Raw genomic sequence first — 57,671 nt, 5'->3', positions numbered from 1 at the left:
TTTACGGATACATCGGTTCCGTAGTTTTGGTGGTGATCTGTTTGGTACTGATTCAGGTTTTTGCTAAAGGAGCCGCGCAGCAGCTGCTGTTTACAAGAATCAGTTTCCTTCTGACGGGAGCATGGTGGTTCGGTTTTTCTCAATATACATTCAAGCACCTTCCTCAGTTTGGGGATGTGAAAGATAAACTGCCTAAAGATTTAGTGCTGCTGAATTATAAAAATATCTTCAAAAAACATGAAGAACAGGGAGGCTTCTTTGAAGTATTTAAAGATAACCTGAGCTTCTATAAAGATATTGCAAAAGAAAGTTTCCACGAACTGTTTAAAGTAGGAGGAGAGCTTTTCAAAGATAAAAATCTGAAATTCTTCCTGTCGAGCTTCTTCTTTTACAGCGTAGGGATGCAGACTATTTTTCTGATGGCAACATTATTTGGAAAAAGTGAAATTAACCTTGCTCAGGATAAGCTGATCGGAACTCTTTTGGTGATTCAGATTGAAGCAATCATTGGAGCGGTTATTTTCTCACGGTTATCAAAGAGAATTGGTAACAAAAATGTTATTTCAATTGCGATCATCCTATGGATTGTAGCTTGTCTTTGGGCTTATTTCCTGAACAAAGAAAACCCAACAGTAGAATACCAGTTTTATGGAGTTGCTGCAGTAGTAGGCTTGGTAATGGGTGGTCTTCAGGCTATGTCGAGATCCACCTATTCAAAACTTCTGCCTGAGAACTCAATGGAGAATACAACCTATTTCAGCTTCTATGATGTGTTGGAGAAAATTGCCATCATTATCGGAACATTCATCTTTGCAACATTGATCGAACATTTCAATAATATGCGTATTGCAGCATTGTCCATGACTATATTCTTCGCCGCAGGATTGGTTTTAATCAGATTCCTGAAGGTTAAAATGAGAAAAGACAGAGAAACATTATAAGATTGAAAGACGTTATTTTTAACGTCTTTTTTTGTCAAGGTAATTCATTGAATTTTATCTATGAAATTATAGTTATTTATCATATTTTTTTCGTATTTTTAATAGAAGAACTAAAGAAAGTAAAATAGAAGACAATTCGGCCTGAGTTTTGCTTATATTCAGCGGAATAATTTTTAACTTTGCAAAAAGATTTATAGTCAATATGACCAATCCTTTATTTTATGCAAAAATAATCCTGTTTGGAGAATACGGAATGATTGAAGATTCCCAGGGGCTTGTTGTACCTTACAGCTTCTATAAAGGGACTTTGAAATTCTCAGATTTGAGTTCTGATTTCGAACTTAATTCCAACAGACATTTGCAGAAATATTCTGAATTTCTTACAGCACTTGATCTTTCCGACGACTTTAAGCTGGATATCGAGAGCTTCAAAAATGATATTTCAAACGGACTTTTCTTTGATTCCAATATTCCTCAGGGGTATGGAGTGGGAAGTTCCGGCGCTTTGGTAGCTGCTATTTTTGAAAAATATTCAATCAGCAAGCTGAATCCTGAAAACATTTCGAAAGATAATCTTAAAAAATTAAAAGCTGTTTTTGGTGAAATGGAAAGCTATTTCCATGGAAAAAGTTCAGGAATGGATCCACTGATCTGTTATATGAATCTGCCAATTCTTATCGAAAATAAAGAAAATTTAGACAGGGTGAATATTCCCGAAGGTGAAGAAGGAAAAGGAGCTATTTTCCTGATCGATTCCGGAATGACTGGTGAAACAGGTCCTATGATTCAGATTTTCTTCGAAAAAATGAAAACAGAAGGTTTCCGTAAAACCCTGAAAGAAGAGTTCATCCGTTATAACAACGCATGTATCGAATCTTTCCTTAAAAAAGACATGAATCCATTCTTCAGAAATCTTAAAAAGCTTTCTCACTGGGCTTATGAACACTTCCGTCCTATGATCCCTGAAAGTATTTTTAACATCTGGAAAAAAGGTCTGGATTCTAACGCTTATTATCTGAAACTGTGCGGTAGCGGTGGAGGCGGCTATATCTTAGGATTTACCAAAGATTATGCAAAAGCAGAAAAAATGCTTGACGGCTTCCAAAAAGAAGTGATTTACAGATTTTAAACAGATTGGAATGAATTCTGAAAAAGAACCTTTCCAATCTAAAAACTATTTATCAAAATCTCTATTTTACAGATTTTCACAATTCGTGGGCTTTCTTCTCGGAGCACGGTTTTTTGTAGCGGCTCTGCTGACGTTCGCTCTGTATGTTTCTACTTTTTTCCTGTTCAATCAGGATGAATCCTTCAGAAAATTTGTCTTCGATTTCAAAGTTCACGGTATTATTTTTTGTACCGTCCTTACAATTCTGGCAGGTGGTATTATCAACCAGTTTTACGATCTCGAGAAAGATCATGTAGTAAAGCCTTTCAGAACAAGGGTTCAGAGTTTCATCAAACAGAAATATTTTCTCTATGCCTACCTGGCACTAAGTGCAATTTCTCTAGGGGTAGCCTGGATAATTTCTCATAATGTATTTGTTTTTTTCCTGGTCTATCAGTTCTTTATGTGGTTTTACAGCCATAAACTGAGCAGAATACTGATCCTGAACAACCTTACTTTTGTCAGTCTGACGCTGTATCCGTTTTTTGGAATGATGGTGTATTACGAAACCTTTTCCAAAAAGGTTTTCCTGATGGCTGTTTTTCTATTCCTTATCCTGTTATGTATTGATATTGTGAAAGATACTCTTACCAGAAGTGTGGATAAAGCTTTCGGGTATACTACCATTCCCAATTATTTTAAAAGCAGAAATACAAAAATTATTCTGACTTCTTTATTGATCATTACCATGGCAGTTTCAATGAATATTATTACGAAAACCAGCACTACCGGATTCATGGCTTATTATTTTGCCGGCGGGCTTTTTGTCATGATTGTATGCATATATCTTCTTTTAAATGCTTCCAGAAGAATTAACTTCCTTACATTGAACGTGTTACGATTCTGGGTTTTTGTCGGAATCATCGCCATGCTTTTAAATGGAATAGAGCATAAATTGTAAAAAAATTCTTTAAATAAACTGAGGTTATTATTACCTTTGCATAACTAAATTTAATAAATAGGAATGCCCATTTTTAATGATACTAAAATTGCATTTGCAGACAAGTCTGATGCACAATTGAGAAAGGCTTACTGGATGTTTAAAATGATTGAACAGCCCGCTCTTACAAGCCTTGGAACATCTGTTCTGAATTTCACAGTACACAATAATTTCCCTTTCGTTACCGGAATTGTAAAAAATACCTTATTTGAGCAGTTCTGCGGTGGTGAAACCCGTGAAGAAAGCATGAAAGTTGTAAAGCAGCTGTTCAAAAGAGGAGTTGGGAGTATCTTTGATTATTCCATCGAAGGGAAAGAAGATGAAGAAACTTTTGATGCGGTTTGCAAAGAAATCAAGGACATTGTACGATTCTCAGTAGGAAATCCGGCGATTCCTTTTATTGTATTTAAACCTACCGCATTCGGAAGAATTGATCTTTATGAAGCTGTTGGAAAAGGCGCTGAGCTTACTACCAGCCAGAAAGAAGAATGGGAAAGAGTGGTAAAAAGATTTGATGAAGTATGCAGTCTTTGTCACGAACATGATAAAAAAGTAATGGTAGATGCTGAAGAAACCTGGATGCAGGATGCAGCAGACCATCTTTGTGAAGAAATGATGGAGAAATATAACCAGCAGAAACCTATCGTTTGGAATACCATCCAGATGTACAGAACCGGAAGACTGGAGTATATGGAGGCACATCTTCAGAGAGCAAGAGAGAAAAATTACTTCATCGGTTACAAAATCGTTCGTGGTGCTTACATGGAAAAAGAAAGAGCCAGAGCCGCAGAAAAAGGGTATGCAGATCCTATTCAGCCAACCAAAGAGGCTTCAGATAAGAACTATAATGCAGGAATTGATTTTGTGATGGATCATCTGGATAAAGTTTCAGCATTCTTTGGAACTCATAATGAAATCTCCTCAGAGTTGATTATGGATAAAATGAAGGCAAAATCTCTGGAAAACGGCAATCCGCACGTCTATTTCGGACAGCTTTACGGGATGAGTGATAATATCACCTTCTATTTGTCTGATAAAGGCTACAATGTGGCTAAATATCTTCCATACGGACCTGTAAAGGATGTCGTGCCTTATTTGACCAGAAGAGCCCAGGAAAACACCTCTGTAGCCGGACAAACCGGAAGAGAGCTTGGACTGATCAAAAAAGAATTGGAAAGAAGAAGGAAATAATAATATTGTCCACAATATATATCGGGCCTGCAGTTTTGCAGGTCTTTTTTATTGGAATTAAAAGATGGAAATGAATAGCAAATTAATGATAATGAATGTAATGATAAGATGTTTTGGTTATAGTGTAAAATAATTCAATTTTTATTGCTGATTTGATTTTAAATAGTTATATTTGATAAAGCTATAAAAAACATAAAACAATATCTTCATTTACTAGTACACTTCTGTCCTCTGACAGTAACTCTCCAATACACTAATCACTCTTATTAAAACTAAATTATAAAAATATAATAGGGGATCAGACGATCATAAAAGATAAAAATTCTATCAGCTGGTATCCGTGAAAATTTTTTTAAAATAAAATAAAGCAATAGCTTTAGTTTTCTTCTTCAAATATTTTTTTAACCTGATCATTTCCTTGATCAGGTTTTTTAAGGCTCAAAACTTTCAAATTTTCCGTTTTCATAGAACAGAACAATACGTTTTATCTTACTTTGTTGATTACCAAACAGTTGTCCCAAAATATGATCACCCGAATTTTCTAATCGCTGAGAATCCGATATTTTTTCCGGACCCTTATCATGGGCAGGTATAAACGATTCTCCAGGACTTGATATTGAAGGTTCCCCTTCCGTCTCATCACTTCCGAATTCATCATCATCATTCATCATGGTAAAAAGATCGGGTAGTGGAGTTGTCTTTATTTTTTCCTCTTCGGTATGCTCTTCGTTAATTTCTGATTCCAGCAGTTGAGATTTCAGCATTTCACCTTCACCCGTAACCAGCCAGTCCCATAGAAGTTCCGGGAAACGGGATTTTATTTTTATGATAAATTCAAGAGAAGGTTTGTTTCTTCCTGATGTGATATGTGAAATGGATGAACGCTGCACATCAATCTCATCAGCAAACTCGGAAGGAGTAAGACGAGAATACTCTATAATTTTGGAAATTCTTTCATTTAAACTCATAAAAATAAGCCTTTAATTATTTTACAAATGTAACATATATAATTTACAAATGCAAAATACAAATGTAAATAATTTGAAATTTCTATTGTATACATTTGTAACAAAGTTTTAATTGTTTTAAAATCAAATCATTATATGTAAATTACAATTGTATTTACTTATCAGATGAATCTACCATTACCGCTGTAGACAGATAGTTTCGATCTGGTAAAAGACTACGATTCTTTAAAAGAACTGGTTTAAAAATGTAAATTAAGCCCATCGATGGAGCTATTTTATCCATTAAATAGCTTTAAAAACAGAATATACATTATTAAACCACTTAAATCGTTTCTGTAAATAAGATTATCAATAAACACCTTATAGAACGCATATAAAAGCACTTTTAAAAGAGTTACATTGGTAAATTACTGATGTAAATACACCATTTTAAGCCAATATCTGACCAAATTGAAGGGAAAATACTGTTCCTGTTAAACAACTCATTCTGTCAAAGGTTAAAACTCCTGATAAAAAGTATTATTTGAGTAATTTTCAGAGATCCATTTGATTTTTCTGTGATTTTACATATGTATACACTCTTAAACAACCTGGTTTTCCACAATTTCTATGTTTAGTAAAATAACCCTCAAATAGCAAAAACACCCTATTTTTGCACTTAAAGTACTGTTAGAAATACAGTTGAATTAAACTTTATAAAGTGCTGACTTTTAATATCTTAAATATTTGTTATTGAATTATTCGCAATCCACAATTTTATCCACAGACAAATTGTCCTTCAGTGCTGTTTAATAATGTTACAAGTGTCAACTTACTTTTATAACTCTCAATTTGAATAATTTAAACTTTGTAAACAATTTTCAAAGCGAATGTCAAATGTAAATTTGTGAATTTTGCTAACATTTACAAATGTTAATTTAAGTTTTTGGCTAAAAATGGCTAAATTTGATTCTTGTAAACTATTCCTACAATGAATTTTGAACAGATCTATTCTCAAAACCCCGATTTCTCAAATCGCTATATTTCCCCTGAAAAATTATTTTCTTATCTACAGGCCAATCTCAGCGATTATATTCGGGAGATCGGAACATCCTATTTAGATAAACCGATTTATCAGTTAAGTATCGGAACCGGAAACATTCAGGTATTGGCCTGGTCACAAATGCACGGAAATGAATCCAATGCTACCCATGCTATGCTTGACCTTCTGATAAGTCTTGATAAAGCTCCCGGAATGAAAGATGATTTGTTCAGTAAAATAACACTTGATTTTATATTCATGCTGAATCCGGATGGATCCGAAAGATGGACCAGACTGAATGCAGCCGATATTGACCTGAACAGAGATTTTCATAACGAAGCAAGTAAGGAGATTAAATTCCTGAAAAAAGCAGCAGCTTCCAAAAAATATGATTATGCTTTAAATCTTCATGAGCAGAGAACCATTTTTACCACTGATGGTATTCATCCTGCTACGCTTTCCTTTTTGGCACCTTCTGAAAATGTAGAACGTACCGTTACCGAAAACAGAAAAAAATGTATGGCAGTCATTGGAAGCGTGTACAACCATTTAAAAGAAATGATTCCCAACCAGATCGGAAGATATTCTGATGAATTTTATCCGACTTCTACCGGAGATAACTTTATCAAAGCAGGGATGCCAACCATCTTATTTGAAGGCGGGCACTTTGTAGAAGATTATACCCGTACAGGAACAAGAAAATACTATACAATTGCTCTTTATTATGCTTTGAAAGCAATCAGTGAACTGAACTCTGATACTACAGGCTGGGAAACTTACCTTGAAATCCCTGAAAACCAGGAAACCCATTATGACTTGATTTACAGAAATGTAAAGCTGAATACAGAGCATGAATGTATTCTGGATATTGCAGTACAGTACAGGGAAATCAAAGAAGATGGGAAAAGTGACATCTCATTTATTCCTTTCGTCATGGAAGCCGGAGATGTGAAACAAAAGAAGGGCTGGCTGGAAATAGACTGTACCGGAAAGAAATTTATTTCTGCAACTAAATATCCGAAACTGGACTCAGTTGTGGATTTTAAAATAGAAGATTAAAAGACTTTAAATATCTCCATATAAAAAAGTTTCGGCAGCCCCTTCAGGGCTGCCAAAACTTTTATTTTTATAACTACTTTCCAAAATTTAAATGGCTATGCACTAAATTATAATGTGGTTTAATAGGAGTGGGCTTTAGCCCATTCAATTTAATGAATATTCATCCGGCTTAACCAAAACTTAATTTCAGAATATAAAGTTTAGTTAACTACTTTAATTCCGTTAGCTACAAACCTGATTTCTTCTTTTGGCTGAGTGATAGCATCAATTTCAGACTGAGGCTTTTTAGCATCTTCGGCGTAATGTTTCTGTTCATTTACAGAAGTTACTTTTCTTTCTGCATTCCCTTCCAATACAACATTTTTCCCTTTTAATGCGGTAGGTACAAAGAAAGCATAATCCTTCATTTTTACAAAAAACTTAGAATTATCTTCTGTCTGGATCGTAAGCCAGCAGCCTTTTTTGTCGCATACGTCTGTTACTTTTCCCTTAACGGAAACATTCTCAACTTTTTTGTTATCTTTTTTGAGCTGCTTATTCAATTTATCTGCGGTGATCGCTTTAGATTCAGCGGATGAAGTTACCTGATCTCCGTACGTATCACCTACCAACGCTTTCCCTTCCGGTGGTCCGGATTGAGCAAAAGCTAACGAAGAAGCTGTTAAAACTGCACCCAATAATATTGCTTTAAATTTCATGTTTAATATTTTTCTCAAAAATACTAATTAAAATTGAATCATAAAGGAATAAAAAATGACAAAAGACAGGTGTTTTGATGAATTTTCAACAAATTTGAAAATCAAAGACAGATTTGATTATATTTGACCTCTATACTTGACTATGCAAAAAAAACTGAAACTATGGGATGCCATCATGCTTGTGATGGGATCAATGATCGGAAGCGGGATCTTTATTGTAAGTGCTGATATGATGCGAAACCTGGGATCAGGATATTGGCTCATTGTGGTGTGGGTGATCACAGGAATAATGACAGTAGCCGCAGCCATAAGTTATGGAGAACTGTCCGCACTGTTTCCGAAAGCCGGAGGGCAATATACTTACCTGAAAGAAATCTTTGGTAAAAGAATGGGATTCCTTTACGGATGGGGATTGTTTACCGTAATACAGACCGGAACAATTGCAGCCGTAGCAATGGCTTTTGGTAAATTTACAGCGTATTTGATTCCTTCATTAAACGATGCTGCCCCTATTTTCCAGAGTGGTGAATTTAAAATTACCTGGATACAGATTCTGGCAATTGCTGTGATTCTGTTGCTTACGTACATCAATACCAGAGGTGTAGAAAGTGGGAAAATTCTTCAGAATATCTTTACCGGTTCCAAAATTATTGCATTACTTGGGCTGATAGCAGCCGGTTTTATTTTGGTAGACATTTCTCATTTAGCAGAAAACTTTAGCTGGGGAACAGATTCTTTTAATAACCTTAAAAAAGATTTGAGTGGTAATTTCCTTAAAGAAGGCTGGGAACCGATTGGAGGAATGACTCTTTTAGGAGGAATTGCTGCTGCCATGGTAGGATCTGTTTTCAGTTCCGTTGCGTGGGAAAGTGTAACATTTGTTTCCGGGGAGATTGAAAATCCTAAAAAGAATGTAGTCAAATCAATGATTTATGGGACTTCTGCTGTAATGATCCTTTACATCGCTGTAAACTATGTCTACTTAAATGCTCTGGACAGAGATGGAATTGCATTTGCTGCTAATGACAGAGTAGCGGTAGCGGCATCCCAGAATATATTTGGAAGTGCAGGAACTATCATCATTGCCTTATTGGTCATGATTTCTACATTTGGATGTAACAACGGATTGATTCTGGCGGGAGCAAGAGTTTTCCAGACGATGGCCAAAGACGGCATGTTCTTTAAGTCAGCAGTAAAAAATAATAAAAATGAAGTTCCTGAAAATGCATTGTGGATGCAGGGAGTCTGGGCTTCCATTTTGTGTCTGAGCGGGCAGTATGGAAATTTGCTGGATATGATCTCTTTCGTGATCGTTCTTTTCTATATGATTACGGTTTTTGGAGTTATTTATTTAAGAATCAAACAGCCGGAACTGGAGAGACCTTATAAAACATGGCTTTATCCTGTAACGCCGGTTATTTATCTTGTCATAGGAACATGTTTCTGTATCCTGTTGCTTATTTACAAGCAGCAATATACATGGCCTGGTTTTGTTTTGGTATTGCTGGGACTTCCTGTGTACTATTTTATCAATCGAAAAAAGGTGGATAATTAATATAAAAAATAAAATATAACAGATTCATGGGCCTTTCAATTCAGTTTGAAGGCCCTTGTTTTTGAATAATATTTTAAAGTATATCATTATTATTTGTCGAAAATGTGTAATTTGGTATTTCGTTTTTAGAACAGGACCATGAAGTAAAAACAATAAGTTATGGATACACCAAATTACAGAATGCCTTTCGTACCGTCTACTTTAATGACCGAAGGCGGAAGTATCGATACCTGCGATATGGGCGAAAGTATTGCCCACAATATTATGCTGCTGATCACCACCAAAAAAGGGGAGAACAGATATGATGAAAACTATGGAAACGATGTCTGGAACCTTGAATTCGATAATGGAGTTACAAGTGCCATCTGGGAAAGCGTTTTTATCAAAAGCTTAAGAAGACAGATTCAGGAATATGAACCAAGAATCGTGAACCCGCAGATTGATGCTCACATACAATTTGTAGAACACAGCTACGATACTAAAGAACACACCGAAATTAAAAAGAAAGTAAGAATTGCCATCAATGCAAAAATGGAAGAAACAGGAGAACGGTTCAGTTTCTCAACAGAGCTGTTTCTAAGCCCGATGTCTATTGATTAATATTTTTAACAGCGAAAGAAAATTATGAATTTAGATCAGAATATTTATTCCAAAGAATCTGTAAAAGCAAGAATGCTGCAGAATGCAACTAAAGTATGGGGACTAAGGAGCCCGCAGTCTTTAGATCCTTTTGTAAAACTGCTGATAGACGCATTCAGTACAGAGGTCTTCAAAGCGAATAATGAAATACAGACGGTGAATGCCCGTATATTGGAAAAACTGGCAAAACTGCTTACACCGTCCATTTATACCCATCCTATTCCGGCTCATTCAGTAGCTTTTACACAGCCTTATGAGTCTTCTGAAATTTTATTGGAACACACGGAATTCTTTTTCCGTAAACAGATGACTTCCACGGTGAAATCGGAATCGGACAAACAGCTGAACATTCCATTTACTCCCGTAGGAAATGTGAGAATCAATAAAGTTCACACTTCGATCATGTTTGTAGGAAATACCTGCTACAGCATCGACGACAGATTCAACAAAATTCCTATTGCAAGATTTCAGGGAAGACCTGAAGATTACAGAAAAATCACAATAGGAGTAGATGTAAGTAAATATGTAAGTGAAAACTTTCCCAAATATCTGAGCATATTCTGCTCCAATCCTGCTTTCGAGCACCTTGATTTCGTATACAAATTATTACCGTATATCACGGTTTCAAGCAATGGTAACCCTCTGTTTGTAAGAGAAGGATTAAGCTATCTTACAGAAAGTCAGAACGATGGTTATGAGCAGATGTTCAAAGAACAATCCATCAGAAATAAGGTGATTGAAGATATTAAAAGTATCTATCGTCATAAATTTATTGAAGTAACAGGAATCTCTCAAAGCCTGTTTTCAGAACCTGGACAGCTTCCACAGAATCTTGATTTCCTGGCTGGAAAAGAAGAAATTACTAAATTTCTGGATAATAAAAGTTATCTGTGGCTTACGTTTGAGTTTCCACCACAGTTTTCAGCAGAAATCCTGGATAATTTCTCATTTGTACTGAATGCTTTTCCAATCTATAACAGAGGCTGGAAAAAAACAGAATACAGCCTTGATATCATGGGGAATAATATCCCTTTGGTAACAGACGAAGGCGAGCATTTCCTTTATGTAGATGAGGTACAGGATGGTGACGGCAGAAGATATACCGAAATTCCTTTCACGCCGGCCGATGATCTTAAAAAAGGATTATATACTGTAAGAAAAGGTGGAATGGAACGTTTTACCAGTCGAAATGCAGTAGATATGATTGCCAATGTTCTGGAACTGACAAGAGATGAAATTGCTGCATTTTCCCTTTTGAACAGAGATAATGTAAAAGGAGTTCTCAGCGAAATGTCTGACAAAATGAAATCCATGGTGCAGAAAGTAAATAATGCCAAAAGGAATATCAGACAGGAGCTGAATTACGTGATCATGGAACCGGTAGAAAAAACCGATCATACCTACGCTTCTTTTTGGATTACACACTGTACGCTGGCCAATCATATGCGTCCGGGAACTGAACTTTCCAACCAGCTGAAATCCCAGACTGTGGTACTGCTTACCGAAACATTAGGGGGAGCTGAGGAACAAAAAGGAACGGATAGTATTCAGGCGTATAAATATGCATTAACAACCAGAGATAAGATCATTTCTTTGGAAGACGTTAAAAATTATTGCCGCATGATTCTGAAAGATGAGGTAAGAGAAGTAAGGGTAAGAAGAGGAACGATGATCAGCAACAAGCCAAAAGAAGGATTTGTAAGAACGGTTGAGGTAGAAATCATTCCGCAGAACTATTCTTTCTACGGAAGAGCGTATTGGGAAAATATGGCCAATATTATCAGGAATCAGATTATTGCCAAAGCCATTGATGGAATCGAATATATCGTAAGGATTACCAATGAAGATATTGATTTCCAGGATATGTAATCCTAAAAAATAAATCAGTTTAAAATATAAAAGCCGTATCAATTGCGGCATTTTGAATGATATCAATAGGAACGGGCTTTAGCCCGTTTTTTTATAAATAAACATTTCCATTGGCTTCAGCCAAAACATAATGGCTCGAAAATAAGAAACCATTTCAGAAAATTCAATAACATTGGGTTCAATGCATTAACAAAACCTAAGAATTTTTTATGAAACTTTTATCCCTTTTATATTCAAAAAAAGTCTATAAAATTTCGTATTTTTGCACGTTGTGATTTTCAGGCAAAATCACCCCAAATTATGAGTAAATCAACAGAATATATAGAAGTTTACGGAGCCCGTGAACACAATCTTAAAAATATTAACGTAAAAATTCCGCGCAACGAATTGGTCGTGATTACCGGCCTTTCCGGAAGTGGAAAATCGTCGTTGGCTTTTGATACTATTTTTGCAGAAGGCCAGCGTCGTTATATCGAAACTTTTTCTGCCTATGCACGCCAGTTTTTGGGCGGATTGGAGCGTCCCGATGTAGATAAAATCGAAGGTCTTTCCCCGGTTATTGCCATTGAGCAGAAAACAACCAATAAAAACCCGCGTTCCACCGTAGGAACGGTTACCGAACTGTACGATTTTCTGCGTCTTCTGTATGCCAGAGTTTCGGATGCGTACTCTTTGTCCACAGGGCAGAAGTTGGTAAGCTATACTGAAGATCAGATCCTTGAAACCATCAAAGAAAATTATAAAAAAGAGAAAATCATGCTTTTGGCGCCAGTTGTGCGTTCCAGAAAAGGACATTATCATGAGCTCTTTGTTCAGATGGCCAAAAAAGGTTACGGGCAGGCAAGAATTGATGGCGAACTGCAGGATATTGAATATGATTTAAAACTTGACCGTTATAAAACCCACGACATCGATATCGTTATCGACCGTTGGATCATCGGGGAGAATGCTTCGGAAAGCAGAATGGAAAAATCATTACGTACTGCAATGGAAATGGGAGAAGGCATTATCGGAATTCAGAAACTGGGAAGTACAGATATCGAATATTTTTCCAAAAACCTTATGGATGCTGAAACCGGACATTCTTTGGCGCTGCCTGAACCCAATACCTTCTCATTCAACTCTCCAAAAGGAAGCTGTCCGAATTGTAAAGGTCTGGGAAACATTAAAAAGATCAATACCGATTATTTCATCGATAATCCTAAACTGTCAATTAATCAGGGAGGATTATTACCATTGGAAGATATCAAGTCCAACAAATGGATTCTGTCACAGATCAAAAACATTCTTGAGATCTTTGGATTAGGATTAACAACGCCATTGCAGGATATTCCGGAAGAAGCACTGGATTATATCTACAACGGATGTCACAAAGAATTCAATAAAGACCTGAAATACGCCGGAATTACCAAAAAAATAAAAATTGGTTTCGATGGTCTGATTGCTTTCATGGAGGAGATTATTGATGATAGAGATTCCTATGAAGCTGTTTTATTGGAAAGACATTTTACTACAGAAGAAATATGCCCTGAATGTCATGGCACCCGCCTTCAGCCTTCAAGTTTAAGTTTTAAAATTGATGGAAAAAACATTGCAGAGGTCAATGCTTTAAGCTTAGCGGATTTAAAAGACTGGCTGGCTGATGTTAAAGATAAATTCTCCGAAAAGAATAAAATCATTGCCCACGAGATCTTAAAAGAAATTGAAACCAGGCTTCAGTTTTTGCTGGATGTAGGATTGGATTATTTAAGTTTGAGCAGAAGTTCAAAAACACTTTCCGGAGGAGAATCGCAGAGAATCCGCCTGGCAACACAGATCGGATCTCAGTTGGTGAATGTATTGTATATTCTTGATGAACCAAGTATCGGGCTTCACCAGAGAGATAATGAAAGATTGATCCATTCTCTGAAAAACCTGAGAGACATTGGAAACTCTGTATTGGTGGTAGAACATGATAAAGACATGATCCTGGAAGCCGATGAGGTGCTGGATATTGGTCCGAGAGCAGGAAAATTCGGAGGAGAGATTCTTTGGCAGGGAAAACCAAAAGATCTTTTGAAAGCTGATACCATCACGGCGCAGTATATTAATGGAAAAAGAAAAATAGAAATTCCGGCAGAAAGAAGAGCTGGAAGCGGTAAAAATATTGTTTTAAAAGGAGCTACTGGGAACAATCTTAAAAATGTAACCCTGGATATTCCTCTTGGAAAACTGGTTGTAGTAACCGGAATTTCAGGAAGCGGAAAATCTTCATTGATTAACGGAACATTGTATCCGATTCTTAATAAACATTTCTACAGAGCGGTTCAGGAACCGTTACCATACAAAAAAATTGAAGGGTTAGATAATATTGATAAAATTGTAGACGTAGATCAGACGCCAATCGGAAGAACGCCACGTTCAAATCCTGCTACTTATACCGGAATGTTTACCGATATCAGAAACCTTTTTGCAGAGCTGCCGGAAAGTAAAATCCGTGGATATAAACCGGGAAGATTCTCTTTCAACGTGAAAGGCGGAAGATGCGAAACCTGTCAGGGTGGAGGATTAAAAGTGATCGAAATGAATTTCCTTCCGGATGTATACGTACACTGCGAAACCTGCAACGGAAAACGTTTCAACAGAGAAACCTTAGAAGTTCGTTACAAAGGAAAATCAATCTCTGACGTATTGGATATGACGATTGATGAAGCCGTAGATTTCTTCCAGCCGATTCCTAAAATTTTTGCAAAAGTAAAAACATTACAGGATGTAGGTTTAGGGTATATTACCCTTGGACAGCAGTCGACAACCCTTTCAGGAGGTGAAGCACAACGTATCAAGTTAGCAACTGAATTAGCAAAAAGACAAACCGGAAATACCCTTTATATCCTTGATGAACCCACTACAGGACTTCATTTCGAAGACGTAAAAATCCTGATGGATGCCATCAATCAGTTGGTAGAACTCGGAAACTCATTCATCATTATTGAACATAATATGGACGTGATTAAATTAGCAGACCATATTATTGACGTAGGACCAGAAGGAGGAAAACATGGCGGGCAGATTGTAGCACAGGGAACTCCTGAGGAAATTGTGAAGTCCAAGAAGAGCTTGACAGGGAAGTTCCTGAAAAGAGAACTGGAGTAAGTATTCATAAAATTATGAAGCTTTTTTGTTATTCCAAAGAATCTAAATAATTTACTTCAGAATATTGATCAACGTTTAAAATAAAAATTGAGATAATAATTGGCTAAACTCATCAGGTTTAGCCTTTTTTATGCCTAAAATAACCCTCCAATATTAAATTTTCAATTATTTTTAAAATTTATTAAACTGATAATCAATTAATTAAGTTTTAATGTTAATCCAATGTTAACTGAATGTAAAATTAATATGAATTATTTTTAATAACTTTGGTTAAGAGATACAAAAATAGGTTAGTATAACATTTAAAACCAGTTAGTTATGAAAAATAGAATTCAAATAGTAATGGCTTCACTTTTCGTTTGCGGATTTGCTGCTGTTTTGAACACTGCTAAAGCTCAGACTACAGATCATAATACCATTCAGGAAATTCAGTTGAACAGGAGTGAAACATTTAATGATATCAGAAATAAACTAGAAGCTAATTTTGATCTTACCAATCCTGATTACAAACAGGGAACGGTAAATTCTGTGGTGAAGTTTGATATTGCTAAAAACGGAAAAATCGTTAATGTTCATTCCAGTGGTGACTGTAAAACCGTAAGCAAGGAAATTGAAGCAGTGTTAAGCGATCTTGACTATAGAGTAGACCGCAAAAAACTAACTGATAACATGGTTGCTTACACCTATGTAATGCCTGTGACAGTAGAGATCCACAGTAGATAATATTTATTGCATATTATTCATGAATGTGTGAATAATGAAACCTTATCAGATTAAATTGTAATAAAGAATAAACAGATATGTTTTAGTTTTGGGCTACCATAAAATTAAAACGATATGAAAAATTTAAAGAAGCTGACAAAGTCAGAGTTGAAGTCAGTGAACGGAGGAGAACCTGTAAAATACTGTACGTTTTGCGAGTGGGCAAATAAAGTAATCTGCAGCGATATTCCAATCGTTCAATGTCCGTAAAAAATAAAGCCGCTTACAAAAGCGGCTTTTCTATTGTTGTGTACTCTGAATAAACTCTGTTAATCTTGCTTTAAGATCTTTAGAATTTCCTATTGTATCAAAAGTAACATTATCTATTCTCCATCCTTTCTCTGTATTGATAAGATGCACGGTGTCCATCCAGGTTTCTTTGGGGGAAACTGCATTATATTCAAAGGCTAACAATGCTTCAGCAGTCTTATCCTGTATCTTAACAGACTTGATTTTATAATCTGTAAAGCCTTCATACAGGCTGGAAAAAATAGCCCCTTCGAATATTAAAGGTTTCTCATCAGGATGATCACTCTTTTTTACCTTTTCAATATCAGCCTTTGATGCATTGATGGCCTCGTCTAAAGCTTTTTTTAAATCCTGAGAAAATAAAGCATCCGGAATCGGCTGGTTATAAACAGCTTCGTTGGATTTTCCGTATTGAGTATACAGTTCATTTACTTTTTCAATAATGGCTGTTTCTGAAGGCCGGGTAGGTTGAGGCTCGTTCTTCTTGCAGGATACAAAAAACAGAAATATTCCTAAACAGAGAAAAAAATTTTTCATTGATGTTATTTTGTGGTATTATTTGAATTTCAGGCTCAAAATGTATACCAAAATCTGTCTGTAAATATTTCTCACGAATCACAAAAATCAATACATTTGAGTAGATAAAAAAAATTGTGGATCCTATTCTTAACGTTGCTGTCCGTTCCCTCTGCGTTTACCTTTTCATGGTAATTGCCATCCGTTTATTTGGTAAAAACCAGCTTTCTCAGCTCAATGCAGGGGATGTTGTATTGCTGTTGTTAATTTCAAATGCTGTTCAGAATGCAATGGTAGGTCCTGATACCTCTCTTCAGGGAGGAATCGTGGCGGCATTGGTTTTGTTTGTTGCTAATTTCATTGTGAAGAGATTCATGTTTTCCAGCCGCTCCTTTCAGACTTTTATGGAAGATGAGCCGGTTATTCTGATCAGGGATGGAATTGCCGATCAGGCAGCCCTGAATCGGGTAAAGATTACAGAAAGCGAATTGGAAGAAGCGATAAGAGAACACGGAATTGAAAACATAAACAATGTAAAGCTTTCCGTTCTGGAAGTGGATAGAAATATCAGTGTGGTTTCTCAGGATGAAAAAAGCAAGCAGACACACTACTCAAGAATTAAAAGAAAAATCAAAAGAAAATACCATTAAATACGATGAATTACGAATTAAGAGAAATGCTTCCCACTGATGAAGCCAGGGTTCTTGAAATTTTCCGCCAGGGAATAGACGGCGGAATTTCCACTTTTGAAACAGAAGTCCCAACTGCTGAGGCATGGAGCATGGGCTATTTTAACGACTGCCGCTGGGTACTGGAAAATGAAAAAAATGAAGTAGTAGGATGGTGTGCCTTAAAACCGGTGAGCAAAAGAGAATGCTATAAAGGAGTTGCAGAGGTAAGCATTTATTTTGATAACGAATATCAGGGAAAGGGATTGGGTTCCGTATTGCTTAAAAAATTGATTTTGGATAGTGAGGATCACGGATTCTGGACATTACAGACCAATATCTTCTCTGAAAATGAAACTTCTATCAAATTTCATCAGAAAAACGGTTTCAGAATCGTAGGCGTCCGTAAAAAAATCGGAAAACTCAATGGAGAGTGGAAAGACATTATCCTGATGGAAAAAAGAAGCGAAATCATCTAGAGAACTATAATAGATAATAGATAATAGATGATTGGTGATTTTGTTTGGTAATATAATTCTCCACAACAAAATTCACTATTGACTTGCGAAGCAAAATTTGACCATTGACAATAAAAGCCCATCTATTCCAGCCTTAAACCTTAAACTTTGAGCTTTGAACTTTAATTTTTTTAACTTTTGGCACTACCATTGTTATATTAAATAAAGTTGAAAAATAGAAATAATGAAAAATTTGATTAAAATTACAGGAGTTCTTATCGTAGCGTTCATGTTATCATCATGCGTGGTGCATGACAATGGACGTCGGGTGAAAACAGTTCCGCCTGGACAGGCTAAAAAAGTGTTTGGAGGAAGTGCAAAAGACTATGCTCCTGGGCAGGTGAAAAAAAGAAGCGGCTATTAACTGGCACAAAAAATAAAAAATTAGCAGTCAGTTTTAACATACATTAGCTTAATTTCAATTTCTTTTGGCATTAACATTGATATATTTCGCTATCGAAATTGAAAAAGTGAAAATAATGAAAAGTTTGTTTAAAATGGCTGGGGTAGCAGTGGTAGTTTTAATGCTGTCATCTTGTGTGGTACACGATCATCATGGAAGAAGAATGCCACCGGGTCATGCAAAAAGGTATTATGGCGGAAGTGCAAGGTACTACGCACCAGGACAGGTAAAGAAAGTGTATATTTATGACGATCGCGGGCATCATCACAAAGGTAAGGGCCGTGGTCATGGACATCACAGATAAAAAAGAAAAGCACTGAAAAAATTCAGTGCTTTTTTATGATCTGTTATAATCTCGATTTTTTGGGATTAAGGAAAGTGTTGAAAACCATTACTTCCTGTCCGAACTTTTTCTCAATCCTTTCGGAAATATTTAAAAGTTCACTTTTAATAAAATCTTCCCTCAGTTCATCAGTATCAAAAATTAACAGGAGATTATAATTTTTACCTTCGTCGATAAAGTCACTGTGCACCTCAGAAAGAATATATTTGTTAACATCCATAAGGTTTTCAGTCATTAAAACCAGGGTTTCATCAATATAATTTTCCCATTCTTCCAGGTTATCTTTTGTGCAGTGGAAAGTTATACTTAATACGCTCATATTTTTATGAATTTTTAAGATTTTTTGGATAAATTCTACCACAAAAATCGGCTTTTTTTTCGTAAATTAGCCCGTTAATAAAAATTGGAAATAAATAATTTTCAAACTTACAGCTAAGAGTTTGAATATCATTACAATAAAATTTGTTTATGCAAAAAGAAGGAGAAAGACTGATTCCTATCAACATTGTTGATGAAATGAAGTCGTCTTATATCGATTATTCGATGTCGGTTATCGTTTCAAGAGCGTTACCGGATGTAAGAGACGGCTTGAAACCCGTTCATAGAAGAGTATTATACGGTATGTATGGATTAGGGGTGTTTTCTAATAGAAAATATTTGAAATCTGCGAGAATTGTTGGGGATGTTTTGGGTAAATACCACCCGCACGGAGATTCCTCTGTATATGATGCTATGGTAAGAATGGCTCAGGACTGGAGCTTACGTTATCCTCAGGTAGACGGACAGGGTAACTTTGGTTCCATGGATGGTGACCCGCCTGCAGCAATGCGTTATACCGAGGCTAGATTGAAAAAAATCTCTGATGAGGTTCTTTCAGACCTGGACAAAGAAACAGTTGATTTCCAGAATAACTTCGACGACAGTTTACAGGAACCGACCGTAATGCCGACTAAAGTTCCGAATCTTTTGGTAAATGGTACTTCAGGTATCGCCGTAGGTATGGCAACGAATATGGCGCCTCATAACCTTTCAGAATCTGTAGATGCAATCTGTGCGTATATCGATAATAAAGAAATTACGATTGACGAACTGATGCAGCACATCATTGCACCGGATTTCCCTACAGGTGGTATCATCTACGGATACGACGGAGTAAGAGATGCTTTCCATACAGGAAGAGGTAGAGTCGTTTTAAGAGCTAAAGTTAACTTTGATGAAATCGGAAACAGAAACGCTATTATCGTTACTGAAATCCCTTATCAGGTGAACAAAGCTGAAATGATTGCCAGAACAGCAGAACTTGTTAAAGACGAAAAAATCCCTGGAATTCATGAGATCAGAGACGAATCGGATAGAAAAGGACTTCGCGTTGTATACGAACTGAAAAACGATGCAATCCCGAATGTAGTTCTTAACCTATTATATAAATATACGGCACTTCAGACCTCTTTCAGTGTAAACAATATTGCATTGGTACACGGAAGACCGGAGCAGCTGAACCTTAAAGATATCATTCATCACTTTGTAGAGCACAGACACGAGGTCATCGTAAGAAGAACTCAGTATGAGCTTAAGAAAGCAAAAGAGAGAGCACATATTCTTGAAGGATTTATGAAGGTGATCGGAACTCAGGATGCTTTAGACAGAGCAATCTCTATTATCCGTCACAGTGCCAACCCTCAGGCTGCAAAAGAAGGCTTGATCGAAGCTTTTGAACTTTCTGATATTCAGGCTCAGGCAATTCTTGATCTTAGATTAGCCCGTCTTACAGGAATGGAGCTTGATAAGATCCGTGATGAGTATGATGCGATCATGAAAGAAATCGCAAATTTGGAAGACATCCTAGCTAACGAGCCGAGAAGATTCCAGATCATTAAAGAAGAATTAATCGAAATCAAAGAAAAATACGGAGACGAAAGAAGAACTGAAATAGATTACTCAGGAGGAGAAATGTCTATCGAAGATATTATCCCGAACGAATCTGTAGTTCTTACTATTTCTCATGCAGGATACATCAAGAGAACTTCTCTTTCAGAATATAAAATCCAAAGTAGAGGTGGTGTAGGTAATAAAGCGGCAACGACAAGGGATTCCGATTTCCTTGAATATATCGTTTCTGCAACCAACCACCAGTATATGCTGTTCTTTACTGAAAAAGGAAGATGTTACTGGTTAAGAGTATTTGAAATTCCTGAAGGCTCCAAAACGGCAAAAGGAAGAGCAGTACAAAACCTTATCAACATTGAACCGGATGATAAGATCAAAGCATATATCAGAACCAACAACCTGAAGGATTCCGAATATGTAAATCAGATGAGCGTAGTGATGGTAACTAAAAACGGAACCATCAAGAAAACATCGTTGGAAGCCTATTCAAGACCAAGAGTAAACGGGGTGAATGCTATCGAAATCAGAGATAATGACCAGCTATTAGGAGCTTACCTTACCAATGGAACTTCTCAGATCATGATTGCCACTAAAAATGGTAAGTGTATCCGTTTCCCTGAGGAGAAAGTAAGAGAAGTAGGTAGAGGATCTATCGGAGTAAGAGGAATCCTGCTTGAAGATGGTGACGAAGCTATTGGTATGATTGTTGTGAATGATGTAGAGAACGAAACAGTTCTTGTGGTATCTGAAAAAGGATATGGTAAGAGAACTGCGGTAGAAGACTACAGAATTACCAACAGAGGAGGAAAAGGAGTTATTACGCTTAATATTACTGAAAAAACAGGAAATCTAATTGCTATTCAGAACGTAACAGACGAAGACGGATTGATGATTATCAACAAATCCGGTGTTGCCATCAGAATGGGAATGGATGAAATGAGAGTAATGGGTAGAAATACTCAGGGTGTAAAACTGATCAACCTTAAGAAAAATGACGAAATTGCAGCCATTGCAAAAGTAGAAATGGATAAAGATGTAGAGGAAGATTCTGAAGAACTTGAAGAAACAGAAGAAGGTGTTGTAGGATCACTATTTGATAACCAGGAAAACGAAGAGGCTCCTCAGGCTGAAAATGAAAATTCTGCAGAGGAAAATGAGAATTCTGATTCCGAATAAATTGTACAATATAAATATAAAATAGTTATTATGAAGAAACTAATTTTAGGAATGGCTATCGTAGCATCTGCTTTTGCTTTTGGGCAGAAAAAAGATGCGGCAGCTTTAAATGCTCAGCTTCAGGAAGCTAACAAAGTGGCTATGGATGCATATAATGCAAAAAACTATGCTGCTGCAGCGCCTAAGTTTATAGAAGTCTACGACTTGTTAAAGGCTAACGGGCAGGATAATAAAATATATATGTATTATGCCGGATTGAGCCACGCGTTAGCTAATAACACTGATCAGTCTATCAAAATATATACAGACCTTATCAATTCCGGATTTACAGGAGTAGAAACTACATACACTGCAAAAGAGAAGAAGACAGGTCAGGTTGTAAATCTTGATAAAGCTACCTGGGAACTCATGAAAAAGAACCCTGATTACAGTGATTTCAAGACAGAACAGACTAAAAGTATAGAGTCTGATTTGTATGAAACTTTGTCTTCATTGCTTTTGAATGCTAAAAAACCAACTGAGGCTCTTACGATTATCGAAAAAGGTTTGGTTAAATTCCCAAACAATGCTAAGCTTAAAGAAGCTCAGACTACAGCATACCTTCAGTCTGGAAATACAGACAAATTCGTTTCAGGATTGAAAGAACAGTTGGCTAAAAACCCTAACGATGCTACAAACTGGTATAACCTTGGGGTAATGCAGGCTAAAAACCCGGCTACTGTTAACGATGCTTTGGAAGCGTTCAAAAAAGCTGTTGAGCTGAAGCCTGATTTCTCTGATGCATATCAGAATTTAGTATATACGACTATTGGTGACGATGCTAAAGTAGTAGGAGAGATTAATGCATTAAGAAAAGACAAACCGGACGAAGCTTCTAAGCTGATTGATGCAAGAAGAGAAAGATTCGGAAAAGCACTACCATATGCTGAAGGATGGTATAAAGCCAACCCAAAGAGTCTTGATGCGGTTACTGCGTTAAAAGAAATTTACATTGTAACTAAAAACATGGATAAAGTTAAAGAAATGAAAGCTAAAGAAGCTGAACTTACAGCTGCTGGTGCAAAATAATCATTTTTTGACACAACAGATAAAGCCGGAACAGAAATGTTCCGGTTTTTTTATTGTAAACACAAAGTAATGAAGTTCTTATCAGAATTTTATGTTTCATGTAGAAGTCTTGCAGACCTTTTATGATTTTGAATTAAATCTATAAACCTAACAGGTTTTTAGACCTGTTAGGTTTGATTTATTTCCGGCCCTGTTATGCAGTTTCTCTTCATGCCGGATTCATGCATTCAAAATTTCTTTTTTTATGGAGATGAACCTTCAATTTCAACCTGAGAATTTCTCTGTAATTCCGTATCTTTGAGAAAAATTTTTATAAGATGATCGAGTGGAAAACCGCCAAGGAATACGAAGATATTACCTATAAAAAATCTAACGGAGTAGCAAGAATTGCTTTCAACAGACCTGAAGTACGTAATGCTTTCAGACCTAAAACAACTTCAGAATTATATGATGCTTTTTATGATGCCTATGAAGATCCTTCAATAGGGGTTGTATTGCTGTCAGGAGAAGGACCAAGTCCAAAAGACGGAGGATGGGCATTTTGCAGCGGAGGAGATCAAAAAGCCAGAGGACATCAGGGATACGTAGGAGAAGATGGAAGACATCGTCTGAACATTCTTGAGGTTCAGCGTCTGATCCGTTTTATGCCGAAAGTGGTGATCGCGGTGGTTCCGGGATGGGCAGTTGGTGGCGGACACTCACTTCACGTAGTATGTGACCTTACTTTAGCGAGCGAAGAACATGCTATCTTCAAACAGACTGATGCAGATGTTACCAGTTTTGATGGTGGTTACGGTTCTGCTTATCTTGCTAAAATGGTAGGACAGAAAAAAGCACGTGAGATTTTCTTTTTAGGAAGAAATTATTCCGCTCAGGAAGCTTTCGAAATGGGAATGGTCAATAAAGTAGTTCCTCATGCAGAATTAGAAGATACTGCTTATGAATGGGCTCAGGAAATATTGGCTAAATCTCCAACTTCTATCAGGATGCTGAAATTTGCCATGAACCTTACAGACGATGGGATGGTAGGGCAGCAGGTTTTTGCCGGAGAAGCTACCCGTCTTGCTTATATGACAGAAGAAGCTCAGGAGGGAAGAAATGCTTTCCTTGAAAAGAGAAAGCCCAACTTCGGAGAAGATCAATGGATATCATAACAGTAGTGATGAGTAATAAGTAATGAGCAATATTTTTCATTACTTATTACCCATTGCTCATTACCTATAAATTTTATGACGGATTGGATAAAAGCCGCAAGGCTAAGAACTTTACCGCTTTCCTTAAGCGGAATTATTATGGGAGCTTTCATTGCAAAATGGAGACTTTACGGAGAAGGCGGTACCTGGGACTGGAAAATCCTTGCACTCGCTCTGTTGGTTACGCTTTTATACCAGATTTTATCAAATTATGCCAATGATTATGGTGACGGAGTAAAAGGTACAGACGCCAAAAGAATCAATGAAGCTGAAGCAAGAGCTGTAGCATCAGGGAAAATTACTGCAAAACAGATGAAAAATGCTGTGATTCTTTTCGCAGTATTATCTTTCATTGCTACCATTGCTTTGTTGTACGTAGCTTTTATTCCAAACTATATGAATGAATTCTACATCTTTATAGGATTGGGAGTAGCAAGTATTCTTGCCGCAATTGGATATACGGTAGGTAAAAAACCTTACGGATACATGGGATTGGGAGATATTTTCGTGTTTATCTTCTTTGGACTGGTTTCCGTATGCGGAAGCTATTTCCTGTTTACAAAAACTTTCAGCTGGGATATATTATTACCCGGAACAGCGGTTGGAATGATGAGTATGGCGGTTCTTAACCTGAACAATATGAGAGATATTGAAAGCGACAGATTATCAGGGAAAAATAGCTTTGCATTGAGAATCGGATTCAAAAATGCAATGATCTATGAAATGGTCCTGTTACAGTTACCTTTGGTGCTTATCCTTATCTTTTTAGGAGTAAACGGGTTTATACAGCAGCAAAACTACTATGTGTTTATTGTAATGATCCTTTTATTCCCATTAGCCAAGCTGAGAAGAAGCATCATGTCGGTGAAAGAACCAAAAGAATTAGACCAGTACTTAAAACAGGTAGGAATCATGACTTTTGTAATGGCAATTCTTACAGCAGCCGGACTTAACTTATTTCACTAAATCTAAAATATTATACCATGAGTTCTAATGCATACGTTGAAGCTCAAATGCTTATCAGGAAGCCGGTTGAAGATGTTTTCGAAGCATTCATCAATCCGGAAGTAACTACCAATTTCTGGTTTACCAAATCTACCGGAAAGCTGGAAGAAGGGAAGACTGTTACCTGGGAATGGGAAATGTACGGAGTAAAAAACGTAGTGAAAGTTCACCAGATTATTCCGAACCAACTGATCAGAACAGAATGGGGAGAGCCTGCAGTAAACGTAGATTATGAATTCAAAGCGATGGAAAAAGGAACACTCGTGGTCATTAAAAGCTATGGATTCAGCCAGACAGGCGAAGATCTGCTGAAAGTAATTAATGATAATACAGGCGGTTTTACGACGGTTTTAGACGGCTGCAAAGCGTATCTGGAACATGGGATTAATTTAAGATTGATTGAGGATAAATTCCCGTCGAAATAACAAATTAAAGAAAACACGGATGGCACGAATGCTTTCAAAATCGCCACTAATCTCATTGTGCTATTTGTGAAATTATTTGAGTCATTTGTGTTTAATCTATTTAATAATAATTGAAATTAAATTTAAAATGAAAATACAATTCTTAGGGCAAAATTGTTTCCTGTTTACCTACAAGGACAAAACAATTTTGAGTGACCCTTTTTACAATTACAAAAAAGCAGAGTCAGGTTTTGACATTGCTGCCCAAAAAATCGACTACATCCTATTAACTCATGCGCACGGTGATCATATTGCTGATGTAGCAGAAGTATTGCAGCACTATCCGGAAGCTACCATCATTGGAGTTCCTGAAGTATGCGGTTATTTCCAACAGGCAAAAAATAAAGATGATGTGAACTTAGGAGGATCGGCAAAAATCGACGATCTTAAAATTTCCATGGTTCCGGCTCACCATACAAGTTCTTTCCCGGATGGAAGCTATGGAGGCGTTCCTGTAGGGTATATTTTCAGACTTCCTGAAGGTAAGAACATCTATCTGGCAGGTGATACAGGAGTAATGGCTGATATGGAGCTGTTCCCGAGATTATACGGAAACATCGACCTTTCTATCCTTCCGATCGGAAGCCACTACACGATGTGCCCCAGAAAAGCTTCTTTTGCAGCAGCAGAACTGTTAAAAACTCCGAAAGTAATCGGATGTCACTTTGATACTTTTCCTGCCATCGAAATCAATCATGAAAGTGCACTAAAGCATTTCGCTGATAAAAATGTAGAACTTGTTTTACCAAAATTAGGAGAAACGTTCGAATTTTAATCGATAACAAAACCGGAGGTAATCTGAAAATTAGAAAAATGAAAATGATGCGTAAGGTATTAAAAACAAAAAAAGATAATTATCAAATTACCTCTCTTCTTACTTTAAACCAAAAAAAAATGGCAAGCTACCTAAATCACACCGCTACGACCGATTACCTTTGCTGCGTTCCCACCCTGGAGGATTCTCAGGAGCTGGTTGTTTAGGACTTGCCGTTGCAAAGGTAGGAATATTTTATAAACTTCAAAACTTTATTAAAGAAAATTAGTCGAAAAAATGCAGTGGTAAAGCTAAACGCCTGACATTTAGAGGGAAAATTTTTCAACTTTTTTCTAAAAATTTAAATATGACGAAAAGTCCATCAACACTAGGAATTATACTTTTTATTGCTACAATGATCATTTTCTTTGTAGTATATACTTTTTTCTCAGGAATCAATTATTTTGATATCTCTTTGAAAGCCAATGCTTTTGTTTTGCCTCTTTTATACGCCGGGGCTGCTTTCTGGTCTGTAAAATCTTACTGGAACAACCATAGAGTGGTGAAATTTAAAGATGCTTTCAAAAGAGCATTTGTTCCGATGTTCATCGGAGGAATTCTTTCCATCTTCAGTATTTATGCGTTTTTAACCTTCGTTGATCCTGCAGCAAAAAGCCTTTTGAACTATCAATATGTGCAGAGACAAAAATCAGAACTGGATACAGAATATTCTTCTGCAAGAAAAATTCTGAAGCATCAGAAAGATATTGATGAACTGGATCAGAAATACAAAGAAAGACTACAAAGCTTCACTCCTGAGGCGGTTAAAGGAAAAGATATGCTTACCGCAAGTCATTTTTCAGGATATTTTGCAGCAATTCTTATATTTTACGTAGTTTTGTCGGTGTTTTTCGGAGCATTTTTCAGAACAAGAACAATACACCAGCCCGAAGAAACCAATCAAGCCTAATTTTTATTAAAATTAAATGAATTTATCTATAGTTATTCCGTTACTGAACGAAGAAGACTCTCTGGAAGAACTTTTTTCAAGAATTGATAAAGTGTGTACAACCAGTAACTTATCTTATGAAATCTGGTTTGTAGACGACGGAAGTACGGATTTGTCGTGGAGTATTATTGAGAATATGAAAGTTCAGTATCCTCAGATCCACGCTATTAAATTTTCCAGAAATTATGGAAAATCACAGGCACTTCATGCCGCTTTTGAAAGAACAAACGGTGATGTAGTGATTACAATGGATGCCGATTTACAGGATTTCCCAGAAGAAATTCCGGAACTGTACAATATGGTGATTCATGATAATTATGATATCGTTTCCGGTTGGAAAAAGAAGCGTTTTGATAATGTGATGACGAAAAATATTCCGTCAAAATTATTCAATGCGGCAGCGAGAAAAGTTTCAGGAGTTTACCTTCACGACTTCAACTGTGGTTTGAAAGCTTATAAAAGACAGGTGGTAAAATCGGTTGATGTGTACGGGGATATGCACCGTTATATTCCGGTATTGGCTGCCAATGCAGGTTTCAGAAGAATTACCGAGAAAGAAGTACAGCACCAGGCAAGACCTTACGGAACTTCAAAATTCGGAACGGAAAGATTCATCAGAGGATTTCTGGATCTGATAACCCTTTGGTTTGTAAGTCGTTTCGGAGGAAGGCCAATGCATTTCTTCGGAGCTGTGGGTACTTTAATGTTTATTGTTGGTTTTCTTTCAGCACTTTGGCTGGGAATTTCTAAACTGATTGATGTGGCAAGAGGGATTTACGGACATTTGATTACCAATAATCCATGGTTCTTTATCGCATTAACCATGATGATCATGGGAACACTTCTCTTTATCGCAGGATTCTTAGGAGAAATGATTATCAGAACCAACCGTGAGCACAAGAATTATAATATTGATGAAGTGATATAAATTCAGGTGATTGTTCAATTAAATATACTGAAAACTAATATGTTAATGTAAACCTTTAGTTGATGTATGGCCATTCCCATCCTTTGGAGGGGTGGCGAAAATTCAAAGAATTTTTGACGGGGTGGTTATGCAAAAAATAATCATTCCAATTTCAATACATACAAAGCACTCTATTACAGGGTGCTTTTTTGTATTTTTATAAAAACTTTAAATCCGGATGTTTAAACTCAAATCTATTCTTTTTTACTTTCTTTTACTTTTTGCAGTCTCATGTTCATCAAATAAACTTTACGGTTCATGGGAGTTTATTGATATTTATGATGGAGAAATTTCTAATACGGATACGTTGAAAAATAAAACAAACAATTCCAGATATGGAACAGGAGTTCTGAGCTTTTATCAGGATAAAACTTTCAGTTCAATGGGAAATAAGGGAACTTATCAGATAAAAAATAATCTGTTGAAAATGAAGTATAATGATGATGAAAATGTAACTCCTATGAAGATTTCAGGTGTAGATAAAAATTACCTGCTTTTATTTTCAATGGCAGGAAGTCCTAAAACGTGGTTTTATAAAAAAATAAAGACAAAATATAAATAGGAAACAGTCTTTTTCCTGAAAAGCAGAAAATTAAAAATGATCAGGTATTTTATTGTCAAAAGACAAAGATTTTTAGAAATTTTAATCCTATTTTTGTTCAAAGTAATATTGAAAGTCTAATGAGAGATATGAAAAAACTTTCAGGGATTTTCAGTACGAATTGTTACGATAGTAATGTAATATTTAAAATTAAATATGAAAAAAGTTGTATACACATTGATGCTGATGGCAGTAGTTTCCTGCGGAAAAGTTTCTCCAAAAGGAAATATTGAAAAGAAAGATGTGGATGTACCGGAATTCGTAAACCTTAATCTGGAAGGTAAATTCCGTGTATTTTATGCCAGAGGTCCGAAAAATTTTGTAGAAATAGAGACCTATCCGAATGTAGCCAATAATCTGGATGTGGATGTAGAAGACAAAACACTTTTCATCAAAGAAAAAAGAGGTACAAAAGGAGTCGATTTTTATAATGTAACGATCTATTCAAAATATAATCTTGAAAAAGTTGCCGTTTCCGATTCTGTGGAAGTGAATATTTCAAGCGAAATCAAAACAGATAATTTCAGACTTAACATGAAAAATAATGCCAGCTTCATGGGCTCTGTCAACACCAGAAGAGCAGAAGTGGAAATGCATAACAGAAGCCGTGCTAATTTTCTTGGATTGTCCAAAGAAGCTGTTATAAAAATTTCAGACACAGCAAGTTTGATTGCACCTTACTGGAAAATTACCAACCTGAATATTGATTCCAAAAACGGAAATTATGCAGAAGTAAACGTAAAGGATTCTTTAAAAGGACATATTCAGAACACAGCAAAATTTGTCTATTATAACGATCCGATCAGAGCGTTTAAAATTGATAAAACGACGAAAGTCGAAAACAAAAAGCTGGATTAAAAAACAGCATTATTTAAACTAGAAACTAGGAACTTTACAAACTATAAAAGAACAACATATAAATATGAATACACTAGAAAAAGCGAAACTTTGGTTAAGTGATACCTTCGATAAAGAAACAAGAGATGCTGTACAGACGCTGATCGACAGCAATTCCCCTGATCTGGAAGATTCTTTCTACAGAGAACTGGAATTTGGGACAGGAGGAATGCGTGGGATAATGGGAGTAGGAACCAACCGCTTGAATAAATATACATTAGGACAGGCTACACAGGGATTGGCGAACTACATGTTACAGCAGTTCAAAGGTGAAGAGATTAAAGTGGCCATCGCTTATGATGTTCGTAATAACTCAAAAGAATTCGGGAAACTGGTAGCAGATGTTTTAACAGCCAACGGAATTAAAGTACTGCTTTTCAAGGACCACAGACCGACACCTGAGTTGTCTTTCACCGTTCGTGATAAAAAATGTAACGGAGGAATTGTTTTAACAGCTTCTCACAACCCGCCGGAATACAACGGTTATAAAGTTTACTGGAATGACGGTGCACAGATTGTTCCGCCTAATGATGAAGCGATTATCAATGAAGTATATTCTGTAAAATTTGAGGAAATTAAATTCAACGGAAATGATGATCTGATCGAATGGATCGGAGAGGAGCAGGACGACGTATATATCGATGCATGTATTGAAAACTCTACCTATCAGAATATCGGAAAAGAAAATTTAAATATTGTTTTCACTTCAATCCACGGTACAACATATACAACTGTTCCTAAAGCACTTGAAAAAGCAGGGTTCAAAAAGGTTGATCTGGTAAGAGAACAGATGATCCCAAGCGGAAATTTCCCTACTGTAGATTCTCCCAACCCGGAAGAGCCTGCAGCATTGGAAATGGCAATGGATCTGGCAAGAATTACCAATGCTGATATTGTAATCGGAACAGACCCGGATGGAGACAGATTAGGAATCGCGGTAAGAAACCTTGATGGCGAAATGCAGCTGTTGAACGGAAACCAGACCAATACCATCCTTACGTATTATATCTTAAACGAGTGGAGGAAGCAGGAAAGAATTACAGGAAAAGAATTTATTGGTTCTACGATTGTAACTTCAGATATCTTCTTTGATATCGCTCAGAAATTTGGAGTTGAATGCAAAGTAGGTCTTACCGGATTCAAATGGATCGGAAAAATGATCCGTGAAGCAGAAGGAAAGCAGAAATTTGTATGCGGAGGTGAAGAAAGTTTCGGATTTATGACCGGAGACTTCGTTCGTGACAAAGATTCTTGTGGAAGTATCCTTTTAGCCTGCGAAATTGCAGCATGGTGTAAAGCCAATGGAAGAACAATGTATCAGTATATGATCGAGATCTATGAAGACCTTGGAATGTATTACGAAGGATTGATCAATATTGTAAGAAAAGGAAAAGAAGGTGCTGAAGAAATTCAGAATATGATGAAAGATTTCCGTGAAAATCCTCCAAAGGAACTGGCTGGTTCATTAGTGGAAGAAGTGAAAGACTTTAAAGAGCAGACAAGTCTTACCATTTCTACGAATGAGAAAAAAGTGATGAATGATATTCCGAAGTCTAACGTTTTAATCTATTACACACAGGATGGAACAAAAGTATGTGTAAGACCTTCTGGAACAGAGCCAAAAATAAAGTTCTATGTTTCCGTAAAGGATTCCATTACTTCAGAAGCAGATTTCAGAGACAAATTAAAATCATTGGAAGCCAAAATAGGAGCCGTTAAAACAGATTTGAAACTGGATTAATACTCTTAAAAACACCATCAATCAAAAATATGAGAAGATTCATGGAGAACGATAATATAAATTTAAAATAAGAAAAAGTGAAAGTTTCAAAATTAGCAGCGAACCTGATCGGTTCTGAAATTGTAAAAATTGGTAACGAAGTAAATGATCTAAAAGCAAAAGGAGCGGAAATTGCCAATCTTACTATTGGTGATCTGAATTCTAATATCTATCCTATTCCGGCATTGCTGAAGGAAGAGATTCAGAAAGCATATCAGAATAATTTGACGAACTATCCGCCTGCCAACGGACTTTTATCTTTAAGAAAAGAAGTTTCCAAAGACCTTAAAAAAAGATGGAACCTGGATTATTCTCCTAACGATATTCTGATTACTGCAGGATCAAGACCTTTGATTTATGCCGTATACAAAACCATTGTAGACGAAGGAGATAAAGTAGTGTATCCTACACCATCATGGAACAACAATCACTATGCTTATCTTACTTCTGCCAACGCTGTAGAAGTGAAAACAAAACCTGAAACCAACTTCCTTCCGACTGCTGATGATTTAAGACCGCATTTGGATGGAGCTGTTTTATTGGCATTATGTTCTCCATTGAACCCTACAGGAACCATGTTTACGAAAGAACAGCTTTCAGAAATCTGTGAACTGGTCATTGCTGAAAATAAAAAAAGAGGAGCAGACGAAAAACCGTTATACTTAATGTATGACCAGATCTACTCTTGCCTTACATTCGGTGCTGAGCACGTAGATCCTGTTTCTCTTTTCCCGGAAATGAGAGATTACACCATCTATATCGACGGTATTTCAAAATGTCTTGCAGCAACAGGAGTACGTGTTGGATGGGGATTCGGACCTGCTCATATCCTGGATAAAATGAAGGCACTTCTTACTCACGTTGGGGCATGGGCTCCAAAACCAGAGCAGGAAGCAACCGCTAAATTCTATGAAAACTCAGAGAACGTTGATGTTTTCGTTAACGACTTTAAAGCTAAACTTGAAAACAGCTTAAAAGTACTTCACAACGGAGTTCAGGATTTAAAGGCAAAAGGACTTGCTGTTGACAGCATCGAACCAATGGGTGCTCTTTACCTTACCATCAAACTTGATTATATTGGAAAAACAAAACCTGACGGAGCTGTCATTGAAAACTCTTCAGATCTTGTTTTCTACTTAATCAATGAAGCAGGAGTGGCTTTGGTTCCGTTCTCAGCCTTCGGAGAAGAAAAATCAGAACCTTGGTTCCGTGCTTCTGTAGGAGGATTGGCTGTAGATGAGATCAAGGTAATGCTTCCAAAACTGGAAAGTGCTTTAAACAATTTAAAGTAATCTTTACATAAAATATAGGCTTCGACTCTGTCCGGCATGACATCGTTAAAATATATCTTTTAGTTTTAGCAATGTCACGCTGAGCGGAGTCGAAGCGTTTTTACACACCTTTTAAACCATGAACCTTCCACAGAAACCCTTTCTTGAGACAAAATATTTGTTTTTTTCAACACTGTCAATTATTGTAATAGTAATTTTAAGCGTTTGGCTTTCAGGGAAAGCTGATCATCGCTCACTGTTTTTGAATTCAATATTATCAACTTCTGTTCTGGCGGGAGCATTTTTCCTGTTTATCACTGGGGGGCTGTATTCTGGGTTAAAATTAAAAGATAATATCGGAAATATTTTAAACAAAGAAAGAATACAAAGATATGCTGATAAAACGCCAAAATTTGATGGTTTTGAGTTTGATCCACCAGCTGTTGGTGATGGAATAGGTGGTGTTATTTTATCAGTTCTTTTATGGATTGTAATTTCAATTCTACTTATTTTTCTTTCGTATTTTTTCGGACTTTTCTTTTGGTCTGCTGTATTCTTGTTGGGTGCAATTTTGTACTGGATATTTTTCAGAGCACTCAGATTGGTTTTTAAAAATTCAGGAAAATGTAAAGGAAAAATAGTAAAAAGCCTTGGACTCGGACTTTTCTATTCTTTTATCTATATTTCATGGATATATGGAATTATTTTTCTGATCCAATATTTGAATTGAAGCTGCGTTTATTTCTCAAAAAATTAAATAAATATTAAAAGTTAGATAACCGCTTTGCACTACATTCAACAAGGAATTATATTTGTGGCTTTTACACACCTGGATATATAAATCGAAAATTACACGATGAAAAAACTGAGATTTCTACTCTTACCGGTTTCAATATTGGTATGCTCACAAGAAGTTGATACATTGAAGGTACAAGAACTTCCCAAAGAAGCTGAGCTTCCAAAAGTACAAACCTACACCTTAAAAGACGGTTCCGTCCGGACGTATCCAAAACCTAAACTCCTTGACTTTGTCACCAAATTACCAAGAAACTTCATCAATACCAATAAAGATTTCGTAGCTAAAGATCATGCTTATTATCTGGGAGGTGCTGTTGGTGCTACGTTAATACTCCTGCCGTTTGATCAGAAACTGATTGATAATTCAAGAGAACTGGCTGAACAATGGGGAATGGATAAAGATAATAACTACCATAAAGTGGGAGGTGTATTTAAAATTCCTAAAGATGTAGGATCTGCACTGTACCTGATAGGAAATGGCTCTACATTAGTATTATTAGGAATTGGTTTCGGAACCTATGGATTGATAAAAAATGACTACAGAGCCCAGGCTACCGCCAGTGGTTTGATGGAAAGTTTAATTCTTTCCGGAGTTTTCACCCAAACCCTGAAAAGAATTACCGGAAGAGAAAGCCCTTTTATTGCAGAAGAATACGGACATAAAGGAGGTGCATGGAACCCTTTTCCAAGCTTTTCAGCATTCAGCAAAAACACCTCGAATTACGACGCAATGCCATCAGGACACTTAACTACTTTTATGGCTGGGATCACGGTAATAGCAGATAACTATCCGGATGCGAAATGGATCAAACCTGTAGGATATACCTTAGCCGGAGCGTTGTGCTTTCAAATGATGCAGAGTAAAGTTCACTGGGCTTCAGACTATCCATTAGCCCTATTAATGGGATATTTTATAGGAAAAACCATATCAAAAAGCAGATACACTTCTTCAGAAGGAACAATCGGAAAGACAAAATATAGTCTCAACTTCACTGCATCCCGCCAATGGGAATACAATATGGTAGGCGTAAAACTCTCTTTTTAAACTCTGAAATATTTGTTTTGTTTAGGAAATAAGATACTTTTCACTACATTTGGTCTCAGGATAAAAGGTGTATCCGGACTTTTATAAGTGTTGGGATGAAACCTCCTGATTTAAAAAGAATTACTTAATATTGTATTGAATGAAAATAATCGCTGTCATCCCTGCACGTTATGAAGCAAGCCGTTTTCCGGGGAAACTAATGCAGATTTTAGGAGAAAAAACCGTTATTACCACAACCTATCAGAATGTAGTGGAAACGGGGCTGTTTGATGAAGTATTTGTCGCCACAGACTCTGAAATTATTCTTGATGAAATCGTAAAAAACGGAGGAAAAGCCGTTATGACAGGACAGCATGAGACCGGAAGCGACCGTATTGCCGAAGCTGTACAGAATATAGACTGTGATATCGTCATTAATGTTCAGGGAGATGAGCCTTTCCTTAAGTTAGAACCTTTACGTCAACTGATAGAAGTTTTTAAACATGATCAGCAACAGGAAATATCTTTAGCTTCTTTGAAAATACAGCTGCGCGAAAAAGAAGAAATTGAAAATCCGAATAACGTAAAAGTAATTACTGATAACAATGGTTTTGCTTTATATTTCAGTCGTTCTGTAATTCCTTTTCACAGAGAAGTTTCCTTTGATGTAAGCTATTTTAAACATATTGGAGTATATGCTTTCAGAAAAGAAGCGCTGTTGCAGTTTTCAAAGCTGGCTATGAAGCCATTGGAAATCTCCGAAAAGATTGAATGCATCCGCTATCTTGAATATGGAATGAAAATCAAAATGATAGAAACCAATTTCGTAGGAGTAGGCATTGATACCCCGGAAGATTTGGAAAAAGCCCGAAAACTTATCTGAAATTAACAAATTGGTCTTCCTGAGCTTTTGCCTTTGTTGCAATTTTCCATAAATCCCCCTATATTTGAATTTATAAATAAAATTAATGAAGAAGTTATTATTAGTATTTGGACTGATATTTTCGCACGTGATATTCGGACAGACCGCAAAGGAAATTATTGACAAAAACATTGAATTATCCGGAGGGTTAACCAATTGGAAACTGTTAAACTCAGTATTGCTTCAGGGAAAAGTAGTCCTGGGTGTGAAAGATGAATATCCGATAAGAATTTTTCAGCAGCGTCCGAATCTTACTAAAACATTGATTACTACCGGAGGGAAAGAAACAGCTATTGAAGGTTTTGACGGTACCAAAGGCTATGCAATGAACTATGCGGCCAACAAGCTTCAGGAATATCCTGAATATGTGCCGGAAAGTTTTGATAATGATTTTATTGATTGGGAAAATAAAGGATTTGACGCCAAATATCTTGGAAAAGAAAAAGTAGGAGAGATCTACTGCCATAAGGTACAGCTTACCAAGAATGTAAATAAGAACATGTATTATTTTGATACAAAAACGTATATGCTGATTAAAGAAGTGAAAAAAGATGAGACACTGATTTATTCTGATTTCAAAAAAGTTGGAAACATTATAATGCCTTTCAGAATTGAGTCTTCAAGTCCTAAAAAAGACGGAGATTATGTGATGTTATTAAACAGAATCGATATCAATAAAGTTTTTCCGGCTAATATTTTTAAATTTTAAATCAACTGCAGCCTGCTGCATAAAATTATAAGAAATGAAAAAGATTTTTTTACTGCTGCTTTCTTTCATGGCATTCCTGCAAAGCTGCACCAACCAGAAAAGTGAAATTTCTAAAGCTAAAACCACAGAACTTATGGGAAAAACAATATATGACTTTAAAGTAGAAAGTCTTGATGGTAAAGAAATCAATTTTGCAGATTTCAAAGGGAAAAAAATTCTGATTGTCAATACCGCTTCAGAATGTGGGTTTACACCCCAGTACGCAGATCTTGAAAAGGTGTACGAACAATATAAAGATAAACTGGTTGTAGTAGGTTTCCCTGCAAACAATTTCGGAGGCCAGGAGCCTGGAACAAACACTGAAATTGGTGCTTTCTGCCAGAAAAATTACGGAGTAACGTTCCCTTTGGCTGCCAAAGTTTCTGTGAAAGGAGATGATACCGCTCCTATCTTCAAGTACTTAACAGAAAAGGAGTTGAACGGAGTAAAGAACACAACCATTCTTTGGAACTTCACCAAATTCCTGGTAGATGAAAACGGAAAACTGATCGATTCTTTTGTAAGTACTACAAAGCCTACTGATGAGGCTATTACAAAGTATCTGAAATAAGAAATATTTTTATAAGTGGGTGTTAACATCCACTTTTTTATTTTTAACTTAAATAAATGCTCCCTATGAAAAAAATAATTTTTACCCTTTGTATCCTGGCTTCATTTATGTTAGGATTTGCTTTTAAGGCCGTTACAGAAAACAAGTCTGACGATATGAAAAGAGTTACCGGCATTGGCGGTATCTTTTTTAAATGTAAAGATCCTGAGAAAATGAGAGAGTGGTATGAAAATCACCTGGGACTCAGTACCAATCAGTATGGAGCTGTATTTGAATGGTTTCAGGGTAGTGATAATTCTAAAAAAGGATTTAGCCAGTGGAGCCCTTTCAGTGAAAAGACTAAATATTTTCAGCCTTCGGAGAAAGATTTCATGATCAATTACAGGGTGGATAACCTTGAAAAACTTGTTGAACAGTTGAAGAAAGAAAATGTAACCGTTGTAGATAAGATTGAAACTTATGAATATGGAAAATTTGTCCATATCATGGATATTGAGGGCAATAAAATAGAACTTTGGGAGCCTAATGATATTGAATATGAAAAATTAGGACAGAAAATGGGCAGCAAGACCACAAAATAGGTAATAGATTACAGGTAGCAGGATTGGGGCTTAGATTTTAAGGGAATCAATAAGGAGGTTTTCCCTTTAACACGAAACATATTACTCGCATCCCAAACCGCGAATTACGCATCCCGAATCTTTTAACTATTCATTAGTCTTCTCTGCAAAACAGAAAATATTTCCCAGCTTGATACTGGAGTAGCCGTTACTTTTTATTTTCGAAGAATTAATCATTGCCTTTGCTAAAATATCTGTTGGCAGAGGTTTTTGACTTTCTAACAACCCAAGTTTATTCGCAAATTTAATGATGCGGCTTCCCAATACTTCTCCGGTTCTTTCAGAATCTTTTCGTTCCAGCATTCCCGGCTTAAAAATAGTGATCTTGTTGAAATGCAATTGTTTTACAGCTTCTTCCAGTTCGCCTTTCATTTTAGAATAGAAAATTTTAGACTGTGGATTTGCTCCGTAAGCCGATACCAGAATATAATCTTCCACTTCATTCTCTTTCGCTGCTTTCGCAAATTCATACTGATAATCAAAGTCTACTTTCTTTTGGGCTTCTTTGCTTCCGGCATCTTTTAAAGTTGTTCCAAGACAGGAAAATGCAACATCTCCTTTTACCATATTTTTCCATTCCTCGGGCTTCTCAAAATTCACCACATGAACTTTTAGCTTGTCATTTTGAATATCAACAGGCTTTCTGACAAAGATATCCACTTCATCAAACTCTTTGTCATTCAGTAACTGATTGACAAGATCTTTTCCTGTGGCACCTGTAGCACCTATTACCAGAGCTTTCATAATAATTGCGGTTTTGTGAGATTATTTCTTTCTTAAATTTACTAAATTTGAATCAAAGATTAAAGAATTAATTTGATCATTACCTATTACTTATCACTTATTACTTATATTGAACATGGATGCCAACGAAATTTTAGATTACTGTCTTGCCAAAAAAGGAGTTACAGAAAGTTTTCCGTTTGATAACGAAACTCTGGTGATGAAAGTAGACACCAAAATGTTTTTACTGATGGGACTTGAGAGACAGCCGTTGGCCATTAATGTAAAAACAGATCCGGAATGGAGTGCAGAGCTTCGTGAGCAATATCCTCAGATCACAGGTGCTTATCATATGAACAAAACCCACTGGAATTCCGTAGCAGTAGATGGATTGAAAAGAGATCTGATCTTTAAACTCATTGATCAATCCTACGAGCTGGTTTTCAAATCCCTGACTAAAAAGGCGCAGAATGAAGTCAATTCATTATAGTACATCAAATAAATTGAGGTACGGGATTTGTTATCTATTACTGGTGAAATAATATATTTGACATTAATAAAATAAATAACAAATGAGAAATCACCTTTTATTATTCGCAGCAGCCGGAACATTGATGCTGTCAGGCTGCACCAAGCCGGTAAATAAGAACACTACCAAAAAAAACACTTCTGCTGTATCAGCCTCTGAAAAATCTCCCGAAACTCTTAAATTAGAATTTTCAGGAACAGGCGCATTTACCATTAAAAATGCCCGACTGAATGTGAGCTTATATGGAATGGACGAAAAATTAGCTGATGCTCCTGCTACTTTAATTACAGAACAGGAATATGAACAGAAATCAATACCTTTCACCATCAATCTGCCAATACCTGAAGATGCTGAAAGCAAGATCAATCCAAAACCTGCAGGGCCTGCAAAATATTATGTAACCATAAGCTGGGACTCTGATGGAAACGGAAAAGCAGATCAAAAAGGAGATATCTTTATTGATTATGACAAGCAGTTCCCGAATGTGAAACTGAATAATGAAACCCAGAAAATCTACTTAAAAGTACTGAAATAAACAAAAAGGCTATTCTCACCGAATAGCCTTTCTCTATATTTAGAAATCAAATTTTTCTGTTATTCTTTTATCCTCATCCAGCCTTTCAATCAATTTGTCCAGACCTTCAAATTTGATTTCATCATGAAGAAAATCCCTGAAACTTACCGTAATCTTTTCTTCATAAATATCATCACCAAAATCAAGGATATAAACTTCCACAGTTAGTTTTTCTCCATTTACCGTCGGATTGGTTCCGATGCTCAGCATACCTTTATATTGGTTGCCTTTTACAAATACTTCTACAATATAAGCTCCTTTTTTAGGCAACAGCTTGATCGATTCGGTATCAATATTAGCTGTGGGATATCCGATGGTTCTTCCGATCTTTTTCCCATGAACTACAGTTCCGGAAACAGAGTAGGAGTAGCCCAACATTTCATTTGCTTCTTTAACATTTCCTGCTAAAAGCGCATTACGCACTTTTGTGGAGCTGATATTGTTTTCATGAATGTTGATGGCTTCCATCTGTTCTACTTCAAAATCAAGTTCTTTTGATAATTTCTGAAGAAGCTCAAAATTTCCGCTTTTGTTTTTTCCAAAAGAATGATCGTAGCCTATAATAAGGTACTTTACATTAAGTTTATTAACTAAAATCTGACGTACAAACTCTTCTCCGGTCAGATTTCTGAATTCTTCATCAAATTCTTTCAGGAACAAATTATCAATGCCATATTTCTCTACAAGTTGTTTCTTTTCCTCCAGTGTATTCAGAAGCTTTAAATCTTCATTCGGATTAAAAACAAATCTTGGATGCGGCCAGAAGGTAAGGATTGCAGTTTCCAGATTATTTTCTGTACCTATTTTAGTCAGTTCATCGATAATACTCTTATGCCCGAGATGTACCCCGTCAAACATTCCTAAAGACAACGCTAGAGGCTTCTGTGAGGAGTAATCTGTAAAATTCTTGAAAACTTTCAAAACGGAAAAATTTTGATTGCAAATATAAAACCTTTATTTTTAATGTAACGGAGAGAACCTGAAAATTTAAAAATGAAAAATTCTGAAAATATCCTGCATTATATTGTATGATAATAATGACAAAGTAATGAATTGCATATTTGCTGTTAAATATAATGATAAATATTGAATTTTACATAGTAAATGGTAAACTCCTTCATCTCTTCAAAAGCATGATAAAAATCTTTTTTTTACCAATTGCGGGTTTATGAAGAATCACTATATTTGCACCAAGAAAAAATTTAGCAATGGCAAACCAAATTAAAGGTAAAATTTCTCAAATTATTGGTCCGGTAATCGACGTTGTCTTCACAGATGTGGAAGCTGTTCCAGCAATCTATGACGCGTTAGAAATTACAAAAGAAAACGGTGAAAAAGTAGTTTTAGAGGTAGAACAACATATTGGCGAAGATACAGTAAGATGTATCGCAATGGACGCTACTGACGGTCTTAAAAGAGGGCAGGACGTAATTGGATACGGAAATCCTATTATGATGCCTATCGGAGAGGCAGTAAACGGAAGACTATTCAACGTTGTTGGTGATGCTATCGATGGACTTCAAGATATTTCTAAGGATGGTGGTCTTCCAATTCACAGACCAGCTCCAAAATTTGATCAATTATCAACTTCAGCAGAAGTTTTATTTACAGGTATTAAAGTAATCGACCTAGTTGAGCCTTATGCAAAAGGAGGTAAAATTGGATTGTTCGGTGGTGCCGGTGTAGGTAAAACAGTATTGATCCAGGAGTTGATTAACAATATTGCAAAAGGACACGGAGGTCTTTCTGTATTCGCCGGAGTAGGTGAAAGAACGAGAGAAGGAAATGACCTTTTGAGAGAGATGTTGGAATCAGGTATTATCAAGTATGGTGATGATTTCATGCACTCTATGGAAAACGGAGGTTGGGATCTTTCTAAAGTAGACTTAGAAGCTATGAAAGATTCAAAAGCTGCATTCGTTTTCGGACAGATGAACGAGCCGCCAGGTGCAAGAGCGAGAGTAGCACTTTCTGGTCTTACATTGGCTGAGTACTACAGAGACGGTGGAGAAAGCGGACAAGGTAGAGACGTACTTTTCTTCGTAGATAACATCTTCCGTTTTACACAGGCTGGTTCTGAGGTATCTGCACTTCTTGGTCGTATGCCATCAGCGGTAGGTTACCAACCAACGCTAGCTTCTGAAATGGGTGCGATGCAGGAAAGAATTACTTCAACTAAAAATGGTTCAATTACTTCAGTACAGGCGGTATACGTACCTGCGGATGACTTAACTGACCCGGCTCCTGCAACTACGTTTGCTCACTTGGATGCAACTACGGTACTTGACAGAAAGATTGCTTCATTAGGTATCTATCCAGCGGTAGATCCACTTGCTTCTACTTCAAGAATCCTTGCTCCTGAAGTTATCGGTCACGATCACTACAACTGTGCTCAAAGAGTAAAAGAGATCCTTCAAAGATATAAAGCACTTCAGGATATCATCGCAATCCTTGGTATGGAAGAACTTTCTGAAGAAGATAAAGCTGTTGTATACCGTGCAAGAAAAGTTCAGAGATTCTTATCTCAACCTTTCCACGTAGCAGAGCAGTTTACAGGTATCCCAGGATCATTGGTAGACATCAAAGATACAATCAAAGGATTCAACATGATTATGGATGGTGAATTAGATCACTTACCAGAAGCAGCTTTCAACTTGAAAGGAACCATCGAAGAAGCTATCGAAGCAGGACAAAAAATGTTAGCTGAAAACGCATAAATTATTAACAATTTGAGATTTGAAATTTGAAATTCGATGAGTAATTTCAAATTTCAAACATCAAATTTCAAATTTGTTTCTATGAATATAAAAATTTTAACACCAGAGTACGTAGTTTTTGAAGGAGAAGTAGACTCAGTATTGTTGCCTGGAAAAAATGGTGAATTTCACATCATGAAAAACCACGCAGGAATTGTTTCTTCTTTAATCGGAGGTGATGTAAAGCTTTTTGCTAACTCTATTGATGAGGCTTATGCTAAAAATTTCACTAAAGAAGCCGGAAAAGACTCTGTTTTTGCTTATGCTATCAAAAGTGGTGTTGTAGAATTTAATCATAATAAAGGAATTATCCTTTGTGAATAATTAAATGAAAAGCTAAATATATTTTCAAGAAAGTGTAACTTTGTGTTACACTTTTTTTATTTGTAAAAGTCTGATTGTATGAAGAGAGGCATAATCATATTATTTACAGTTCTGGGTGTTTTCCTCCATGCCCAGAATATCAAAACCAAAAGAGGAATTATTAATCTTGACGGTATTCCGGTAGCTAAGCTCTCCAACAAATCCAGCGAATATACGTTTATGGATCTTAAAGAGACCCCGATGTATACGATTAAATTCATTGATAAAAGCATCGTGGATTCTGTTCGCGACAGTTATATCATTGTCAACAGAGTGTACAACAGGGACAAAACCATCGAAATTGATTACTCGTCACCTTCTGCATTTTCCGGAGAAGAAAAATCTGCAGTCTTTACTTCAGTTAAAGATCTTAAAATTATTGATAACAAAGGGATCAATGTTAAAAACCTGGATGAGCTTTTTTCAAATGTCCCGAAAAGGAAGCTGGATGCTAAAACAAAAGATGCTTATGCGATCAGAAAGAAAATAGACAAGATGAATATTGAGGTCAATAAAGTAGGAGAGATCCTTAGTAATGGCATTCCGGTGGGGTATTTTACCAATCTGCCGGTAAGTTTTGGTTCGGAAGATACCATTATGGACAAAACACCTATTGATATTGAAATTTATGATGCTAAAAGTAAACTTATCGGAAGGTATATCACCACAACAAAACAGCTGAAAACAGCGGGAGGAAAGTCTTTTACCATCTACAGAGAAATGTCCGGAAGAGCTTCAATCCTGAAATTCCCGACCTACAAAGCATTGGCTGAGCGCATGGCGATTATGGATCCCAATTTTATCAAAATACAGGAAAAAGTAAACGTAGGTACTGTTTCAAAAGAGACCCCTAATTAATGTAATACAGATTTTATAGATAGGAACGGGCTTTAGCCCGTTTTTTTTATTATGGATCAAATTCATCCGGCTTTAGCCAAAACTTAACCACCCCGTCAAAAATTCTTTGAATTTTCGCCACCCCTCCGGAGGAGGGGAATATTTTGCCGTTTTATTTGTAGTAGTTAGAAATTTGGATTTATATTAAATAAATTCTTCCAAAATTAAAAAATACTTTATTCTCTCAAATCAAAATCTGTGGGAGATTATAATTGAATAGAAGCAGGTGTTATTCGTTCAGAAAGAATGACAAAAATTCTGCAATCACAAAAATCCCTGAGAAAAAAACGGAATTTTTTATAAACTTAAAATCACCCCGTTTTCCTTCAATTGCTGCATTGGTTTTGAGAACCAGAACAGCTCAAAATCATCGAAATTTTCTTCAAATTGAGTTTTAAGTTGTTGAATAGTAGGTTTTTTAGAATTTTCAACAGCATTTTCTTCCAGTACATTCATCAGCCATTCTGCTTTTTCCTGTTCCAGTTCCACCTTCACAATATTGGTTTTTAAGTGGAATGTAAGAAGCGTATACGTACCAGAATATTTCTTTTTATTTTTTACGCGATTCTCAGCGATTACATTTTTGGTTAAAAAGACAACTTTGGAATTGGTCTTCAACTGAAACTGCCCATCTTCCAAAAGACAGTCGTGAATATAATCCGGATGAATGGTTGTTCTTGGAATTTTAAAATCAAACCATTCCTGAAGCGGCAGTTCGAAATTGACTCCATGCATATAATTGAATAAAGATTTCTTTAATCCGAAGCTGAACCTGTTATGATCGATTCCGGTCTTATCTTTAAAATCTACATCGTTATTGGCAAACAGAATTTCCTGTTTTACCGGAACTACACCGAAATCTTCCGGGCTCATCCCGACAGGTGAGTGTGCGGTCATCGCAAACTGATGCCAGAAACCGCTTTGAAGAATTCCCATTTCAAACATTTGTCTTACCATTTCAAGGGAGTCTACAGTTTCCTGAATCGTTTGGGTAGGATAGCCATACATCAGATAAGCGTGAACCATAATTCCCGCTTCTGTAAAATTTCTTGTTACATTGGCAACCTGTTCTACAGAAACTCCTTTATCAATTAATTTCAATAATCGGTCGCTGGCTACTTCAAGCCCACCGGAAACAGCCACGCATCCTGAAAGTTTCAGAAGATAACAGAGATCACGGGTAAAGCTTTTTTCAAAACGGATATTGGTCCACCAGGTAACCACCAGATTTCTTCGGAGAATTTCCAGAGCAACCTCTCTCATAAGGGCAGGTGGAGCAGCTTCATCTACAAAATGGAATCCTGTCTCACCGGTTGTACGGATCAGTTCTTCAATCCGGTCTACCAGAATTTTCGCAGAAATAGGTTCGTAGATTTTAATATAGTCTAAAGAAATATCACAGAATGTACATTTTCCCCAGTAGCATCCGTGTGCCATCGTCAGTTTGTTCCATCGTCCGTCGCTCCATAAACTGTGCATCGGATTGGCGATTTCGATAACGGAAATATATTGATCCAGTTTTAAATCTGTATAATCGGGAGTACCTATTTCAGACTGTTTGAAGTCATGCCTTTTAGAATTATTCTTGTAGACAACTTCATTATTTTCGAGAAGAAAAGTTCTTTTAAATTCGCCTTCCCCGGCGGGAATTTCTAAATTTTGGTGAAGAAGTTCCAATGGAAGCTCACCGTCATCTAAAGTAATAAAATCAAAAAATTCAAATACTCTCTGGTCTTTAACTTCTCTTAATTCTGTATTGGGAAATCCTCCTCCCATCGCAATTTTAATGTGAGGATAATACTTTTTGATCCATTGGGCACATTTGAAACCGGAATACAGATTACCGGGAAACGGTATTGAAAAGCAAACCAGTTTTGGCTGTACGGTTTCTATTTTTTCCTGAAGAATTTTTAACGTAAATTCATCAATAAAGGTAGGCTCACCAGATAGTTTTGAATAAAGTTCATCAAAAGAATTAGCACTTTTTCCAAGGCGTTCCGCATATCTGCTGAAACCAAAATCAGCATCAATATTTTCTACAATATAATCGGAAATATCTTCCAGGTACAAAGTTGCCAGATGTTTGGCTTTATCCTGAAGTCCCATATTTCCAAAAGCAAATTCCATATCATCCAGCTGGTTGAAACGGGAAGCTTCGGGAAGAAAGTTCATGCTGCAGATCTGTCTTGCCAGTGTAGGTGTTTTTCCCTGTAGAAAAGGAATCACCTGATCTATCGTTTTTAAATACTCTTCTCTTAAGGCATAAATTCTCTGGGAATTTTCAGAGGTGTTCCGAAGATCAATTTCTTTATTGAAAACCTTGAGTATTCCGTCCTTTGAAAATAATTCCAAAATAACATCGATCCCCAAATCTACCTGATAACTGGAAATATTTTTGGTATTTAAAAATCCTTTAATATAAGCCGTTGCAGGATAAGGAGTATTAAGTTGGGTAAAAGGCGGAGTAATAAGAAGCAGGTCTTTCAACAGAAATTTTTTGCAAAGTTATTCTAAAGTTTTTTTAGAAAAAAATTTTTTCTCCTGATTATAAACAGTCCGAAAAAGTCTTCAGAAATAGCTTGCTTTATTACATCCTTTTTATCACAATTGTTTTATTTCCAATCTTGAAAATGGTATCTTAGAATAAATCAGCGGGTTTATTAAACAAAGCATCAGTAGCATTGTTATCGATAAAGTTTAGAAAAGCATCTTCATCAAAATATCCGTCCTCATCAAGAATTGCCGGATTTAATAATTCTATTTCACTAGGTTTTTCCAGGCTGATATTTTCAATAAACTTTCCGGTTTTGCCTGTGATCTCATTGTGAAAACTGATTAAGTATCTGGAATAAATATTACTTTCAGCAACAGTGTAATGTCCGTTTTCTGCAATAAGTGAAGTCATAATGCTTCCTCCGATGTAGGTTTCATTATCATTCCCCGAAGCACCAAACAATACTTTTGAGGTAACATTTCCAGCGCAATACAGCGAACCGTTGATGATGATATTTTCTGCCTGGATATTACCGGTAACAATAAGGATAATAAAATCTTCCACAAAAAGCTTCTCCGATAAGTGAAGATCACCATCGATAAGAATGATTTTATACCCTTCATCTTCGGAAGTAATCAGTTCCAGAGAAGTATTGCTGTCATTTTGTATAAGAACAATTTCAGGAGCATCATTTTCATTATTGATGTACAGGGAAGCGTCCTTTAACTTTTCTGCTGTTTCATCGTCCAGCATTTCGAGAAATTCAGTAAGACTTTCTTCATCTATGCCGCTTTCATTGAAAAAATTGTTTTCCAGGGCTTCGTGAGCAATGCTGTATAGATTTTCTGATTTTTCTTTGAGTTGTTTGTATAATTGGTCTTTGGTCAGTTTTTGCAATTCTTTCATCGGTTTTTAAAAGTATATACATTATCTATTCGGTGGGGGAAACACCTGTTAATAGACTGATGCAATATAGTCAGATAAATTGTGTTACGCCAGAAAGAGATGTATTTTTTCAAATATTTTTCTTTTTGATGATTTCCTGAGCTGAAAAATTAGATTATTTCATACAAAAACCGAACTCATCAAGAAGTCCGGCTTTTGTATTATTTTGTATATCAGTCAATAAAAATTTTAGATATGATTTATTTTCTTTTGGTCTCCAATCACATTCAGGGTAACTCCCAAAAGAATTAAAGTAATCCCGATGAGTAAATTCAGAGTGAATTTTTCATGAAACATCAGGACACTGATCAATACAGCAACTACAGGTTCCAAAGCTCCCAAAATAGCAACAGGAGTAGATCCGATATATTTAATAGCATATACCAGACAAAGACTGGAAATCACCGTAGTCAGAAAGGCAAAAATAAGGAAGTTAATGAAGATCTCTGTTGAAGGAATAGCAAACGATGCGTGTGCTGTGACCGCTTTGGACATAAAGAACAGTGAGGTGAAAAGCATTGAATAAAATGTAAGCTTGAATCCGGAAACCTTGATATTCGACTTGTTGACGATAACCATATATAAAGCATAGAACAGTGAACTGAGCATGACAATTCCCAACCCTGCAAAGTTGATTTCCAGTCCTTTTCCTTTTAAACATAAAACAATAACTCCCGCGAAAGCAAGAAGTAAAGAAGCTCCGGATAATCTGGTAAGCTTCTCCTTATAAAAGAAAAGCATGATCAATGCGACAATAATCGGATAAATAAATAAAACGGTAGAGGCAATTCCGGGGGTCAGGAAATCATACCCTAAAAAGAGAAACTCTGAAGAAAGGGCATAACAGATACCAAGGATGGCCAGGATTAAGACCTCTTTTTTATTGATTCTAAAACTCTCCCCTGAATACAGCAGATATCCTCCCACCATTAATGCTGAAAAGAAAAATCTGTAAAACAGCGTAATATCCATTGAAAAGTGCGCCTGTTTTACGGGCAGAATAAAAATCGGAATCAGACCATAGGAAACGGCCGACAAAATTCCCAGTGTGTAACCTCTAAGTTTCATGTGCATTATAGTTATTAAACAAAAAAACCACTGAATCAATCAGTGGCTTTCTTTATTTTTTTAAGATTAAATCGGTTTAAAACTTAATCCTTGTTCCTGCAGTAATTTTTCTTCCTGCTCTTTGTAGTAGCCACCTACTAATTTATCGTGAATAGCTTCAAACGCTGCCAGAGTTTCATTAATCTCTGCATCGGTATGAGAAGCGGTAGGAATCAGTCTTAAAAGAATCATTCCCTTCGGAATGACCGGATATACCACCACAGAGGTGAAGATACCATAATTCTCTCTTAAATCTTTTACCAATAGAGTAGCCTCTACCGGAGTTCCCTGCATCATTACCGGAGTTACACAAGTATTCGTGTCTCCAATGTTGAATCCTCTTTCTTTAAGTCCGTTCTGTAATTTGTAAACATTCTCCCAAAGTTTAGCTTTGATCTCAGGTCTTGATCTCAACAGTTCCAGTCTTTTCAGACCTCCGATCACCATTGGCATGGTAAGGGATTTTGCGAAGATTTGTGATCTCAGGTTGAATTTCAGATATCTGATGATTTCTTTGTCACCCGCAAGGAATGCTCCGAAACCAGCCATTGATTTGGCAAAAGTAGAGAAATACACATCAATCTGATCGTTGCAATCCTGCTCTTCACCCACACCGGCACCTGTTTTACCAAGTGTTCCGAAACCATGAGCATCATCTACTAAAAGTCTGAACTGATATTTGGATTTAAGATCGCAGATCTCTTTGATTTTTCCCTGCTGTCCTCTCATCCCGAAAACTCCTTCAGTGATTACAAGAATACCTCCTCCTGTTTCTTCGGCTACTTTAGTGGCTCTCTGAAGGTTTTTCTCCAGACTTGCCATATCATTATGCTTGTAGGTAAATCTTTTACCGGAATGAAGTCTTACTCCATCCACGATGCAGGCATGAGAATCCATATCATAAACAATCACATCATTTCTGCTTACCAAAGCATCAATGGTAGAAACCATTCCCTGGTAACCGAAATTCAATAAATATGCTGATTCTTTTTTTACGAAGTCTGCCAGTTCTCTTTCCAGCTGAAGGTGCTGGTCTGTTTCTCCGGACATTGCTCTTGCACCCATTGGATAGAACATTCCATATTCTGCAGCCGCTTTCGCATCCGCTTCTATTACTTCAGGGTGATTACACAGCCCTAAATAGTCATTGGCACTCCAGAAAATTACTTCTCTCCCCTGAAATTGCATTCTCGGGCCAATAGGTCCCTCTAATCTTGGGAAAATAAAATAGCCTTCACCATAATCTGCAAATTGTCCAAGTGGTCCTGGATTTTCTTTTATTCTTTCAAAAATATCCAACATTGTATCGTAATTTTTAAGTAATAAAGCCTTTTTTGTCTGAATACGCAAAAGGCTTTATTTATTTGTATCGTGATTTTATTCGTTCTTATTTGATAAACTCGGTTTTGAAAACTTCGTCATAGTTGTGAACACAATTGTTAACAAATCCCTGTTCAGCCATCCATTTGTCACTGTATACTTTGGTGATGTATCTGGAACCGTGGTCAGGATAAATCAAAACAACTACGTCATTTTCTGTAAGTTCATGAGATTGGGCATACTGCATCAATCCCTGGGTTACAGCTCCGGTAGTATAACCTCCCATGATGGCTTCTTTCAAAGCGATTTCGCGGGTTCTGTACGCGGACATTTCATCATTTACCCTTACAAACTCATCCACCTTGTCGAAAAGCAGGGCGGAAGGGATCAGGTTTTTACCCATTCCTTCAATCTGATAAGGATGTACATCTTCTTTGTGTATTTCTCCTGTTTCGTGGTAGCTTTTAAGGATAGAACCGTCTGCATCTACACCAATAATCTTGATATCAGGATTTTTTTCCTTCAAAAATTTGGCAGAACCAGACAGTGTACCCCCCGTTCCGGTGCAGGCAAAAAGGTGAGTGATCTTACCTTGTGTCTGTTCCCAGATCTCTGGACCTGTTGTCTGATAGTGTGCATCAATATTCAACTCATTAAAATATTGATTGATGTAAATAGAATTAGGAGTTTCCTGAGCGATTCTTTTAGCTACTTCATAATATGACCTTGGATCATCTGCCGGTACATTGGCCGGGCATATATACACCGTAGCTCCCAATGCTTTCAGATAAGCAATTTTTTCAGGTTTTGTTTTATCACTTACTGCAAGAATACATTTATATCCCTTAATGATACACACCATCGCAATAGAAAATCCGGTATTACCGGAAGTAGTTTCTACAACTACAGAATCTTCCTTTAAAAGGCCTTTTTTCTCTGCGTTTTCTATAATATGAAGTGCGATTCGGTCTTTGGTGGAATGTCCAGGATTATATGATTCTAACTTGGCATAAATGGTTGCTGGAATATCTTTTGTCACAGTATTTAGCTTCACCATCGGAGTGTGTCCTATCAGGCCAAGAATATTATCGTAAACATTACTCATTATTTGTTATTTTCAATAAAAATCTGACTGCAAAAATACAAAAAAATAAATAATTACTAAACTTTTGTTTGATTTCTGGGGCATAGTTTGTAAAAAAATATTTTCGTATTTTCAGTTTTGACACGAGTATAATCGCAAATACTGCGCCAAAATTTTTAAATTTTGTTAAAACCCGCATAAAATAAGATAAAAGCCTTATTTTCGCATAATTGATTTAATACTATGAAAAATTGGACTTTTAGGCAATGGAACACCGTTTCAGGATGGGTGATTTTCGTTATTGCTTTCTTCACGTACTTGTCCACCATAGAACCCAATTTCAGTTTTTGGGATTGTGGCGAGTACATTTCTTCTGCAGTAAAACTTGAAGTAACGCACGCTCCCGGAGCTGCTTTATTCCAGATAGTGGGTGCCGTGGCAGCCATTTTTGCATTAGGGAAAGGCGAAAACTATTCTATCGTGATCAACGCGATGTCTGCATTGTTCAGTGCGCTGACTATTTTATTTTTGTTTTGGACGATCACTCATTTTGTGAGAAGACTTTTAAACAAAGATTTTGAAGAAATTACAAAACATCAGGAAATCTCTATTTTATTTGCAGGAGCAGTGGGAGCACTTTGCTTTACGTTCTCAGATACGTTCTGGTTCTCTGCAGTAGAAGGAGAGGTTTACTCTATGGCTTCTATGTTTATTGCGCTTTTGGTCTGGTTGATCACCAAATGGGAGAATGAGTATCAGGCGGGAGACAGTGAAAGATGGATTATTCTTATTTTCTTCATTTTAGGACTTTCTGTGGGAGTACACATGATGTGTATGCTGGCAATTCCTGCAGTATGTCTGGTATATTATGCAAGAAATTACAAGTTTACCTGGAAAAACTTTATCTGGGCAAACCTTATTACACTGGGAATTTTGATTATCGTTTTCAAAATTATTTTCCCTTTAATTATGACGATGTTCGGAAGACTTGAGATTTTCTTTGTGAATGGTCTTGGACTTCCTTTCCACTCCGGAACCATTGCAGCGTTTATTTTAATGGTAGCGATCTGCTACTTCTTAATTAAATATGCAAGAAAGGCAAAAAGAAACATTTATCAGACGGCTGCATTATCTGTAGTTTTCATGATGATAGGGTTCTCCTGCTGGATGGTTATTCCTATCAGAGCGAATGCCAACCCGCCAATGAACCTTAATGATCCGGATACGGCAATCGGTATGCTCGATTATTATAACAGAGAGCAGTATGGTGACTGGCCTACTATTTACGGACAAAACTACACGGCATTCCTTGATGCTAACGGAATTGAGAAAAACGAAGACGGAAGTTTCAAAACAAAGAAAACCGGGGAAATCTATGAAAAAGATGAAAAAACCGGAACCTACAGAAAAACGGGAGACCGTTTCAATTATGTATTCAACAAGTCTCAGGTAAGCTTAATGCCGAGAATGTTTAATGAAGATAAGGATGTAATGGCCAACTATATTTCTATGTATGGCGCTCCTGATTTTACATTCAATTATTCTAATGAAGATGTGGCAGACAATCCGCAGGCAAAGCAGATCTTTGACGAACTGAGAGCAAAATATGAAGATAAATCAATTACCGCTTCAGATTATCTGAAAGTAAAACCTTATAACCTGATCAATGTTCAGAAGCCTTCATTCCTTCAGAATATGGATTATTTTATTACGTTTCAGAACGGATATTATTTTGTAAGATACCTCATGTGGAACTTCGTAGGAAGACAAAATGATCTTGAAGGAAACATGGAAAGCACAAAAGGAAACTGGATTTCCGGAATTCCTTTCATTGATAATGCTACGGTAGGAAATCAGGATAAAATGCCTGCTAAATTTAAGAATGAAAGTACGGTAAAATTCTTTTTCCTTCCATTAATTTTAGGATTGATCGGATTCTTCTTCCAATTGAACAGAGACTTCGGAAGATTCTATGCACTGTTATCTTTATTTATTTTAACAAGTGTAGGGATTATCTTCTACACTGGGGTAAAACCATTTGAACCAAGAGAAAGAGATTATGCAATGGTAGGTTCATTCTATGCATTTGCGATCTGGATCGGTTTGGGTGCCGGAGCTATTCTTTGGTTCTTACAATCTAAAATAAAATCAAACGGGGCTAATATTGCTCTGGGAGTGGTTTTATTAGGAGTACCATTCATGATGGGCTTCCAGAACTATAATGTTCATGACAGAAGCAACAGATATACTGCATACGACTATGCGTATTCAGTGTTAAAATCATTGCCGAAAAACGATATCCTTTTCGTTTACGGAGATAACGATACTTACCCGGTTTGGGCTATTCAGGAGACGGAGCAGTTCAGGGATGATGTGAAGGTGGTTAACTTTACCCTTGCCTCAACTCCATGGAATCTGGATCAGATCAAAAGAAGAACGTACAATGCGATGGGAATCCCCAGCCAATTGACGCATGATGATTACAGAGATGGTGTAAACGACCAGATCTATATGATGAAGAAGGAAGATTGGGAAGGTGTTTTCTCTATGTTGAAAGAACAGGGAGCTCCGGAAACAGAATTCCAGTCGTTCAGAAAATATCTTACTCAGGATTCTCTAACCTTGAAACAGGCGATTGAATTCATTAAATTCAAATCTCCTGAAAAAGACGAATTGTTGAAAATGTATTTCGGGGAAGAGAAATTTGAAAAATACAATATCCTTCCGGTCAACAAATTCATCCTTCCTGTTAACAAAGAAAATGCTTTAAAAGCAGGCATCATCAACAAAGAAGATCTTCCGAATGTTGCTAATCAGATCATGATTACTTACAAAGGAAATACGCTTTATAAGAATAACCTGATTTTGATGGATCTTTTAGCGAACTTCGACTGGAAGCGTCCGATCAACTTCTCATCAGGAGGTATTTATGACAGCGAAAATATTTTCTATCTGAACGATTACCTTCAGTTTGACGGATTCAGTTACAGATTGATTCCTATCCAGACGCCTCCGAGCGCTGATGGAGATATGGGAAGAGTAGATGCCAATTCTCTTTATAATGTAGTGAAAAACTTCAGATGGGGGAACTTCAAAAACTTAAATGCTCACTTTGATGAAACGGCAACTTCCAATATCATCAGCTACAGAATGTCAGCAAGCAGAGCGGCAGCAGCCCTAGCATTAAGCGGACAGAAAGCAAAAGCATTGGAAATTCTGGATCTTGCAGCCAAAGAAATTCCGGCAGAGAAATATAATGATCCCCGTTCATTAAGTTCAATTGTTTCAGGATACATTATTGCAGGACAGGAACAGAAAGGTCTTCAGATTGCTGAAGTACTTAAAAAAGGAATCTTTGAAGAGTATGATTATTATTTAAGTCTTTCCAAAGCAGATCAAAGCTATCTGAGAAGACAAATGAGAACAAAACCAATGGAATATTCTCTTGTGGTTTCTGCAGTAACAGATGCTTATACAAAGATCGGACAGAAAGAAAAAGCATATGCTTATCTGGTAAAATCCATAGAGCCGATTGACAAGAAGTTCAATGTATTTATCAAAGATCTTCAGGAAATGGGCAGAGATAAGGCGATGAAAGAGTCTGAAAATGTACAGGAAATTACGCCTTTCTATCAGTACTTATTTGATGTGATGGAGCCTTATGATTCTACCTATTCCAAAGAAAAGGAAAATCAGATTACGACTGCAATTATCAAAGCAACAAAATAAAATAAAACGGAACTTCGGTTCCGTTTTTTTATTATTGGGAATCCTGAATTTTAAGATTATATTTGTGAAAGTAAAAATACATAATGTCCGAAACACAAAATAACAAATTCCCAATGTATGCCGTCATTGCTACGGTTCTTTTTAAACTTCTTTTTTTATTAACGCACTATATCCAGGAAGATGCGTTTATCACCTGGAGAGTTGCCCAGAATCTATTGGATTATGGAGTAATCGGCTTCAATGGAGATACTAAAATTTCTGCATCTACAACACATCTGTATGTTTTTGTATCCTATATTTTCAATCTTGTTTTTGGAAAAGAAAATTTTATTGAGCCTCTTTTGATTTTTAATTCCATACTGTTTACCATAGGAACTTTATGGCTGTCTAATCTGGTTTTAAAAAATCCATGGCATAAGGCAATCTTTATATTTCTGGTCGGTATTTTACCGCCCGCCATTAAAATTTCAATCCTTGGTATGGAATATGGAATTCTGTTTTTTCTGGAGATGGCATTGCTGTACTACGGATTTAACAAAGGGAAAAAATGGGTTGTGACACTTCTTCCCGTTTTAATCATGTTTACCAGAATTGATACCGTCATATTCCTGGGAATTGTATTCCTTGTAGATTTATTCTGGAATAGAAAAATAAGATGGAATTATATTTTTGGAGGAGCTTTTGGAGTTTTATCAACAGTTGCTTTCAACTGGTTTTACTTTGGTGAACTGGTGAACAATACCATTACCGCAAAAAAATTGCTTTACAGTGAAAATTTTACGATCCAGCAGCATATCGGGTATTTCTTTAAAAGCTTTGGAAATTTCTGGGGAATGCTGAAAGTTCCGGGAGATTTCAATCCGCTGACTATCGTAGTTTTGGTTTTTGAATTGCTTTGCTTTATTTATCTGATCAGACAAAGGGAAAAAAGAAACTACTTTTTGTGGATGATTTTCCTCTTCGGATGGGCAAAACAAATCATATTCATTTCTCAAAAAAGCTTATTCGACTGGTATTACTGGGTGCCGCAGCTTTTACTTTTTGTTCCTGTTCTTATTTTCGTACTGGAACAGAAAGAGAAGAAAAACCTATGGCTTTCATTATTAATTGTATTCTACATTTTTCCGATGCTTGTTTTCCAGACTGTTCACTGTATTGCAACAGGAAACGGAGAATGGAACTACCGCAGAACAATTGGTACCTTCTTAAACCAATATGAAAAAGATAAAAACCAGTGGATTTTATTGGAGCCGGCAGGGTATGTTCCTTATTTTTCAGGATTAAAAACGATTGATGAGGTAGGATTGGTAGATAAGCAGATTCAGGAGGAAATTAAAAAAGATAAAACAAATTACTGGATCAACACGGTAAAAAACAGAAAACCGAAATATCTTCTTTCCTATAAAAACCTTTATGAAGGTAATAATGCCAATTCAATGTATTACCAAACCCATTATAAACTTTTGAAAGAATTCCGGGTGAAAGATCATCTGAATAGTGATCATAAGATTCTGGAAAAAATATACCATCTGAAACCTTCCGGAACAGACTATAATTTGTACATTAGAATTGATTAAAAGATTTAAAAATTGAAAGAATTCAGAAAAAAGTTTTATAATAACTCTTTCACTCTAATACTCTCAAACCCTCCGACCCAACAATCACTGCAACCTAATATCTAAAACCTAATACCTGAAAAAATGAAATACTGTGCTTTTCTCCGCGGCGTCAACGTAAAAGGAACCAATATGAAAATGGCGGAAGTCTGCCAGGTTTTTAAAGATGCGGGGATGAAAGACGTAAGTTCAATATTGGCGTCCGGAAATATTGTGTTTTCTTCAGATAAAAATGTGAAGGAGTTAAAGACCATTCTTGAAAAAGCGATGTCTGACCATTTTTCTTACGAAGCTTTTTTGTTTGTGAAAACTCAGGAAGAAATAGAAGTGTTCTGGAACAGTATTCCTTTTGAAAAGAACGATACATTTCACATCTATGGCTTTGTAGGGATTCCCGGAGTGGAAAACGTTTTGATGGAGGAGTTTCAGAAAGCCACTCAGGCAGAAAATGAGAAAGCGGAGATCATCAATGATATATTTTACTGGCAGGTTCCGAAAGGAAATACCTTAGATTCTACCTTCGGGAAAGTATTAGGTAAAAAGAGCCTTAAAGATCAGTTTACCACCAGGAATGTGAATACTTTTGAGAAGATTTTGAAAAAGATGAATTAAAATACACGAATTACCCTTCGGATATAGCTTATCCAGTTATATTATAACATTTATTGGAAATTCAATAGGAATGGGCTTTAGCCCGTTTATCAATAAAATTAACAGTCATTGGCTTCAGCCAAAACCTATTTTATTTTTATAAATTATAGTAGAGTTTCCCACAGATTTTGCTGATCTACGCAGATTCTACCTTTGGAAAGTACTGGGCAAAAAAAGTCTTAAAGATCGTGCAGGAAGGTGAAAAGGCATGAGAAAATTTAAAAAAAATTCTAAATAATTATCCCAATGCTTCGACAGGCTTAGCATGACACCGCTAAAAAATAACGTTAATGTAACGTGACCTCGATGTGTTTGTACATTGATGGTTTATACTTTGTATTATGATTTTCACATTAATAAAACAGCTAGTATTAGAGTTGTCATGCTGAGCCTGTCGAAGCATCCATCAATAAATAATCAGAAATCCAAAAGCCAAAAACGATTGCAGCCATAGCCTGTTAAAGCAATCAAATAATTTCCATTTGTGAAACTTTCTCAGTATTTTTACTGAACTTTTTAATTACAACAAAATGATTCAGTATTTAGATAATATTTCGCACAAAGATTCAAAAAACTTTTTCCTTATTGCCGGACCTTGTATTATTGAAGGGGAAGATATGGCATTAAGAATTGCTGAAAAAGTAATCAGTATTACAGACAAATACAATATTCCCTATATTTTCAAAGGAAGCTTCAAAAAGGCTAACAGAAGCCGTGTAGATTCTTTTACAACCATTGGTGAAGAGAAATCTCTGGAAATTCTTAAAAAAGTAGGAGAGACGTTCAATATTCCTACCACAACAGATATTCATGAGAATGAACATGCAGCATTAGCAGCACAGTATGTGGATGTTTTACAGATTCCGGCATTTCTGGTGCGCCAGACTGATTTATTGGTGGCTGCAGCTAAAACAGGAAAATGTGTTACCCTTAAGAAAGGTCAGTTCCTTTCTCCGGAGGCGATGAAGTTTGCCGTTCAGAAAATTACAGATTCCGATAACCAGAAAGTAGCGATTATTGAAAGAGGAAATTCTTTCGGATATACGGATCTTATCGTGGATTACAGAGGAATTCCTACCATGAGAGAATACGCCCCTGTGATTCTGGACGTTACACACTCTCTGCAACAGCCTAACCAAAGTTCAGGCGTTACAGGCGGAAGACCGGATCTTATTGAAACGGTTGCCAAAGCAGGAATTGCAGTGGGAGCAGACGGAATTTTCATCGAAACACATCCTACACCGGAAACCGCATTATCTGACGGTGCCAACATGTTAAGATTAGATTTATTAGAAGATTTGTTACAAAAATTGACAAGAATTAGAGAATCGATTTTGTAATTGTTAAAAAAACATTAATTTTAGAAATTCTAAAACATTTCTTTTGAAAAAACTAGTTTTACCGCTAAGCCTTATGGTCCCTGTATTGTTTTTCTCCCAACAAAGGAAAAAAGATACAGCGACCACTAAAGTAACCGATATAGAGGAA

At 36.4% G+C, this 57,671-nt stretch carries 53 protein-coding genes and 1 other RNA gene (1 of these 54 running past the window's edge); 42 read left to right on the top strand and 12 right to left on the bottom strand.

All coding sequences use genetic code 11. The annotated features are described in order from the left end of the window. The 4 genes from DEU40_RS13145 to DEU40_RS13130 all read left to right on the top strand — a co-directional run. A protein-coding gene (locus DEU40_RS13145) for an MFS transporter (protein WP_110010250.1) crosses the window boundary here: on the top strand, positions 1 to 941 show its 3' portion. 550 nt of this gene lie to the left of the window's left edge; the window shows 941 of its 1,491 coding nt (coding positions 551–1,491); its start codon lies beyond the left edge, outside the window; the stop codon is at positions 939 to 941. 202 nt (positions 942 to 1,143) lie between these two features. Beyond that, positions 1,144 to 2,070, top strand: a complete 927-nt coding sequence (locus DEU40_RS13140) for a mevalonate kinase (RefSeq protein ID WP_110010249.1) — start codon at positions 1,144 to 1,146, stop codon at positions 2,068 to 2,070. Positions 2,071 to 2,080: 10 nt separating this feature from the next. After that, positions 2,081 to 3,010: a UbiA family prenyltransferase gene (locus tag DEU40_RS13135; protein ID WP_110010248.1), complete on the top strand. Its 930-nt coding sequence runs from the start codon at positions 2,081 to 2,083 to the stop codon at positions 3,008 to 3,010. 63 nt (positions 3,011 to 3,073) lie between these two features. Further along, entirely contained in the window at positions 3,074 to 4,240 is a 1,167-nt protein-coding gene (locus DEU40_RS13130; protein WP_110010247.1) for a proline dehydrogenase family protein, read from the top strand. 431 nt (positions 4,241 to 4,671) lie between these two features. Here DEU40_RS13130 and DEU40_RS13125 read toward each other — a convergent pair whose 3' ends face one another. After that, positions 4,672 to 5,208 carry a helix-turn-helix domain-containing protein gene (locus DEU40_RS13125; RefSeq protein ID WP_110010246.1) on the bottom strand — a complete coding sequence of 179 codons (537 nt, stop codon included), beginning with the start codon at positions 5,206 to 5,208 and terminating at the stop codon, positions 4,672 to 4,674. 970 nt (positions 5,209 to 6,178) lie between these two features. Here DEU40_RS13125 and DEU40_RS13120 point away from each other — a divergent pair. Further along, complete coding sequence (locus tag DEU40_RS13120; protein WP_110010245.1) at positions 6,179 to 7,288, top strand: M14 family zinc carboxypeptidase; 1,110 nt, start codon at positions 6,179 to 6,181, stop codon at positions 7,286 to 7,288. Positions 7,289 to 7,488: 200 nt separating this feature from the next. On the opposite strand, the gene DEU40_RS13115 is transcribed toward DEU40_RS13120, so the two are convergent. After that, positions 7,489 to 7,986: a DUF4920 domain-containing protein gene (locus DEU40_RS13115; protein ID WP_110010244.1), complete on the bottom strand. Its 498-nt coding sequence runs from the start codon at positions 7,984 to 7,986 to the stop codon at positions 7,489 to 7,491. A gap of 142 nt (positions 7,987 to 8,128) precedes the next feature. Between DEU40_RS13115 and DEU40_RS13110 the strand changes: the two genes are divergently transcribed. From DEU40_RS13110 to DEU40_RS13085, 6 genes are all read left to right on the top strand, one after another. Beyond that, the gene (locus tag DEU40_RS13110; RefSeq protein ID WP_110010243.1) at positions 8,129 to 9,541 is read left to right on the top strand and encodes an APC family permease; all 1,413 of its coding nucleotides are present in this window, start codon (positions 8,129 to 8,131) and stop codon (positions 9,539 to 9,541) included. A 159-nt stretch (positions 9,542 to 9,700) separates the two neighbouring features. Then, on the top strand, positions 9,701 to 10,141 hold the full coding sequence (locus DEU40_RS13105) for a GPW/gp25 family protein (RefSeq protein WP_002979175.1): 441 nt from the start codon (positions 9,701 to 9,703) through the stop codon (positions 10,139 to 10,141). A gap of 24 nt (positions 10,142 to 10,165) precedes the next feature. Continuing rightward, positions 10,166 to 12,049, top strand: a complete 1,884-nt coding sequence (locus DEU40_RS13100; RefSeq protein WP_110010242.1) for a type VI secretion system baseplate subunit TssF — start codon at positions 10,166 to 10,168, stop codon at positions 12,047 to 12,049. Between the two features lie 300 nt (positions 12,050 to 12,349). Continuing rightward, on the top strand, positions 12,350 to 15,181 hold the full coding sequence (gene uvrA / locus DEU40_RS13095) for an excinuclease ABC subunit UvrA (protein ID WP_110010241.1): 2,832 nt from the start codon (positions 12,350 to 12,352) through the stop codon (positions 15,179 to 15,181). A 318-nt stretch (positions 15,182 to 15,499) separates the two neighbouring features. Then, complete coding sequence (locus tag DEU40_RS13090; protein ID WP_110010240.1) at positions 15,500 to 15,904, top strand: hypothetical protein; 405 nt, start codon at positions 15,500 to 15,502, stop codon at positions 15,902 to 15,904. A gap of 114 nt (positions 15,905 to 16,018) precedes the next feature. Further along, positions 16,019 to 16,153, top strand: a complete 135-nt coding sequence (locus DEU40_RS13085) for a bacteriocin-like protein (protein WP_082798797.1) — start codon at positions 16,019 to 16,021, stop codon at positions 16,151 to 16,153. Between the two features lie 30 nt (positions 16,154 to 16,183). Here the strand turns inward: DEU40_RS13085 and DEU40_RS13080 are convergent, their stop codons facing one another. After that, positions 16,184 to 16,729: a DUF3828 domain-containing protein gene (locus DEU40_RS13080; protein ID WP_110010239.1), complete on the bottom strand. Its 546-nt coding sequence runs from the start codon at positions 16,727 to 16,729 to the stop codon at positions 16,184 to 16,186. Between the two features lie 116 nt (positions 16,730 to 16,845). On the opposite strand from DEU40_RS13080, the gene DEU40_RS13075 reads away from it, so the two are divergent. From DEU40_RS13075 to DEU40_RS13060, 4 genes are all read left to right on the top strand, one after another. After that, complete coding sequence (locus tag DEU40_RS13075; protein ID WP_110010238.1) at positions 16,846 to 17,358, top strand: DUF421 domain-containing protein; 513 nt, start codon at positions 16,846 to 16,848, stop codon at positions 17,356 to 17,358. Between the two features lie 5 nt (positions 17,359 to 17,363). Then, on the top strand, positions 17,364 to 17,855 hold the full coding sequence (locus tag DEU40_RS13070; protein WP_110010237.1) for a GNAT family N-acetyltransferase: 492 nt from the start codon (positions 17,364 to 17,366) through the stop codon (positions 17,853 to 17,855). Between the two features lie 223 nt (positions 17,856 to 18,078). After that, complete coding sequence (locus DEU40_RS13065; RefSeq protein ID WP_110010236.1) at positions 18,079 to 18,258, top strand: quinol oxidase subunit 4; 180 nt, start codon at positions 18,079 to 18,081, stop codon at positions 18,256 to 18,258. A 115-nt stretch (positions 18,259 to 18,373) separates the two neighbouring features. Next, complete coding sequence (locus tag DEU40_RS13060) at positions 18,374 to 18,601, top strand: hypothetical protein (RefSeq protein WP_171006281.1); 228 nt, start codon at positions 18,374 to 18,376, stop codon at positions 18,599 to 18,601. A 43-nt stretch (positions 18,602 to 18,644) separates the two neighbouring features. Here DEU40_RS13060 and DEU40_RS13055 read toward each other — a convergent pair whose 3' ends face one another. Further along, the gene (locus DEU40_RS13055; protein WP_110010316.1) at positions 18,645 to 18,959 is read right to left on the bottom strand and encodes a DUF4286 family protein; all 315 of its coding nucleotides are present in this window, start codon (positions 18,957 to 18,959) and stop codon (positions 18,645 to 18,647) included. 149 nt (positions 18,960 to 19,108) lie between these two features. Here DEU40_RS13055 and gyrA point away from each other — a divergent pair, with 149 nt between their 5' ends. The 6 genes from gyrA to DEU40_RS13025 all read left to right on the top strand — a co-directional run bounded on the left by gyrA (position 19,109) and on the right by DEU40_RS13025 (position 26,208). Next, positions 19,109 to 21,703 carry a DNA gyrase subunit A gene (gyrA, locus tag DEU40_RS13050; protein ID WP_110010235.1) on the top strand — a complete coding sequence of 865 codons (2,595 nt, stop codon included), beginning with the start codon at positions 19,109 to 19,111 and terminating at the stop codon, positions 21,701 to 21,703. 30 nt (positions 21,704 to 21,733) lie between these two features. Beyond that, a complete protein-coding gene (locus DEU40_RS13045) occupies positions 21,734 to 22,771 on the top strand; it encodes a tetratricopeptide repeat protein (RefSeq protein WP_110010234.1) in 1,038 nt (345 codons plus the stop codon). A 317-nt stretch (positions 22,772 to 23,088) separates the two neighbouring features. Continuing rightward, complete coding sequence (locus DEU40_RS13040) at positions 23,089 to 23,925, top strand: 1,4-dihydroxy-2-naphthoyl-CoA synthase (protein WP_034697698.1); 837 nt, start codon at positions 23,089 to 23,091, stop codon at positions 23,923 to 23,925. Between the two features lie 75 nt (positions 23,926 to 24,000). Continuing rightward, the gene (gene menA, locus DEU40_RS13035; protein WP_110010233.1) at positions 24,001 to 24,930 is read left to right on the top strand and encodes a 1,4-dihydroxy-2-naphthoate octaprenyltransferase; all 930 of its coding nucleotides are present in this window, start codon (positions 24,001 to 24,003) and stop codon (positions 24,928 to 24,930) included. Positions 24,931 to 24,947: 17 nt separating this feature from the next. Beyond that, entirely contained in the window at positions 24,948 to 25,394 is a 447-nt protein-coding gene (locus tag DEU40_RS13030) for an SRPBCC family protein (protein WP_110010232.1), read from the top strand. Positions 25,395 to 25,521: 127 nt separating this feature from the next. Continuing rightward, positions 25,522 to 26,208 (top strand): metal-dependent hydrolase, encoded by a 687-nt coding sequence (locus DEU40_RS13025; protein WP_047425484.1) that lies wholly within the window; start codon positions 25,522 to 25,524, stop codon positions 26,206 to 26,208. 117 nt (positions 26,209 to 26,325) lie between these two features. On the opposite strand, the gene ffs is transcribed toward DEU40_RS13025, so the two are convergent. Beyond that, an RNA gene (ffs, locus tag DEU40_RS13020) (signal recognition particle sRNA small type) lies at positions 26,326 to 26,423 on the bottom strand. Positions 26,424 to 26,554: 131 nt separating this feature from the next. On the opposite strand from ffs, the gene DEU40_RS13015 reads away from it, so the two are divergent. From DEU40_RS13015 to DEU40_RS12960, 12 genes are all read left to right on the top strand, one after another. Continuing rightward, positions 26,555 to 27,157: a DUF4199 domain-containing protein gene (locus DEU40_RS13015; RefSeq protein WP_110010231.1), complete on the top strand. Its 603-nt coding sequence runs from the start codon at positions 26,555 to 26,557 to the stop codon at positions 27,155 to 27,157. Positions 27,158 to 27,173: 16 nt separating this feature from the next. Beyond that, positions 27,174 to 28,124 carry a glycosyltransferase family 2 protein gene (locus tag DEU40_RS13010; RefSeq protein ID WP_110010230.1) on the top strand — a complete coding sequence of 317 codons (951 nt, stop codon included), beginning with the start codon at positions 27,174 to 27,176 and terminating at the stop codon, positions 28,122 to 28,124. Positions 28,125 to 28,341: 217 nt separating this feature from the next. Then, positions 28,342 to 28,725, top strand: a complete 384-nt coding sequence (locus DEU40_RS13005) for a hypothetical protein (protein WP_110010229.1) — start codon at positions 28,342 to 28,344, stop codon at positions 28,723 to 28,725. Between the two features lie 195 nt (positions 28,726 to 28,920). Beyond that, positions 28,921 to 29,622, top strand: coding sequence for a GIN domain-containing protein (locus tag DEU40_RS13000; protein ID WP_110010228.1), 702 nt, complete (start codon positions 28,921 to 28,923; stop codon positions 29,620 to 29,622). Positions 29,623 to 29,686: 64 nt separating this feature from the next. Next, on the top strand, positions 29,687 to 31,402 hold the full coding sequence (locus DEU40_RS12995) for a phospho-sugar mutase (protein ID WP_110010227.1): 1,716 nt from the start codon (positions 29,687 to 29,689) through the stop codon (positions 31,400 to 31,402). 77 nt (positions 31,403 to 31,479) lie between these two features. Then, complete coding sequence (locus DEU40_RS12990; RefSeq protein WP_110010226.1) at positions 31,480 to 32,733, top strand: pyridoxal phosphate-dependent aminotransferase; 1,254 nt, start codon at positions 31,480 to 31,482, stop codon at positions 32,731 to 32,733. A gap of 118 nt (positions 32,734 to 32,851) precedes the next feature. Then, positions 32,852 to 33,442 carry a hypothetical protein gene (locus tag DEU40_RS12985; protein WP_110010225.1) on the top strand — a complete coding sequence of 197 codons (591 nt, stop codon included), beginning with the start codon at positions 32,852 to 32,854 and terminating at the stop codon, positions 33,440 to 33,442. A gap of 126 nt (positions 33,443 to 33,568) precedes the next feature. Then, positions 33,569 to 34,555 carry a phosphatase PAP2 family protein gene (locus tag DEU40_RS12980; protein WP_110010224.1) on the top strand — a complete coding sequence of 329 codons (987 nt, stop codon included), beginning with the start codon at positions 33,569 to 33,571 and terminating at the stop codon, positions 34,553 to 34,555. Positions 34,556 to 34,694: 139 nt separating this feature from the next. Continuing rightward, positions 34,695 to 35,417, top strand: coding sequence for a 3-deoxy-manno-octulosonate cytidylyltransferase (kdsB, locus tag DEU40_RS12975; protein WP_110010223.1), 723 nt, complete (start codon positions 34,695 to 34,697; stop codon positions 35,415 to 35,417). An 85-nt stretch (positions 35,418 to 35,502) separates the two neighbouring features. Further along, positions 35,503 to 36,165, top strand: a complete 663-nt coding sequence (locus DEU40_RS12970; RefSeq protein ID WP_110010222.1) for a histidine kinase — start codon at positions 35,503 to 35,505, stop codon at positions 36,163 to 36,165. Between the two features lie 34 nt (positions 36,166 to 36,199). Further along, a complete protein-coding gene (locus DEU40_RS12965) occupies positions 36,200 to 36,775 on the top strand; it encodes a glutathione peroxidase (protein ID WP_110010221.1) in 576 nt (191 codons plus the stop codon). Between the two features lie 65 nt (positions 36,776 to 36,840). Further along, positions 36,841 to 37,356: a VOC family protein gene (locus DEU40_RS12960; RefSeq protein ID WP_317047529.1), complete on the top strand. Its 516-nt coding sequence runs from the start codon at positions 36,841 to 36,843 to the stop codon at positions 37,354 to 37,356. Positions 37,357 to 37,482: 126 nt separating this feature from the next. Here the strand turns inward: DEU40_RS12960 and DEU40_RS12955 are convergent, their stop codons facing one another. Beyond that, entirely contained in the window at positions 37,483 to 38,139 is a 657-nt protein-coding gene (locus tag DEU40_RS12955; protein ID WP_110010220.1) for an NAD(P)H-binding protein, read from the bottom strand. Positions 38,140 to 38,254: 115 nt separating this feature from the next. Between DEU40_RS12955 and DEU40_RS12950 the strand changes: the two genes are divergently transcribed. Continuing rightward, the gene (locus DEU40_RS12950) at positions 38,255 to 38,608 is read left to right on the top strand and encodes an MmcQ/YjbR family DNA-binding protein (protein ID WP_110010219.1); all 354 of its coding nucleotides are present in this window, start codon (positions 38,255 to 38,257) and stop codon (positions 38,606 to 38,608) included. Positions 38,609 to 38,690: 82 nt separating this feature from the next. Beyond that, positions 38,691 to 39,182, top strand: coding sequence for a hypothetical protein (locus DEU40_RS12945; RefSeq protein ID WP_228406512.1), 492 nt, complete (start codon positions 38,691 to 38,693; stop codon positions 39,180 to 39,182). 39 nt (positions 39,183 to 39,221) lie between these two features. On the opposite strand, the gene DEU40_RS12940 is transcribed toward DEU40_RS12945, so the two are convergent. Further along, a complete protein-coding gene (locus tag DEU40_RS12940; RefSeq protein WP_110010218.1) occupies positions 39,222 to 40,142 on the bottom strand; it encodes a bifunctional riboflavin kinase/FAD synthetase in 921 nt (306 codons plus the stop codon). 287 nt (positions 40,143 to 40,429) lie between these two features. Between DEU40_RS12940 and atpD the strand changes: the two genes are divergently transcribed. From atpD to DEU40_RS12925, 3 genes are all read left to right on the top strand, one after another. Beyond that, positions 40,430 to 41,938, top strand: a complete 1,509-nt coding sequence (atpD, locus tag DEU40_RS12935) for a F0F1 ATP synthase subunit beta (RefSeq protein WP_062674887.1) — start codon at positions 40,430 to 40,432, stop codon at positions 41,936 to 41,938. 81 nt (positions 41,939 to 42,019) lie between these two features. Then, positions 42,020 to 42,301 carry a FoF1 ATP synthase subunit delta/epsilon gene (locus DEU40_RS12930; RefSeq protein WP_062674884.1) on the top strand — a complete coding sequence of 94 codons (282 nt, stop codon included), beginning with the start codon at positions 42,020 to 42,022 and terminating at the stop codon, positions 42,299 to 42,301. Between the two features lie 78 nt (positions 42,302 to 42,379). Next, positions 42,380 to 43,198, top strand: coding sequence for a hypothetical protein (locus DEU40_RS12925; protein WP_110010217.1), 819 nt, complete (start codon positions 42,380 to 42,382; stop codon positions 43,196 to 43,198). A gap of 336 nt (positions 43,199 to 43,534) precedes the next feature. Here the strand turns inward: DEU40_RS12925 and DEU40_RS12920 are convergent, their stop codons facing one another. The 5 genes from DEU40_RS12920 to DEU40_RS12900 form a co-directional block, all read right to left on the bottom strand. Beyond that, positions 43,535 to 45,724 carry a B12-binding domain-containing radical SAM protein gene (locus DEU40_RS12920; protein WP_110010216.1) on the bottom strand — a complete coding sequence of 730 codons (2,190 nt, stop codon included), beginning with the start codon at positions 45,722 to 45,724 and terminating at the stop codon, positions 43,535 to 43,537. Positions 45,725 to 45,875: 151 nt separating this feature from the next. After that, positions 45,876 to 46,637: a hypothetical protein gene (locus tag DEU40_RS12915; RefSeq protein WP_110010215.1), complete on the bottom strand. Its 762-nt coding sequence runs from the start codon at positions 46,635 to 46,637 to the stop codon at positions 45,876 to 45,878. Between the two features lie 228 nt (positions 46,638 to 46,865). Then, positions 46,866 to 47,744, bottom strand: a complete 879-nt coding sequence (locus DEU40_RS12910) for a DMT family transporter (RefSeq protein ID WP_110010214.1) — start codon at positions 47,742 to 47,744, stop codon at positions 46,866 to 46,868. Positions 47,745 to 47,810: 66 nt separating this feature from the next. Then, positions 47,811 to 49,082 carry an aminotransferase class I/II-fold pyridoxal phosphate-dependent enzyme gene (locus DEU40_RS12905; RefSeq protein WP_171006283.1) on the bottom strand — a complete coding sequence of 424 codons (1,272 nt, stop codon included), beginning with the start codon at positions 49,080 to 49,082 and terminating at the stop codon, positions 47,811 to 47,813. Positions 49,083 to 49,170: 88 nt separating this feature from the next. Further along, positions 49,171 to 50,208 carry a PLP-dependent cysteine synthase family protein gene (locus DEU40_RS12900; RefSeq protein WP_110010212.1) on the bottom strand — a complete coding sequence of 346 codons (1,038 nt, stop codon included), beginning with the start codon at positions 50,206 to 50,208 and terminating at the stop codon, positions 49,171 to 49,173. A 222-nt stretch (positions 50,209 to 50,430) separates the two neighbouring features. On the opposite strand from DEU40_RS12900, the gene DEU40_RS12895 reads away from it, so the two are divergent. From DEU40_RS12895 to kdsA, 4 genes are all read left to right on the top strand, one after another. After that, positions 50,431 to 53,916, top strand: a complete 3,486-nt coding sequence (locus DEU40_RS12895) for a DUF2723 domain-containing protein (RefSeq protein ID WP_110010211.1) — start codon at positions 50,431 to 50,433, stop codon at positions 53,914 to 53,916. A gap of 83 nt (positions 53,917 to 53,999) precedes the next feature. Beyond that, the gene (locus DEU40_RS12890) at positions 54,000 to 55,493 is read left to right on the top strand and encodes a hypothetical protein (RefSeq protein WP_110010210.1); all 1,494 of its coding nucleotides are present in this window, start codon (positions 54,000 to 54,002) and stop codon (positions 55,491 to 55,493) included. A gap of 123 nt (positions 55,494 to 55,616) precedes the next feature. Next, positions 55,617 to 56,144, top strand: coding sequence for a DUF1697 domain-containing protein (locus DEU40_RS12885; RefSeq protein WP_110010209.1), 528 nt, complete (start codon positions 55,617 to 55,619; stop codon positions 56,142 to 56,144). Between the two features lie 569 nt (positions 56,145 to 56,713). Then, entirely contained in the window at positions 56,714 to 57,523 is an 810-nt protein-coding gene (kdsA, locus tag DEU40_RS12880) for a 3-deoxy-8-phosphooctulonate synthase (RefSeq protein WP_110010208.1), read from the top strand. Positions 57,524 to 57,671 lie beyond the last annotated feature (148 nt).

The sequence above is a fragment of the Chryseobacterium sp. AG844 genome (assembly GCF_003182335.1).
In the GTDB taxonomy this organism is placed as follows: Bacteria; Bacteroidota; Bacteroidia; order Flavobacteriales; family Weeksellaceae; genus Chryseobacterium; species Chryseobacterium cupriresistens.
This window is presented reverse-complemented; position numbering and strand designations above follow the sequence as displayed.

Excerpts from the sequence above, each read along its gene's own strand:
- DEU40_RS12995 (WP_110010227.1), top strand. The coding sequence starts at position 29,687 with ATGAATACACTAGAAAAAGCGAAACTTTGGTTAAGTGATACCTTCGAT.
- DEU40_RS13120 (WP_110010245.1), top strand. The coding sequence starts at position 6,179 with ATGAATTTTGAACAGATCTATTCTCAAAACCCCGATTTCTCAAATCGC.
- DEU40_RS13060 (WP_171006281.1), top strand. The coding sequence starts at position 18,374 with ATGAAAAGTTTGTTTAAAATGGCTGGGGTAGCAGTGGTAGTTTTAATG.
- DEU40_RS13055 (WP_110010316.1), bottom strand. The coding sequence starts at position 18,959 with ATGAGCGTATTAAGTATAACTTTCCACTGCACAAAAGATAACCTGGAA.
- kdsA (WP_110010208.1), top strand. The coding sequence starts at position 56,714 with ATGATTCAGTATTTAGATAATATTTCGCACAAAGATTCAAAAAACTTT.
- DEU40_RS12980 (WP_110010224.1), top strand. The coding sequence starts at position 33,569 with ATGAAAAAACTGAGATTTCTACTCTTACCGGTTTCAATATTGGTATGC.
- DEU40_RS12915 (WP_110010215.1), bottom strand. The coding sequence starts at position 46,637 with ATGAAAGAATTGCAAAAACTGACCAAAGACCAATTATACAAACAACTC.
- DEU40_RS13030 (WP_110010232.1), top strand. The coding sequence starts at position 24,948 with ATGAGTTCTAATGCATACGTTGAAGCTCAAATGCTTATCAGGAAGCCG.
- DEU40_RS13010 (WP_110010230.1), top strand. The coding sequence starts at position 27,174 with ATGAATTTATCTATAGTTATTCCGTTACTGAACGAAGAAGACTCTCTG.
- DEU40_RS13000 (WP_110010228.1), top strand. The coding sequence starts at position 28,921 with ATGAAAAAAGTTGTATACACATTGATGCTGATGGCAGTAGTTTCCTGC.
- DEU40_RS12960 (WP_317047529.1), top strand. The coding sequence starts at position 36,841 with ATGAAAAAAATAATTTTTACCCTTTGTATCCTGGCTTCATTTATGTTA.
- DEU40_RS12910 (WP_110010214.1), bottom strand. The coding sequence starts at position 47,744 with ATGAAACTTAGAGGTTACACACTGGGAATTTTGTCGGCCGTTTCCTAT.
- DEU40_RS13140 (WP_110010249.1), top strand. The coding sequence starts at position 1,144 with ATGACCAATCCTTTATTTTATGCAAAAATAATCCTGTTTGGAGAATAC.
- uvrA (WP_110010241.1), top strand. The coding sequence starts at position 12,350 with ATGAGTAAATCAACAGAATATATAGAAGTTTACGGAGCCCGTGAACAC.
- DEU40_RS13105 (WP_002979175.1), top strand. The coding sequence starts at position 9,701 with ATGGATACACCAAATTACAGAATGCCTTTCGTACCGTCTACTTTAATG.
- DEU40_RS12900 (WP_110010212.1), bottom strand. The coding sequence starts at position 50,208 with ATGAGTAATGTTTACGATAATATTCTTGGCCTGATAGGACACACTCCG.
- DEU40_RS13135 (WP_110010248.1), top strand. The coding sequence starts at position 2,081 with ATGAATTCTGAAAAAGAACCTTTCCAATCTAAAAACTATTTATCAAAA.
- DEU40_RS12950 (WP_110010219.1), top strand. The coding sequence starts at position 38,255 with ATGGATGCCAACGAAATTTTAGATTACTGTCTTGCCAAAAAAGGAGTT.
- DEU40_RS12895 (WP_110010211.1), top strand. The coding sequence starts at position 50,431 with ATGAAAAATTGGACTTTTAGGCAATGGAACACCGTTTCAGGATGGGTG.
- DEU40_RS12930 (WP_062674884.1), top strand. The coding sequence starts at position 42,020 with ATGAATATAAAAATTTTAACACCAGAGTACGTAGTTTTTGAAGGAGAA.
- DEU40_RS12985 (WP_110010225.1), top strand. The coding sequence starts at position 32,852 with ATGAACCTTCCACAGAAACCCTTTCTTGAGACAAAATATTTGTTTTTT.
- DEU40_RS13070 (WP_110010237.1), top strand. The coding sequence starts at position 17,364 with ATGAATTACGAATTAAGAGAAATGCTTCCCACTGATGAAGCCAGGGTT.
- DEU40_RS12925 (WP_110010217.1), top strand. The coding sequence starts at position 42,380 with ATGAAGAGAGGCATAATCATATTATTTACAGTTCTGGGTGTTTTCCTC.
- DEU40_RS13090 (WP_110010240.1), top strand. The coding sequence starts at position 15,500 with ATGAAAAATAGAATTCAAATAGTAATGGCTTCACTTTTCGTTTGCGGA.
- DEU40_RS13015 (WP_110010231.1), top strand. The coding sequence starts at position 26,555 with ATGACGAAAAGTCCATCAACACTAGGAATTATACTTTTTATTGCTACA.
- DEU40_RS12970 (WP_110010222.1), top strand. The coding sequence starts at position 35,503 with ATGAAGAAGTTATTATTAGTATTTGGACTGATATTTTCGCACGTGATA.
- DEU40_RS12890 (WP_110010210.1), top strand. The coding sequence starts at position 54,000 with ATGTCCGAAACACAAAATAACAAATTCCCAATGTATGCCGTCATTGCT.
- DEU40_RS12965 (WP_110010221.1), top strand. The coding sequence starts at position 36,200 with ATGAAAAAGATTTTTTTACTGCTGCTTTCTTTCATGGCATTCCTGCAA.
- DEU40_RS13040 (WP_034697698.1), top strand. The coding sequence starts at position 23,089 with ATGATCGAGTGGAAAACCGCCAAGGAATACGAAGATATTACCTATAAA.
- DEU40_RS13065 (WP_110010236.1), top strand. The coding sequence starts at position 18,079 with ATGAAAAATTTGATTAAAATTACAGGAGTTCTTATCGTAGCGTTCATG.
- atpD (WP_062674887.1), top strand. The coding sequence starts at position 40,430 with ATGGCAAACCAAATTAAAGGTAAAATTTCTCAAATTATTGGTCCGGTA.
- DEU40_RS13115 (WP_110010244.1), bottom strand. The coding sequence starts at position 7,986 with ATGAAATTTAAAGCAATATTATTGGGTGCAGTTTTAACAGCTTCTTCG.
- DEU40_RS13085 (WP_082798797.1), top strand. The coding sequence starts at position 16,019 with ATGAAAAATTTAAAGAAGCTGACAAAGTCAGAGTTGAAGTCAGTGAAC.
- DEU40_RS12885 (WP_110010209.1), top strand. The coding sequence starts at position 55,617 with ATGAAATACTGTGCTTTTCTCCGCGGCGTCAACGTAAAAGGAACCAAT.
- DEU40_RS13045 (WP_110010234.1), top strand. The coding sequence starts at position 21,734 with ATGAAGAAACTAATTTTAGGAATGGCTATCGTAGCATCTGCTTTTGCT.
- DEU40_RS13100 (WP_110010242.1), top strand. The coding sequence starts at position 10,166 with ATGAATTTAGATCAGAATATTTATTCCAAAGAATCTGTAAAAGCAAGA.
- DEU40_RS12945 (WP_228406512.1), top strand. The coding sequence starts at position 38,691 with ATGAGAAATCACCTTTTATTATTCGCAGCAGCCGGAACATTGATGCTG.
- DEU40_RS13130 (WP_110010247.1), top strand. The coding sequence starts at position 3,074 with ATGCCCATTTTTAATGATACTAAAATTGCATTTGCAGACAAGTCTGAT.
- DEU40_RS13080 (WP_110010239.1), bottom strand. The coding sequence starts at position 16,729 with ATGAAAAATTTTTTTCTCTGTTTAGGAATATTTCTGTTTTTTGTATCC.
- DEU40_RS13125 (WP_110010246.1), bottom strand. The coding sequence starts at position 5,208 with ATGAGTTTAAATGAAAGAATTTCCAAAATTATAGAGTATTCTCGTCTT.
- DEU40_RS13025 (WP_047425484.1), top strand. The coding sequence starts at position 25,522 with ATGAAAATACAATTCTTAGGGCAAAATTGTTTCCTGTTTACCTACAAG.
- gyrA (WP_110010235.1), top strand. The coding sequence starts at position 19,109 with ATGCAAAAAGAAGGAGAAAGACTGATTCCTATCAACATTGTTGATGAA.
- DEU40_RS12955 (WP_110010220.1), bottom strand. The coding sequence starts at position 38,139 with ATGAAAGCTCTGGTAATAGGTGCTACAGGTGCCACAGGAAAAGATCTT.
- DEU40_RS13005 (WP_110010229.1), top strand. The coding sequence starts at position 28,342 with ATGTTTAAACTCAAATCTATTCTTTTTTACTTTCTTTTACTTTTTGCA.
- DEU40_RS13110 (WP_110010243.1), top strand. The coding sequence starts at position 8,129 with ATGCAAAAAAAACTGAAACTATGGGATGCCATCATGCTTGTGATGGGA.
- menA (WP_110010233.1), top strand. The coding sequence starts at position 24,001 with ATGACGGATTGGATAAAAGCCGCAAGGCTAAGAACTTTACCGCTTTCC.
- kdsB (WP_110010223.1), top strand. The coding sequence starts at position 34,695 with ATGAAAATAATCGCTGTCATCCCTGCACGTTATGAAGCAAGCCGTTTT.